This window comes from Microvirga flocculans ATCC BAA-817, assembly GCF_000518665.1.
Lineage (GTDB): Bacteria > Pseudomonadota > Alphaproteobacteria > Rhizobiales > Beijerinckiaceae > Microvirga > Microvirga flocculans.
This window is the reverse complement of the sequence record NZ_JAEA01000006.1, coordinates 1-54,185: the sequence shown is the minus strand read 5'-3', so window position 1 is coordinate 54,185 and position 54,185 is coordinate 1. Positions and strand designations below refer to the sequence as shown.

Sequence of the window (54,185 nt, the reverse complement as noted above, 5' to 3'; positions counted from 1 at the left end):
GCTTCACGGCTGAGATCTCATAGAATGGCTGTCCAAAAGCCGTATGAGATCGAGTGCTGCATGCCGGGGCAACGTCCGTTTTTCCAGAAGAAGATCACAGAGCTCAAAGCGCTGTTCGAAGCCTCTCGCGGGAACCGTGCCGTCTTGGAGGCACTGGCCGAGGAGCTGAACCATCGCAACGTGCCAAAGGCCAGGGACCTAGCGGTTGAAGTCGAAGGCGCGTTGGCGCATCTCAGGAAAGCCGAGGTCCAGGCCGTGGGTGCCGGCGGATCGTCGCGCCAGACGCCACGAAGGGCTGCTCCGGAGCCGTCGCCGACCGCCACCGTCCTGCCCTTTCCACCTCGGCCGGCCCCTGAGCCGCCAGCCGACGAACCGCGCTCCCACAGGACGGCGGAACCGCGAGAGGCTCAGCGGCAGCAGACAGCTCCTCCGACAGAGGACCTGGGTCCGCTCCCAACGTTCCCGAGCCCCAAGTGCCTTAACGAACCACGTTCCCTGCTCGCCGCATGGACGGCGCTGGAAGCCCTGTCGCCCCAGACCTACCAGAAGCCGGAGGATCTGGCCGCCGGCGACCGCCGGTGTGTTGCCGACCTGACCACCGGCCAGGTGCCGTGGGGACGGGGCGAGACCTCAAGGCCGAAGAAGAAGCTCTACTATCAGGTGGTCCTCGGGGCGATCGCGATGGATCGGGCGACTGACGAGCTCATGAAGGCCTTCGGGACCGACGAGGAGCGCAGCCGCCGGGAGCGGGAGAAGGCGGCGATCGCAGCGGTGCTCGTGGACAAGGACGGCTTCGTGCTCGAGGACAACGCTATCGCCGTGTCCTCCTTCGCGTGGGCCCTGCCGCATGCCCTGAAGCTCAACCTCGGGGGACTCGGTGCATGGCCGCGGGTCGAACGGACCCTGCTCGACCGTGTCGACCAGATCGTGCGGCGCAGGGACGCCGACGGGAGGCCGCTGCCGCTGGACATGGCCACCGTCCGGCGGGCGCACGATTGGCTCGTCGCGCAGTTCCAGCTTCCCACACACCTCGTCGAGAAGCCGACGTTCGCCCTGCGGGTCTATCACTACTACAAGTCCAAGACGCCGCCGGAGGCGTCGCTCCTGAACTCCTTCTTCCTGGCCGACCTCGCCAGGGCGTCTGAACTCGTAGGCAACGGCAACGCCGGTCCGGGCCTGCGGCGCTATCTCGGCATGGAGCATCCCGGCAAGACCGAGGATGTCCTCGCCGACCTGAAGCTCATCGAGCCTGCGGTCGCCCCGGCCCAGATCCCTCCGTCGCGCTGGCCGTCACAGGGTGGTCACCCGCTCGTGCTGCTCCAGCAGGCCGCCGTAAACCTGGCCCGGTCCGAGCTTGGAGGCGGCGGTGGCATCATGGGCGTCAACGGCCCGCCCGGCACCGGAAAGACCACGCTGCTGCGCGACCTGGTCGCGAGCTGCGTCGTCGACCGCGCCGCCGCCATGGTGCGGTTCGATGATCCGGCTTCGGCCTTCACCAGTTCGGGACAGAAGATCTCAGTTGGAGGCAACGCCTTCCTCCACCTCTACCGGCTCGATCCCAGACTCAAGGGGCACGAGATCCTGGTCGCGTCGAGCAACAATAAGGCTGTCGAGAACGTCAGCCGCGAGCTGCCTCTGAAGAAGGAGTTCGGCCGGCCGACCGAGGTCGCCTACTTCCGCTCGATCAGCGACCGCCTCGCGAACTCCGTCGGACTCGATGACGACGATGTGGATGCCGACATCAAGGCCGTCGAGACCTGGGGCCTGATCGCCGCCGTGCTTGGCAACGCGAAGAACCGGGCCGCCTTTCAGCAGAAGTTCTGGTGGGACGAGGAGTTTGGCTTCCGCGTCTATCTCAAGGCCGCCAAGGGGGAGTCTGTCGTCCGCGAGATCAAGGATCCCGTCACGGACCGGGTGATCGAACGGCGCACGCCCGAGGTGGTCGTCCGGGAGCAGCCTGCATCCGGAGATGCGGCCGCTGCGCGCTGGCGCAAGGCCAGATCCCGGTTCAAGGCGCTGACGCGGGAGGTCGAGGCCGAGCTCAAGCGCATGGAGGAGCTGCGTGCCACCTGCCAACGCCTGCCCGGAGAGCGTGACAAGCTCGCCAAGCTCGAGGAGCAGCACGTAGCGCTTGAGCGGCAGGGTGCGGACGCCAGACGCGTCCTCGATGTGCGCACCTCCGAACACGCGAAGCAGGCCGATCAGGCCAGGCGCCAGGAGACCGCCCAGGCGAGCCATGCCTTATTGCGCCCCGGATTCTTCGCGCGTCTGTTCGGCACCGCCAGCTGGAAGCAGTGGTCGAGGGAGGCGAAGGAACTTGCCGACCGTACGAGGGAAGCCCAGGGAAGGGCGGCGGCGGCAGAGAGGTCGAGGGTCGACGCCCTTGCCGCCTCCGATGCCTTAGCCAGCAGAGTCTCGGCCTCGGCGAAGGACCTCGCAGGCCAGAGGGATCTCGTATCCCGGCTACAGCAGACGGTCGACCAGGGCCGGGCGGAGATCGGGGACAGGCTCATCGACCAGGGCTTCTTCGGCGGCGATCACGAGAAGATCCATCTGACGGCTCCGTGGCTGCCTGACGCCTTCCAACGCAAGCGCGAGGAACTCTTCATGGCTGCCCTGGAGGTCCAGAAGGCGTTTGTCGACGCCTCGGCCCAGAAGGTGCAGCATAACCTGGGTGCCCTGATGAGCGCCTTCACGGCGGGGGCATTCCCAGAGGAGGAGAAGAAGGCGCTGCTGGGCGACCTATGGTCCACGCTCTTCATGGTCATCCCGGTCGTGTCGACCACGTTCGCGTCCGTCGACCGGATGCTCGGCGACCTGAAGCCGAGTAGTCTGGGATGGCTCCTGATCGACGAGGCCGGGCAGGCGCTGCCGCAGGCTGCCGTCGGGGCGATCATGCGGGCGAAGCGGTCCATCGTTATCGGGGATCCGCTCCAGATCCCGCCGGTGGTCTCGCTGCCCGACCGCCTCACCGCCGAGATCTGCACGTTCTTCAAGGTCGACATGGCCGAATGGGCGGCGGCGATCGCCTCCGCGCAGACGCTCGCGGACAAGGCCTCCAAGACGAAGGCGTCGTTCCGGTCGGAGCAGGGCAGGCGGACGGTCGGGGTGCCGCTGCTGGTGCATCGCCGCTGCCAGGATCCCATGTTCAGGATCTCCAACGAGATCGCCTATGCCGGCGAGATGGTGCATGCCCCGAAACCGAAGGATCCTGGGCCCGTCGGTAGGCTCCTGGGCCAGTCCTGCTGGTTCGACATCGACGGGACGGCGGAGACCAAGTGGTGTCCTGACGAGGGCGAGATCGTCGTGCGGATGCTGAGGGCTGTCGCTGCAGCCGGCATCACATCGCCGGACATCTTCGTGATCACGCCGTTCAAGATCGTCGAGCAGGAGATGCGCCGGCGGCTGGAACGGGAGCGGGACGTCTTCTCGACGTTTCAGGCACAGCCCGACGAGTGGGCACGCGATCGCGTCGGGACGATCCATACCTTCCAGGGCCGCGAGGCCGAGACGGTGATCCTCCTGCTCGGCGCTCCGAACGCGGGCCAGCATGGCGCGCGGAGTTGGGCGGGCTCGGGACCTAATATCCTCAACGTGGCCGTCACGCGCGCGAAGCAGAACCTCTATGTGGTCGGTTCATACGGCGCCTGGTCTGGGATCCCGAACTTCAGCGAGATGGCCCGGCTTCTGCCGCGGATGCGTGTGTCATGAGAGCACGGCCGCTTCCGAACCAGGGGCATGGGGGCTTCGAATACAGGCGGCCTTGTCGCGGAACTGGCCCGGGCAGGACGTCGCGGCGCGTCATGGTCTCCGGGCGGGTCCTCCGCTCCGCCAGGGAGTTCCCATGAACAAACGTGATGCTGCTGGGGTGGAGACGCCAGCAGGAGCCGACCTCCTCCATCCGTCGTTCCTCTACTATGGGGAGACGGTCGCAAGGTCGTTTCCTCTGATCCTGGTGATTGGCCGCGAGCCCCAGGTCGACAAGCCTGTCAGCCCAGGAGCAGGCACATACGATTTCAGGGGCAGTCCTAGATGCGGCTTCTGGAATTCGGCGGCGGGATTGGCCGCTCGCTACAGCGGCGTTCCCGGGATGACGACGGCAGCCATCAAGCGTGTGTTTCATGCCGCCCAGGCTGCGCCTCTGGTCTTCGCCGACGCCCTCCCGATCGGCCTGTCGGACAAGATCCCGCCGCGCGACAAGGCCCGGCTGCGTCGCGCGGTCCCGAAGGCTGCGATCGACCGACACCTCGCTCACGTCCTCTGTCTCGAGGACCGCCCGGACGCCCAGGTGCGATCCCTGATGGACAGGGTTGAGTTCGTGATCCTCTCCGGTCATGCCGCTCCCGGATTTGAGTATGCATCCGGTATGCTGGTCAGGCACCTTGAGGGTCTGGGAGTTCCATTCGTCAGGACCGCCTTCCTCTTCGGATCGAACATGCCAGGGATCCTGTCGGCGCTAGCCGCCTCGGGCTGGGACACGCGGTTCCGGAGCGTCATGCGCCGGTTTCGGGCGGCGGACCGGAACTTCCCCGCCTAAAGGGGCCATACAGTGGCGGCTTCATGCCCCACATCGATCGCGGCCTCTTTTGTGAGGTGACCATGCGACGGAGGTTCTCTCCGGTTCTAATCAGCCATCGCGGACGCCGGGGGGGGCGGCGGGGTGTGCCGTGGCTGCTTCGGAGGCGTCAGAGGCACCGGTTGCTAGCGAGGACCGTGCCCAACCAGGAGGAGATCGCCGGGACCGCAGCGGTTTGGGAGGACGTCCTGGTCCTGCCATTCAAGGGCTACGGTGTTGCGTCAGCCTTGTCATCTGCTGGTTGGCCATCCGTCATCTGAACACTTACCCTGTCTCCCCGGCTGAGGGTCGTTAAGCTAGGTCTGGGCCCCTGCTTTGGATAGGCGTCTGACCAGGCGCGAAGCAGCCGGCTTGGGAGCGCCGGCGGCGACGCTTCGCATTACGCACTAGGCGCTCTATCTTCAGCCGGAGGTTCATGGGCGGAGAAGCGGGGAGGTCATGGCGTCTCAACACAGTCCCGAGGACTACCGCATGATCTTCGCACCGGACGACTTCAAGTGGTCTGGGGAGCGAGCTCCGGGCCTCCCGATCATCTGCGAGCGCGACGGATCCGTCAGCGAGCCGCTCCTCCGCTTTTTCGGATGGTCGTTCCGCTACAAGCGCACCGCGATCTCGTCCATGCGGGACGAGGCATACATCCTGCGGGAGTGGTGGGCGTATCTTGAAGGCCGGGGATGCCGCTGGGACGAAGTCGACGACCAAGTCATGATCGACTGGCGCGAGCGGATGAAGGAGATGCGCGAGCGGTTGAAGGAGGTGAACAAGAAGCTCGGGGCGGATGCTCGCCGTAGCAAGGATCTCTTGTCCGACCGGCGCATCGGCCGCAAACTCTCGACCGTGTTCACGTTCTATGAGAGCGCGGCCCAAGCGATGTTGCTGGACAGGGAACTGGTCGGCGCGAAAGGACCCATCACCTACCGGGCTGCGGACCGGGGAAAGGGGCGCGGCGGCGCCAGCATCCCGCCCCAAGCCACCGCGCACGGCAGCGTCCGGGTGTGGCGTTGCGCGGAACCCTCAGGACGGAAGGTCACGAGACGACCCACCCCCGACGACACGGGGGTGGCGTCTGTGTTGGGGTATCTGCGGAGTTCCGCCGACGGCCCGGCTCTTGGTGATCGGAACTGGCTCATCGGACGTACGGAGGCCGAAGCCGGTCTCAGGCGCGATGAGGTGGTGAGATTGTCGGTGTTGGCATTGGAGGCTGGGCTGGCGAAGGAGGGGATCAAGGTTCCAAAGCCCGAGAATAGGGCGGAGGCTGTCCGCGCTGGTTGGCAGCCGCAACTCGCAAACCTCGATGCGGTCGCGAACTGGGCCCAGGGCCGGCAGGCCGTCCTGGACGGGCTCGAGCGGCTGGAGCGACGCCACCGCACGAACATTTACATCACGGTGACGGGGAAGGGGCAGGTCACTCGGGAGGTGCCGTTCCCAATCGACCTTGTCCGGGACCTCTTGGCGATCGGTATCTGGGATGTCCGGAGGGACCAGCTTCTGCGGTGGAGCAATGCCTTGCAGCCGCCGGGCCCGCCGGAGATCTTCCTGTCCGAGAAGACAAGAGGCCCTCTGGAAGCCGACGCGATCGGCAACCTCCTCAAGCACGCTTTCAACAAGTGTGTGATCCCGGGGAGCGGCCATCGGCTCCGCGCGTATTTTGCCACGAAACTCGCCGAGCGCCTGTGGGCCGAGGCCTTCGCTGACAACGGGTTCCGCTGGGACCAGCGTGTCGAGAACTTCGTGCTCGACAGGGTGGCCGAAGCGCTCGGGCATGCCAGACCGACCACGACGTGCCGCCACTATCTCGATCTCGGCCGGATGGCGTACTTCAAGACCGGATCCAAGTCCGCGCTCCGGGCCATGCGGCATGTCGTGAACGCGATGGCGGCGCACCACCGCCGGATACCGCCGGAATTCTACGCCAACGTCGCCCGGCTGGTCGAGCGCCGGGGGGGCGGTGTCCCTGCCATCGACGCCCTGGTGAGCGCCATCCTGGAGGATCCGGACTATGCCGTTCCGTCCACAATCCCCACTGGTGGCACCCCTGCTCCGTTTAGCTTCGGTGACGCTCCCTTCCTTCACATTGTCCCTAAAAAAGAGTAATGTGTGAAAAAAGATCGGCGGCGAGATGATCTCCCTCGGGGCCATCGAGGCGACGGTTCAGGCCCTCTGGCCCGATTTCAACCATGTGGTTGTCGCTCTGCCCGACACGCGCAAGGGAGAACAGATCGTCCTCATCACCGAAAAGGCGGATGCCGACAGGGACGAGCTGCTGGCCTATGCCAAAGCCCAGGGCTTCCCGGAGCTTTGGGTGCCGCGCTCCATCTTCGTGTCGACCATTCCGGTGCTCGGCTCCGGCAAGATCGATTACGGCACTGCCGTCGAAGTTGCGCGCCGCCTGCAGCCGATGCTCTGAGCCCCGGCGCGCCGTAACAAAGCTCGGCCTTGCGCGTTGTCATGCAGTCCTCGCTTCGAGCGGAGAGGCATCGGCATGAGAATTGGCATCATGAGAAGAGTATCGTTCGTCCTGGCCATGGCGATGTCCGCTTCCGGCGCCTATGCGCAGTCCCGGCCCATGACGCCGGGCATGACCTGCAACCAGGCCCGCAATCTCGTTCTCTCGCGCGGCGCGATCGTGCTCGGGACAGGGACCTATACCTACGACCGCTATGTCCGGGATCAGCGTTTCTGCGAGATCAACGAGACGATCGAACCTGCCCTCGTGCCGACGCGGGATACGCCCCAATGCCTTGTCGGCTATCGATGCCGCGATGCCGACTTCCTGTTCGACGACTGAACGGCGCCTCGCCGCAACCCGGCTTCGAGGAGCAGGCAGTGGCCTCGACTCGGCCACGCCCATGCCGTGCGGAAGGCTACCGTCGAGCATCCAAGATGTGTTGAAATTATGACACACTGCGCCGAATAAATCTTCGGCGGCTCTGAAAATGCTTATCTTTTCATCACTTTGCCCGTGCAACGGGCGCACAGCGCGCTTGAGGTGGTTGCATCGCGTCATGCTCTGGATATTGTCACAATCGTATATGGGTCATGTACCCAGACTTTTTTGGAGAACCACATGAAGCTCGCAAAGAGCCTCTTCCTCGGATCGGTCGCGGGTCTCGCGGCTGCCGCAGGGGCACAGGCCGCCGACCTTCCCTCGAAGAAGGCTGCTGCCGTCGAATACGTGCGCGTCTGCTCCACCTACGGAGCCGGCTTCTTCTACATCCCGGGCACGGAAACCTGCCTGCGCGTCGGCGGCCGTGTCCGCGCCGAGTATCAGTACCTCGAGCCGCAGAGCCGCCGTGACGACTCGATCGGCTTCCGCGCTCGCGGCCGCGTCCAGCTCGACGCCCGCACCGCCACAGCTTACGGCCTCCTGCGCTCCTTCGTGCGCATGGAAATCACCCGTAACACCGGCGTCTACGCTGGCGGCGGCGTGTCCTCCTCGCCGGATATCGCTCAGGCCTTCATCCAGTTCGGCGGCCTGACCGCCGGTCGCGTCACCTCGTTCTTCACGAACAGCGACATCCCGAACGAGAACTGGGGCACGGTCCGCTTCTACGACTTCCCCGACGTGAACCTGCTCGCCTACACCTTCTCGTTCGGCAACGGCTTCTCGGCCTCGCTGTCGCTCGAAGAGGGCACCTATGCGTCGGACGCTCTCGGCAGCTTCGGTCAGCGGATGCCTGACGTGGTCGGTAACGTGAAGTATGCCGGCACCTGGGGTTCGGCTCAGCTCTCCGGCGTCGTGCACCAGCTGCGCAGCAACATCCCGGTCGGCGGTCAGTTCGCCGATACCGAGTATGGCTGGGCCCTGTCCGGTCAGGTCAGCGTGAACCTGCCGATGCTGGCTGAGGGCGACGCCCTTTGGCTCGCCGCCACCTATGCCGACGGCGCTCTCGGCTATCTCGGGTTCGATCCCGATGTGGCCGCCGGCTCCTCGTCCGCTCTGGTCTACGATGCCTATATCGGCGCCGACGGCGACATCAAGTCCGGTTCCGGCTGGTCCATCGCCGGTGGCATCAACCACTTCTGGACCCCGACGATCCGTCAGAGCGTGTTCGGCTCCTATGCTCGCGTCGAGTACAGCGCCGGTGCTCCTGCCACCGCCGTGGACTTCAACGAGTGGCGCGTCGGTTCGAACCTGATCTGGTCGCCGGTTTCCGGCCTGGATATCGGTGTCGAGGCCCTCTACTCCAATCTCGATCCTCGCAGCCCGCTGCTGCGCGGCGACGATTCCTGGGAAGGCCGTCTGCGCATCCAGCGCGACTTCTAATCGGCTCGTCTGATTGGACAGGAGAACCCCGGTGGCAACACCGGGGTTTTTCTTTTGTGGTCCGCCAGTTCATTGACGCAACGCGATTGCTGGCTAAAGCATCGGACGAGAAAAGTGGACTTGCACTTTTGGGATCGGATCCGGTGCATTCTTCCTGAGTTGAGAGCATCGCTAGGGTCCGCACGATGCTCTAGGAGTATCTAATAAAACCGTTGGATGCGCTTTCCCTCCCCCTTGTGGGGAGGGTCAGGGCGGGGGTGCCGACGCTTGACCTTGATAGGCTATCGCTTACACCCCCTCCTCCACCTCCTCCCAACAAGGGGGAGGACAGCCCGCGTTGTGCAAGACGAGTCTCGGGCAAGCCCGAGGCTCGTGGGGGAGGAGGGTTAGGACGGTGTTCGACAGGGCAAGTCCGAAGCTCATGGCGGAGGAGGCCGGTAGCGTGCCTGTTGTTCTGACTTGCCTAAAGAAACCAGGAGGTTTGTGAGGTATTCTAAGACCGAAGGGGCGATTGCGCGATGATGCGGGGTAAGGCGATGGCGAGGATTGTCTGGGAGCTGGGCTGTGCCGTTGGGTTCGCGGTTCTGCTCACGGGATGCGTGGGAATGGCAGGCGTCTCCACATGGGAGTATCAGGCCGGGCCGGGATACGAGATGCAACGCACCTATGACGGCCGCATCCAGGCCGATACGAGCCGGGGACTGACCCGCGAGGCCTGCACAAGCGTCTCCACGCGGGGAACCGGTCCCGCGGGGGGAGGCTACGGCAGCGATGTCACGGATTGCCGCTCCACGTCACCGAGGACGCGTTGAGCGAAGGAACGAACCCTCACCTTGACCGTTGGCATGGGATCAATGCCATTGTCAGGAGAGAAGCATGAACAACATCATCTGGCTCATCGGTGCGATCGTGGTCGTCCTTGCGATCCTGTCGTTCCTCGGGCTGCGCTAAGACCGTACCTTGAACCTGCAGGGCGGCTTCCGTGGTTCTCACACCGCCCCGCAGGTCCCGAGCCTTTCGTTGCCATCGCCATGACAAGCCGTCGCTCGTTCGGAGCGCGGCTCATTCGATGAGCGCCATGATGACCGATGCGACATTCATCACCGCCAGCGTCCCGATCAATGCCGGGAGCAGCGGGATGACCTTTCTCCGCATCGACCCTTCATCGGCCGTCGCTTCCATACGCCTCTCGAGGCGAGATTCCTTGATGGTCATCTCTCATCCTCTTCATGTCTAACCTTAAGTGAGGCGACTACCATGCGCCTGAACCGGCTGCGTCGAGGTGCGCTCACACACAGGCGTTGTAGCTACGTTTGTCGGACGCGCAGGACATGGGAGAAGGCATTCGCGCGCTGCACCGTTGCAAGCGGACCTTCGGGGCCGCCATGCGCGCTTCTGCGATGCGTTAATGCCGGGTGGCGGTTTTCTGAAACTGGAGCAGTTGTCCCTCGATGGCGCGCAACCTGGTCATCAGCCGGTCCAGTTCGGACAGGAGCTGCCGTTCGTCCTGCCGGGCCTTTTCGATGAGATCGGGAGAGGAGCCGTGGCGCATGCGCTGAAGGGCATCGGCCAGCTTCCGGTCCAGAAGCTGCATGTGATGCTCCAGATCCACGAATTCCTGATGAAGCAGGATCTCCTTGAACACGGCAGGCATCTCGCGTGAGAAGGATCGGTTCCGAACTTAAGCTACAGCCGATGCGCGGTTTCCTCTAGGTCAAAAAGAAGAGGGGCGGACATTTTCTCAAAGGCCAAGGTGAAACGGAGTGCAGTCTTCACCGTTCTGAAATGAGGGCCCCGCTCGATCGTATCGTCTGGCATAGCGGGCTTGAGCTTGCCCTTGAATGGCAGCAAACCAGTGTATCGTTCCGGTTGACCGTCTTCTCAAGGGTGGATTCCCTAAAGACCGTCAAGGAGATCGCCACATGGCACCGAAGGAAGAGCCGGTTCGGGTCGCCTTGATCGTCGAGGACGATTCCGAGGTGAGGGGGCTTGCGGCCGCTCTTCTCGAGGAGACCGACCTGAAAGTCGTGGAGGCTGCCAGCGCGCAGGAGGCTTTCGATTACCTGCGGCAAAACGCGGATCAGGTGGCTTTTCTGTTCACCGACATGCATCTCTCGAATTTGACGGACGGGAGCGACCTGGTTCGGACTGTGCGCCTCAACTGGCCATGGGTGCGCACGGTCGTGACCGCAGGTTGGCCTGTCGATCCTCTCTTCGACGACATGCCGGGGGATGTCCGCTTCATGCCGAAACCGTGGCGGGCGCTCGACGTGCTGATGGAGGCGGAGAGGGCGGCTCAAGCCTATCGACGCGACTGAGGCAACTTCTTGAAAGAGAATCTGGGACCTTGGCGCCTGGAACCTTGGCGCTTGCCGGGAATTGGCCTCGGCAACCGAAGAGGATCGAGCGATGACATACACCTCCACCGCCACCGGTACATTCTCGTCGCGCAGGGAGGCCAACCGGGCCGTCCAGCGTCTGGTCTCAGCAGGCTTCGCCCGCAACAGCATCGCGGTTCATCCGCATGAGGATGACGAGGGCTACGACCTGGAGATTCATACGCGACGGAAAAATCACAGGTGGGCAGAACGCTTGATCCACGCATCCGATCCCCTTTACCCCATGCGGCAGACGGCTTCGATGGCGGTCGAGACGGCGAGGTCTTATCCTCTCGTTCTGCTGGGAGCAGGGGTCCTGGCCGGCTTCCTGGTCTACAGCCTCATTCCTCATCAGGCGGAAACCTCGAGCCGTTCCAGAAGGCGATCCCGGAGCTGAAGGGGGGACGGAGGCCGGGCGATGCCTCAGCGCTCTGCGTCGTCTTCCTGCCAACCGCTTCTCTCGAGCTCATGCAGCAAATGCTTGATGCGATCCGGTGCAGGTTCCTTCAGGACATCCTGGTAGCTGCGCTGCAACTGGCGTCCGAGATCCTTCAGCAATTCGGACCGGCCGGACGCCGTCAGGCCGTTGGAGCCGATGCTCCAATTGTTGTTACTGTTCGTGGCAGAGGGACGGTCTTGCCGCCTCGGCATACTGGGCTCCTTGCGTGCTCATCCTTGAGCCTGAGAACGGGCGAAAACGGATTGGGTTGCGGTTAAGTTTCTGAGAACAAATATTTTTCCGGGGCTGGCGCGTCTTACCCCTTGAGGAGATCATCCGGATGCAGGCGACCGCCGGTCGCATTGGCATCTCACATGCCTTGCGCCAAAGCTCAGCTTCAGGATTGGAGACGGGGCTCGGGATGCGTGAAGTTCTGATGATTTATCTGTTTGGCGTGATCCTGCTTCTGGCCGTCGCGACCATGATCGACGGCGAAGAGGTATTGGGCTCGACCATATCCTGATCGCAGGGTTCGGATGGCCGGTCCTGACCCCGATCCTGGCCCTCCGGGCCTGGACCGGACGCTGAGCCGGGCATAGCTGGGCTCAGGGGGTCTCGAAGATATCGGCCCGGAAGGGCTGCCCCATACATTCCCTAACGGCACTTTCATTGCTAAGCTTGGCCTATAATTGGCGTGACGAGGCAATGGAATGGTGAGGACGATCCTGTTGGCGGCAATCTTCCTGGCTGGGCTTGGCCCATCCCAGGCTCAGACGAGCTGCTATCCGCGCATCGGATCCCATAGCGGGCAGTATGAGGGGCAGTGCCCCAATTCCGAACTCAAGTGGAAGGTCTTCGAGAACACGATCGGCGCGTTCGGGCGCAACTGCAGCGACGAGCCTTGGACCTATAACCGGACCGAGCGGCGGTTCTTCAATTTCAGAACCAAGGAAGCGTCCGTCATGCAGGATTGCGACATCCCGGTTCCATCTCAAGCCACAGGCTCGTGGAGCGCGCCTGCCGGTTCGGAGGCCGCCCAGCGTTTCTACCAGGGCCAGATCAACGGGCCGCAGGCCCCCGGGAGCCGCTCGTAACCATCCCTGTCCGGGCTCTTCCGGGACTCGGTCCGTCAGTTGCGCGACGGCACGTTGCGGCCGAGGCAGCGATACCCGACAGGGCATTCGGCGACATCGGCTGTCGGCACCCAGGCGGGTGTCGCAATCTCTCCCAGGGCGCAATATCCATAAGCGCCTACATAGCGGTCATAGGTGAAGGGGCTTGTGCTGAGCACGATGGCCCCTTGTGTCGCGACAAGCGCCCGGGCCTGGGCGCATGCCATCCTCAAGGTCATGGGATGGCTCTGGCCGAGAGCCTGAGCGCTCGCGGCCAGGAGGGCGAGACAGGCCGCGAGGCTGATCCGGCCAAGGCGTAACGATCGGTCCGTCATTCCACATCTCCTCCATCGGAGAGCGATACGCCCCTTAAAGCTAGAGCGTTTTTCGGCGAAGTGGATCCGGTTCGCCGTTCAAGAATGCGGCGTGGCGAAGACGAGAGCCGATTCCACGTCAGTGAAAGCGGCTCTCTCGCGCCGGCCGGCGGAGAGGATGTCACCTTTGGGATGATCGGTGCGTCTCGCCTCCACCGTGGGATCAGACGATCCGAAAATCCGCAGATGTCAGCCTCAGGCCCTCCGCGAGCTTCGCGACGGCAATCTGGTCGGCTGCGCCGGTGCCGTCCCGGTCGTAATAGAGCACGCCGTCGGCGCGATCGTAGATGATGCGGTCGGTGGCGTCATGCGCTTCATCGCCTGTCCAGAAGGCAGAGGACTTCAGCGCGCCTGCCGCTCCCAGGGCGCTGAAAATTTTGTTCTCAAGCCATATCGTATCGTCGCGAACCGAGAAGTCGCGGATCGTATCGGCATCCCGCGTGCCATGCGGAGAGGTATGGAAGACGAACACGTCCTGTCCCGATCCGCCGCTCAGAACATCCTTCCCATAGCTGCCGTAAAGCCGGTCGTTGCCGATGCCGCCCGAGATCGTATCGTTGCCCGAGTTGCCATAGAGGCGGTCGTTGCCTGTCTCCCCCCAGATGATATCGTTTGATTGTCCCGCCTTGATCTGGTCGCTTCCGACGCCGCCGAGGATGCGATCCTTGTTCGCCGTTCCCGAGAGCGTGTCGTTCACTCTCATGTCCTGCAGCTGGCCGTAGAGCGGCACCTCCGACCGACTGACGCCGACCGGCAGGCTGGTTGCCCAATCGAGTCCGACCGTGTGAAGCAGCGATGCAACGACGGAATTGCTGTTCAGATCGTATCCCGGAAGCTGTCGGAAGATATCGAAGCTGTAACGAAGTTCGGCGCGGTCGATGTCGACGGCATGCTGGACCATGACCTTCCACACATCGCCGGCGTTCCTCGTGCCGATATCGAGCACCGTGCGATGTCGCTCCGCAGGCGTGTCCGAACCTCGCCTGTCCGGAGAAAAGGCCAGATCGACATTGGCGATCGTGCCGAGGCGGCCGTCGCTTTCGAGCGAGCCACGGATCACTTTCTCGGACAGGACATGTCCGTGGGAGTCGGTGACGGTCTTGACGAGATAGAGATGGAGGAAACCGCTGATGACGCCTTCAAGATCGACCGGCTTGGCCTCGATGGCAATGACCGTCGGCATGGATGCTCTCCCTGGGAAGAGTGAGCGCCCGGACAGTCCGGGCGCGGGCTGCATCATCAACTGTGCGGGGGCCTTCGCCGTTCCATCGGTGCATCCGGGGCCATCGGTTCGTTGCCGCACACGCGCGAGGACGGATGCTTCGTTGCGATGGGATGACGAATGTAATCATACGTGAATTGACCTGCTGGCCGGGCAGGCGGAGACTGGCACCGGAGCATTGGATCGACCGAATGCTCCTCTTGTGAAGCGCACATCGCTGAAGCGATCCGATGGTTCGCTGCGAAGGCGCGATGCGTGTGGTCGACGGCATTGTGTTGCTCCCTCTGAGAAACTGAGGCCCCTCCGGGGCCTCTTTTGTTGGGAGCTTTCTTGCCAATGCGCTCATCGAGGAAGAAAGCATCGGATGGTTCCCAAAAGTGCAAGTCCACTTTCGGGCACAATGCTTTAGCGTCGAAGACTCTCGATGAGAGCTTGGTAGGCCGCGCGTTGTTTCCGGTAATTCAGAAGCAGTTGCTGCTTGAGGTCGTTCTTCTGCTCGGGCTCGATGTTGCTGCGTTCGAGATTGAGCACTTCCTTGCCGTACTCGAAATCGATGTTCGTCAATGTTCGGGAGACCCAGAGTATCTTCAAGTCTTTCTCGGTAATCATGCCCTCGTCGGGCGCACGGCTGCAATTCGTCCGGGGCAGCACATCCTTGCTGATGGGCATCGTTCCCTCCGATCATCCGTGGTCGAGGGGAGGGATATGGAACCGGGTGCTAAGGCGGCAATGCGTCTGACGCGCATCCGAGAGGGAAGAGAGTGCTCCGTGTCAGTACCCCTGCGGAGAGGCTTCTCAAGCGGTGTCGCGCATGAGTCACGTTTCCCACGCACGAATGCGTTCTCTTTCTGGCGTGCCGATGAAGATCGTTAATTTAGGCTTTATTCACCCCAGCCCTTAAGTATTAAAGCATACTCCTTCGTGGCTAGAGTAAATACTATAACTCTTGCTGAAATTTCAACTTTGCTTCCTCATGGATAACCGCGGCGGTGTTATTGCGGAGCTCACGTAAGGGGGCATTTATGTTGAAGGGTGATTCTCGGTATATCGCGTTGGTCAATTCGCACGGAGTTCCTCCTGCGACTGGGGCCAGGCAGCGTCATGCTACAGAATTACTCTGCGGAAACCCCTTGCTGCGGGTTGGCCTTGCGCATGTGCTGACGGGCACGGACTTCGCCGTCGCCGATCAGGCTCCTGGCGCGGAGGCGCCGCAGCGGATTGTCCCGTCGCCGGAGCTGTATATCGTCGATGCGAGCGGCTCTGTCGAGCAGACGCTCCAGTTCGTCCAGGATGCGAAGGGCCGCAACCCGAATGCCCGCATCGTGGCCATCGCGGACACGTTCACTCTCGATATCGTCCAGCGTTCGATTTCCGCCGGGGTGCACAGCTTCTGCCTGGCGATGGGTGGGCGCGAGGTTCTGGTCAGGATTCTCGAGCTGACGATGCTGGGCGAGCAGGTATTGCCGGGAACGGTCGTTCGCTCTCTCTCTCATCGACCATACGCCTGCGGAGGCGGGACGGGCGAGCCCCAGCGCAAACCAGAACGGGCCCGATCCGAGAACGAACCGATTGTCGCCGCGCGAGAAGGAGATCCTGCAATCGCTCATGGGCGGCGACGCGAACAAAGTCATCGCGCGCAAGCTCGATGTGACGGAGGCGACCGTCAAGGTCCACGTCAAGTCCATCCTGCGCAAGATCGGCGCGGCCAACCGCACCCAGGCCGCCATGTGGGCCAACGAAAACCTTCGGTTCCAGCCCGAAGCGTCGCTCATGAACTGAGGGAAGAATCGCGGAGGCCGGAGTTCTCTCTGCGCCTCCGGCGTCGTCTCAAGAAATGTGGTGCGGACGGCGGGGGTCGAACCCGCACGGGCATAGCCCGAGGGATTTTAAGTCCCTTGCGTCTACCGGTTTCGCCACGTCCGCATCATGTCGAGGGTTATCGGGCTGCGTGCGCAAGCGCAAGTCAAAGAGTGCGGCGCGGGAGCGCCGTCAACCCGGAATACGAAAACCATAGAGCCAGTCGTAACGCTTCGTCATCCCCTCCGGCCCGAGATAGCGCATGACCTGATCGCGTCCGAGGGCGATCAGGGAGCCCGCGTGGTAGATGCGCCCGTTCTTGCGGGCCTCGTCCTGCACCCGGGTTGCGCGCCCGAGGCGCGCCTTCTCATAAGCCGCCAGGAGCGCCGGGATCCCGGTTTCCGGCCCGGCGATGAGGGAGGCGAGCGTGGCGGCCTCCTCGATGGCCATGGCGGCTCCCTGGGCCAGAAAGGGCAGGACCGGATGGGCAGCATCGCCGAGAAGGGCGATCCGCCCCATGGCGAGGCGCTGGGCCGGGTGATCGAACAGGGACCAGCGCAGCCAGTCCTGCGGAAGAGCGAGAAGCTGGCGCAGGGCGGGCGCGGCGGAAGGATAACGGGCCAGCAGATCCGCGCGGTTGCCGGGCGCGGCCCAGCCTTCCACCGGCGCGGGGTTCCGCTCGATGGCGACTACATTGACGAGCTTGCCGCCGGCGATGGGGTAATGCACCACATGGCCCTGAGGCCCGAGCCAGAGGCCCGTCTCGTCCCCGGAGAGTTCCGCGGGCGCGGCGCTGCGCTCGAAGGTGGCGCGCCAGGCGATGTAGCCCCGATAGGTGGGGGGCTTCGTGTCGCCCAGCGCTTGCCGCACCTTGGACCAGACGCCATCGGCCCCGACGATCATGTGGGCGCTCATGGTCTCATGGGCGCCGCCTGCCGATACCCAGGAGAGGGAAGCTCCTGCCGGGCCGTCCTCGACGGCCTCGACCGTGCGGCCCATCACCAGCCGGATCGACGGTTCCGAGCGAACGGCATCCAGCAGGATCGTCTGGAGATCGGCCCGGTGGATGACCCAGTACGGCGCCCCGAAGCGCTCGCGCATGAAGCGGCCCAGGGCGACCTCGCCGATGGTCCGGCCGGTGCGGATAGCGCGCACGGCCACGCGCTCCGGCTCCGTCGCCACGCGGCGCAGAGCCGGCCCGAGCCCGAGGTCGATCAGGATCCGGCTGGCATTGGGCGAGAGCTGGAGCCCGGCCCCCACCTCGCTGAAGCCGGTCCGGCGCTCGATGAGGGAAACCGCGTGGCCCTGGCGGGCCAGGGCCAGCGCCGCCGTCAGGCCGCCGATACCGGCGCCGACAACCGCAATCGAGAGACCGGACACTTAGCGCGAGGAGGGATCTGTCGCGAAGTCGGGCTCCCACACGCATTCGGCGGGGCGAGCCTCGTCGGCTTTCAGGGAGGGATCGTACTTGAAGAGGGTCGAGCAATAGGAGCAGACCGTCTCGGTATCGGAGCCCATGTCGATGAAGATATGGGGGTGATCGAGGGGCGGCGTCGCCCCGATGCACATGAACTCCTTCGAGCCCACGTGAATGACGGGAACGCCCGGATCGTTGTGGAAGTGGGGGGTGCCTTTGTCAGCCATTGCCGTCGCTCTGAAGCCGTGAAATTTGCGCGCACCATAATGGCCGAAGAGCCATGCGCCTAGAGCATTTTTCGGCGAAGTGGATCCGGTTCGCCGTTAAAAAAGCGGCATGGCAAAGACGAGAGCCGTTCCCTGTCCGTGAAATCGGCTCCAGAGCAAAATTCGCATGCGATTGCATCTCGCCGGAGGGGCGCTTAGGTAGAGCCCGTTCCCAGCCTTATCGAGCATTCCCGGTTCCATGCGCTACTTCAATTCCAACGGCGTGAGCATCGCCTATATCGACGTGCCGCCCCACGAGGGTCAGGGCGACCCGATCCTTCTCATCCACGGATTTGCCTCCAACCACGCCGTGAACTGGGTCAATACGCTCTGGGTCAAGACCCTGACGCGCGCCGGATACCGGGTCGTCGCCTTCGACAATCGCGGGCACGGGGAGAGCGAAAAGCTCTACGACCCTGAGGCCTACAATTCCTACCGCATGGCGGAGGACGGGCTCCGGCTGCTCGACCATCTCGGAATCGCGCGGGCCGATGTCATGGGCTATTCCATGGGGGCGCGGATCACGGCACATATGGCGCTCACCGCGCCGGAGCGGATGCGCTCCATGCTGCTGGGAGGCTTGGGGATTCATCTGGTCGAAGGCGTGGGCCTGCCGCTGGGAATCGCCGATGCCATGGAGGCGCGCTCCCTCGACGACCTCACGGATCCCATGCAGCGCATGTTCCGCGCCTTCGCTGAGCAGACCGGCAGCGATCTCAAGGCGCTGGCCGCCTGCATCCGCGGCTCGCGGCAGGTGCTGACGCGGGAGGAGGTCGCCACGATCAGGCTGCCGACCCTGATCTCCGTCGGCACCAACGACGATGTGTCGGGCTCGGGTCCCGAACTCGCCAGGCTCATTCCCAACGCGACCGCGCTCGACATTCCGGGACGCGACCACAACCTCGCAGTCGGCGACAAGGTGCACAAGCAGGGCGTTCTCGACTTCCTAGCCCAGAGGCCATGAAGCGGGGCCGTTGATTTCGTCGCCGCCCCTCCCAATTCCGTAAGGGGAGGGAGCCATGACCAGGCTCGACAGCGCAATCCGACGATTGACGGCCCAGCGAGACCTGCTGAACTGGGCGGCGCGGCATATGGCGCCCACCGGCCTCGTTCTCGAAGTCGGACTGGGTAACGGTCGCACCTACGATCATCTCCGCGACCTGATGCCCGGCCGGTCGATCTACGTTTTCGAGCGGTCCCCGGCCGCCCATCCCGATTGCTATCCTCCGGACGGATATCTGCTCGTGGGCGACGTCTTCGAGACCCTGCCGGCCTTCACCGCGCGGTTCGGTCAGGGCACGGCGGCGCTGATCCATGTGGATATCGGCACGGGCGACGATGAGGCGAACCGCCAGATTGCCCGGCGGCTCTCCCCCCTGCTGGAGAGGCCGCTTCAACCGGGCGGGCTTCTTATCGGGGATCGTCCGTTCAACATGCCGTCCTGTCGGGATATCTCGGCCAAGACCGGCGTGCCGGAAGGCCGCTATTACGTGTATTGCCGGGAAGGGTGAGGGTCATCGCCCGGTGAACACGGGCTGACGTTTCTGCAGGAAGGCCGTGCGTCCTTCCACCGCATCCGCGCTGTCGAAGCACCGATCGGCGAGGGCGACCGGATCCACATCCGGATGCGCGATGCCGACCGCTGCGTCGATGGCGGCCTTCGCGGCCCGGATGGTGAGGGGAGCGTTCGCCGCGATGGACCGGGCCAGCGCCACGGTTGTCGCCTCGAGACGGTCGTCGGGGACGAGGCGCTGCAAAACCCCGAGACGCTGGGCCTCCTGGGCGTCGAGCCGCCTGGCGGTGAAGAAGAGATCCTTGGCGGCGGCCGCGCCCACGGTCGCGGTCACGAGCTTCATGGCGCCTGGCGGATAGCCGACCCCGAGCCGGGCGGCGGGGATGCCGAACACCGCGTTCTCCGACGCCACCCGCAGATCGCAGGAGAGGGCGAGGCCGAAACCGGCACCGAGGCAGAAGCCCCGAATCATGGCGATGACGGGCTTGGGGCAATGGGCCACGGCCCAGAAGGCCGCCTCGTTGGCTGCTTCGTAACGCCGGCCGCCCTCGGCATCGGCGCGCACGGTCTCGAACTCCGCGATGTCCGCGCCGGAGACGAAGGTTTCATGGCCCGCTCCTCTCAGGATTACCGCGCGGACCCTGGAGTCCCGGCCGAGGGCCTCCATGATCGCGGGAAAGGCCCTCCACATCTCCAGGTCCACGGCGTTGCGCTTCGGCAGGTTATCGACGGTCAGGGTCACGATGCCGTCGTCGAGAGAGAGCACGAGCTTGGACGTCGCCGGAGAAAAAGAGTAGGTCATGGCTTGCCTGGATCTGTGGTAAGGGCCCCAGGCTTCTTATCTATGCCCAAGGCGATTGCGAAGCCGGCAGGAGAGTATCATGACACAAACGCGCCTGAAGCCGGGAGCCCCGGATTCCCTGGCCGGCAAGGTCGATCCCATCTGGGCCCGCCTGCGCGCCGAGGCCGAGGCCGTCGTGCAGGCCGAGCCGGCCATGGCCGGGTTCGTGCTCAGCGCCATCCTGCACCAGCCGACCCTCGAAGCCGCGGTGATCCACCGGGTGGCCTCGCGCCTGGGCCATGCCGCGGTGCCGGCCGACATCATCGAGCAGATCTTCCTGGAAGCCGTCGAGGACGACAGGAGCATCGGCGCCGCTTTCCGTGCCGACATCAGCGCCGTCCTCGACCGCGATCCCGTCGTCACCCGGGCGATCGAGCCCGTTCTCTACTTCAAGGGATTCCACGCCCTTCAGACGCACCGGCTGGCCCACTGGCTCTGGACGCGCGGACGGCAGGATTTCGCCCTCTATCTACAGAGCCGCTCCTCGGAAACCTTCCAGACCGACATTCACCCGGCGGCCCGGATCGGGCGGGGCATCTTCCTCGACCACGCCACGGGCCTCGTGGTCGGCGCGACCGCCGTCATCGAGGACAACGTGTCGATGCTCCAGGACGTGACGCTGGGCGGCACCGGGAAGGAGCGGGGAGACCGGCACCCCAAGATCCGCCATGGCGTGCTCATTGGCGCCGGAGCCAAGATTCTCGGCAATATCGAGGTCGGTCATTGCGCCAGGATCGCGGCCGGTTCCGTGGTGCTCAAGCCCGTTCCCCATAACGCCACGGTGGCGGGCGTTCCGGCGAAGGTTGTCGGTACGGCGGGATGCGACGAGCCTGCACGCGCCATGGATCATCGTTTCTCCGACACGGATGGAAACTGAGGGAAGGGGCCCGCCGAGGACCTAACTCCGCTTGCTCGCGTTTGCCGGACATGGCAATTGCAGCATCCGTGACATCAAGAAAGGACCTCTAGTGGACAAGACCGAGATGGCTAAAGTCGAGCGCTATCTGCGCCAGACCTTCGCAAACCACTCGATCCGGGTTGTCGGCCGGCCGAAGAAGACCGACTCGGCGGAAGTTTACATCGGTGAGGAATTCGTCGGCGTTCTCTTTGTCGACGACGAGGACGGGGACCGCTCCTTCAACTTCACCATGGCCATTCTCGATACGGATCTCGAGGATTAGGCGCCTTTTCGCAGCAGAACTTGAGACAGGTTCTGCTGCTTTTTCGTTCTGGAGACGCGATGCCGATCTACAGCCTCGACGACGCCGCCCCGATCCTTCCCGAACCCGACCGCTTCTGGATCGCTCCCGATGCCCATGTGATCGGCAAGGTGAAGCTGGGACGGGATGTGGGCGTCTGGTTCGGAGCCGTGCTGCGGGGCGACAACGAGCTGATCGATATCGGCGAGGCCACGAACATTCAGGAAGGGGCGCTGCTCCATACGGATATGGGCGCTCCCCTGACCGTCGGCGCAGGCTGCACCATCGGCCACAAGGCCATCCTGCACGGCTGCACCATCGGGGAGAATTCCCTGATCGGCATGGGCGCCACCGTTCTGAACCATGCGCGCATCGGCGCGAACTGCTTGGTGGGCGCCAATGCGCTGGTCACCGAGGGCAAGGCCTTTCCCGACAATTCGCTCATCGTCGGCGCGCCGGCGAAGGCCATCCGGGTGCTCGATGCGGAATCGATCGAGCGGCTCCGCTGGTCGGCCAGGAACTACGTGGCGAACTGGAAGCGCTTTGCGCAAAAATTAAAGCGGATCGACTGATCCGCTTCAGGTTTCTGACATCGATGGGAGGCGTGAACCGGCGTCGTGCGCCGGTTTCGTTTTTAAGGATTGGCGGTGGTGGTCGGCGATGCGGCGATTCCGCCGAGCGACACCCAGCCGATCGTGTCCTGGCTTTCGCGCTTGATGTAGACATAACCCGTGCGCTGCCAGGGAAGGATGGCGGAGGTCTTGTTGTCGAGGACGAGGTCGCCTCGGTTCGTGCGGAGCATCAGCACCGCATGGCCCTCGCCGAGCTCGTCGATCACGACCGTCATGCGCATGGCGCGGCGGGGAAGGCCGGCCTCCGCGAGAAGCCGCCGCTTGAGGAGTTGGTAATCCTCGCAATCGCCGCGCCCGTCATCGGGAAAGCTCCAGATGTCGACCACGCCCCAATGGTCGGCGTCCGTCACGGCCTTGACGTTCGCATTCACTTCCTGATTGACCGAGACGATGGTGTTCCAGGCTTGAGGGGTGAGCTCGATCCTGTCGGGCTCCGTCACGTCCACGGTGCATTCGGACCGGTATTCCTCGCAGAACTGCGCCCAGCCCAGCAGGGGCTTCGCGGCGCCTATGCTCGCGATGGGAGTGCTGGAAACGGGCAGGGCCGCGACGGTTTGAGCCTGGACGGCTGCGCCGGAAAAGAGGAGGGACAATCCCAGAAGAGCGGCTTTGAGGAGCGTTCCCGGCTTCTCATTTCCGCCACAGAAAAGGCCGCTCTTGAAACAATCCTTTCGCATGCCCCACCAGCCGGTTAACGTTCTTTTAACCAAACTGACATGGTTGCATTGAAGGCTCAAGCGGAAAGTAAAAGGTGAGTTAACGCGTCGCGCTCTTCGCGGTTCCATTATGGTTAACAGAAAAATGAAGCAGAGGGTCAGAAGAAGGACAGAATTCCTCTAAGACAAGCTTGGCCGTTGCCGGGGCGCCGGTTTTTCTCGACGGCGCGTCCAAAGAGGGGTTAGGTCATCGGAGGTCCCGCCATTGCCGGCCCTGGGATTCGGGTCGGCCGTCCAGACAAAAGCAGTTCATGTCCACGCATCCGCCCCGCCCCCGTGAGCCGATTCTCAATCTGCCGACTGCCATCACCCTGTCGCTCTTGGCGCTGATCGGCATTCACGCGGTCCGCCTGCTGCTCTCCGAGGAAACCGACTTCACCCTGATCTTCTACTGGGCGGTCATTCCGGCCCGCTGGTCGGTCGCCTTCGGCGGCGTCCAGACTGAAGAGGTGATGCGCTATTTAAGCGAGGGCGTGCCGCAGGACACCATCACGCCGCTGATGGCCCTGGCGCAATATGTCCTCGCCGACGGGGAGGGACGTCCCTGGACGGCGCTGACCTATGCGTTCCTGCACGGCTCCTGGGCGCATGTGCTCATCAACGGCGTCTGGCTCGCCGCCTTCGGAACGCCGATCGTCCGCCGGTGCGGCGCGGGAAGGTTCTTCCTTCTGTCGTCGGTTTCCGCCATCGCCGGGGCGATCCTCTACGCCTTCATGAACCCGCTCCAGGTTCTGCCGATGATCGGCGCATCGGGCGCCGTGTCCGGCCTGATGGCCGCCGCCTCCTGGTTCACGTTCGCGCCGGCCTCCTGGCATTGGGAGGGGCGGGTGGCGCAGCCGCACGAGCGGCCGCGCGAGCGCCTCGGCGACATGATCCGCAACCGCCAGGTCCTGATTTTCCTCGGAATCTGGTTCGCCGCGAACTACGTCTTCGCCTTCGTGCAGCCTCTCGGCCTCACCGATGCGAGCATCGCCTGGGAAGCGCATATCGGAGGCTTTCTCGCCGGGCTCATCCTCTTTCCCTTCCTCGATCCGCTTCCGGCCCGACAAAAGCGCATCTCGGCTTGAAACCGACATGGTTTCCCCCGATCATCGTGACATCGGCACAAGGGCTCGCGCTCACGGTCGTCAGGTGAGGACCCGTGCCGGCCCCGCGCACCGAATGGCAAAAGCCGGTCCGGTTTTCTGCGCCCAACGATGCGCTAGTTGAAGGAAGAGAGCGTTGGACGGAACCGAACCGGCCATGCGGCCGGCATCCGGGACCGGCGCTCCGGCGGATGAAGAGGCTGACGGTCCTTCGCCATCCGCGCTATGGGAGGGAAACGATGAACGTCAATCGCATTCTTTCGCTCAAGGGCCGCGACGTCGCGACCATCGAACCTGAAAGGACGCTCAGCGAAGCGGCCAGGATTCTTTCCGAGCGCAGGATAGGAGCCCTTCTCATCATGGACGGCCGTAAGCCCATAGCTGGGATCATTTCCGAGCGTGACATCGTGCGCGCCGTCGCCACGCATGGCGCGGGCGCCCTCGACGAGCCCGTCTCGCGTTTCATGACCGAGAAGGTGACGACCTGCACCGGCCACACCTCGATCCATGACGTGATGGAGCTGATGACGCAGCAGAAGTTCCGGCATTTGCCCGTGGTCGAGGGCGGCCGTCTCGCAGGCATCGTCTCCATCGGAGACGTGGTGAAGCTGCGCCTCGAAGAGGTCGAGGCCGAGGCGCAGGCGATCAAGGAATATATCGCGACGGCCTGATCAGCGGGCCTGCGATTCCTGCAGCAGCTCCAGAATATCCGGCAGGGCGCGTTCCGTGGCCTGCCGGCCCAGGGCGATGCATTCCTGGGCCCTGTGGAACTCGAACAGCCCCATCTTGGCGAGCTTCGGCGCAATCATGATGTCCGGGGGATCGCCCGCGAGCCTGGAGCGGGCGATGCGGTCCTGGGTGATGTTGAAGGCATCGACCATGACCGTGGCGATGCCCGGCGCATTCGGCTTGCGCGGCTTGTCCGCCTTCGAGCCTGAGAAGATGCCCCACCGGCGGGGAGCTTCCTCGATGGCCTCCTCGATCTCCTGCTCGTCGCTCGTCTCCGCGTCGTAGGACTGGATGACGGTTCCGCGCACGCGCACCTCGCCGTTGAGGTTCACGCAGATCACCACATCCGCGCCCAGGGCGCGGGCGGCGGTGATCGGGATCGGATTGACCAGGGCCCCGTCCATGAGCCAGCGCCCGCCGATCATGACCGGATCGAACACCCCGGGAAGGGCATAGGACGCCCGCATGGCCTGGACGAGCGGGCCCCGGGTCAGCCAGATCTCATGGCCGCTCACAAGCTCGGTGGCGATGGTGCAGAACTTGACGGGCAGCGTTTCCACGCGGCGGTCCGTCAGATCCTGGTCGAGCAGGCGCTGCAGTCGCCCGCCGGCAATGAGGCCGGCCCCGCTGAAATGGAAATCGAGCAGTCCCATGACCCGCCGCTTGGTCAGGGACAGGGCGAAGGTTTCCAGCTCGTCGAGCTTGCCGGCCGCATAGCAGCCGCCGACGACGGCCCCGATGGAGCAGCCGGCGATCACGTCCGGAACGATTCCGGCCTCATCGAGGGCCCGGAGAACGCCGATATGGGACCAGCCGCGGGCCGCGCCGCCGCCCAGGGCCAAGCCGATCCGGGTCTTCGCCCGAGGGTCCCGCTCGACAGGGGGCCTCGTCGCCGCCACGTCTCCTCCGTCTCCTGAACCAGCGCTGCGCCGGGCAATCCCGTCCCACAACATAGATCGTCTCCAGGGCTTCCAGACCCTTCATGCCAGCTTCCCGTGAAAACGGCATGAAGAGCGCCCTCAAGTTTGAAGTAGGACGCCTTCAGGAAAACTGAACAGAAGAGCGCCGCAGAGCCTGCTGCGACATAATGATGATGACGCAGGCGAAGACGATCAGCAGGCCGAGCATGGCCCGCAGGCTGAACAGCTCCCCGCCGAAGCCGATCAGGGGCGGGCCGAGAAGGAGCCCGCCATAGCCGAGGGTGGCGACCATGGCCACGCCCACGCTGGGGGCGATCCCCTGCATCTGGCCGGCCGTGCTGAACAGGACCGGCACCGCATTGGCCAAGCCGATTCCGACGAGGGCGAAGCCGAGGGAGGCGGGCAGGGGCTGCGGCAGGATCATGGAGAGAGCCAAGCCGAGGGCGGAGAGCAGCCCGCCGAGCTGCAAGGTCCTGACGCGGCCAAGACGCCGAACGGCGAAGTCGCCCATGAACCGGCAGGCGGTCATCGTGAGCGAAAAGGCGGCGAAGCCCGCGACGGCGGCCTCCAGGCTCGCACCGGCGACGGTCCGGAGGTAGATCGCCGTCCAGTCCACCATGGCGCCCTCGACCATGAAGCAGAACATGGCGAGCACGGCGAGCAGGATCACGGGTCCCCGCGGCCAGGCGAAACCGTGCCCTTCCGTGTTCCTGTCCGTCTCCTCCAGCGTTCCGAAGGCGGCCGAGAGAAAGAGGAGGGCCATGCCCAGGCAGGAGATCAGCAGGGTCGGGACGATGCCCACATCGAGGGCGATGAGAAGGCCCGACACACCCGCCCCCGCCAGCCCGCCGAGGCTGAAGAAGGCGTGAAAGGACGACATGATCGCCGAACCCCAGGCCTTTTCCACCACGGTGGCGTTGGTGTTCATCGCGATGTCCAGGGTGCCGTTGCAGGCCCCCGCCAGCAGCGCGGCGGCGACGAAAAGGCTGAGGTTCGGGGCAAGGCCCGGAAGGAGCAGGGCCAGGGCAAAGCACAGAGCGGCGGCATTGGTCGTCGTCCGGCTGCCGAGCACGGCGACCGCCCAGCCGATCGCCGGCATGAGCGCCACGGCCCCGAGAGAGAAAGCCAGGAGCCCGAGGCTGAGCTGTCCGTCGGAGAGGTCGAGCGATGCCTTGAACCGGGGAAGCTGGGCCGCCCAGGTTCCGATGCCGAAGCCGTTGCCGAAGAAGACGGCGCTTGCCGCCATACGCCCGAGGAGAAGGTGACGCCCTGTCATGGGGCCCTTCCTATATCGAAGGGACCGAAAGGGCACCCGCAGACGGGAAGGGGGCAGCCCCTCATCCATGGAAGGCTGCCGCTCTCAGTCAACGACGAGACTGGGCTTACCCCCGGCGATCTCGACCTTGCGGTAGAAGCAGGAGCGGCGGCCCGTATGGCAGCAGCCGCCGTCGCCGGCGACCGTGACCTTGAGCAGCAGCGCGTCCTGATCGCAGTCGATCCGCATTTCCTCGACCGTCTGGATCTGCCCGCTGGTCGCGCCCTTGTGCCAGAGCTCCCCGCGCGAGCGGGACCAGTACCACGCTTCCCCCGTCTCGATGGTTTTCGCCAGGGCCTCGGGGTTCATGTGGGCGACCATCAGGATCTCGCCCGTGGCGGCGTCGGTGGCGATGCAGGTGATCAGCCCGTCGGCGCCGAAGCGGGGCGACAGGACGGCTCCTTCCTCCAGTTCGGCCTTGGAGCCCGGAGCCGGGAAGGGATTGGACGACACGGCGCTCATGAAACGTCTCAGGACCTGCCGTTCCGGATCAGGGTCAGGAAACGCACCTGTTCGGCCGGGTCTTCCTTGAAGATGCCCGTGAACTGGGTCGTCAGGGTCATGGCGCCGGCTTTCTGAATGCCGCGCATGGACATGCACATATGCTCGGCCTCGATCATCACGGCCACGCCGCGGGGTTCGAGAGCCTTCTCCATGGTCGAGGCGATCTGGGCCGTCATGGTTTCCTGCGTCTGCAGGCGCCTCGCATAGGCATCGACCAGGCGGGCGAGCTTCGAGAGCCCGACGACGCCCTTGGTGGGGTAATACGCCACATGCGCCACGCCATAGAACGGCACCATGTGATGCTCGCAATGGGAATAGAACGGGATGTCGCGTACGAGGACGATGTCGTTGTAACCCTCGACCTCGCTGAAGATCTTGTCGAGAATCTCGGACGTGTCTTCCCCGTAGCCGGAATAGAACTCCCGGAAGGCCTTGGCGACGCGTTTCGGCGTGTCCTGCAGGCCTTCACGGCTCGGATCGTCACCGGCCCATCGGATCAGGGTGCGGACGGCCGCTTCGGCCTCCTCCCGGGTCGGGGTCGCAACAGACTTGTCGGCGGCTGGATTCAGACGCGCGGACAGAGACTTGACGACATCACTCACGCAGAGCCCCTTTCTTGGTACTCGACTTTAGGAAGCTTGAAGGCTTCCGGCGTTTCCATCTTCCGAGCAGGCCCGGCGATCCTGGGCTGTCGCACGGAGTTCGGCTAGAATATGGGTTCGATACCCATATTCTGTATTAGATACCTATATAGAGTTAAAGGGTATATTCCCAATCGTAACGCCGCACACGTGATGTTGAACGAGATCTATAGCCGGCGCATTCTCGAACTGGCCGCCGATATCCCGCATCTCGGGCGCCTGTCGGACGCGGATGCGTCCGCGACCGCCCGCTCCAAGCTCTGCGGCTCGACCATCACGGTCGATGTGAAGGTCGACGGCGATGTGGTGACCGCCTTTGCCCACGACGTGAAGGCCTGCGCCCTGGGCCAGGCGTCCTCCTCCATCATGGGTCGCCTCGTCATTGGCTCGACGATAGGGGAGCTGCGTGACATTCGCGAGACGGCCATCCGTCTCCTCAAGGCGGGCGGGGAGGCTCCTGAAGGCAAGTGGGAGGAGCTGAAGGTGCTGGAGCCGCTGCGGGACTACAAGGCCCGCCATGCCTCCATCCTGCTCACCTTCGACGCGGTCGTGGACGCCCTCGACCAGATCGAGGCGCGCCGCACCGCGGACCGGGGATGATGCCGAGCCCCGTCCGGAAAGCCGCCCATTGGGCCATTCGCGGCTACCAGCTGAGCCTGTCCGGCCTCGTCGGCCGCCAGTGCCGCCATCTGCCGTCCTGCTCCGAATACACGGACGAGGCGATCCAGCGGCACGGCTTCTGGCCCGGGGGCTGGATGGGGCTGGCGCGGATCTGCCGTTGCGGGCCCTTCGGCACCCACGGGATCGATCTCGTGCCTGAAACATTGCCCGAGGGCGCGGCCTGGTATAAGCCCTGGGCCTACGGTCGCTGGCGGGGCGTCAACGCTCCCCCGATCTCCTGCGAGGCAGTCGAAACTGACGGCGGCTGACTTCGCTTTTCATCCAGCAAACCGTCGGCCCCGCTTACCTGCTCCGTTGGCAGGAGTGAGTTAGGAGAAATCTATGTCTACAATGAATCTGCTTCAGGGAACTTTTCCAATTGGCCAAACTAAGCCTGACATAGTCACCCTGACATTTCCCGATGGCGCCCAGCGCCAGTATGCCCCCGGCACCACCGGCCGCGAGATCGTGGAAGGCATCGCCAAGTCGCTCGCCAAGCGCACCGTTGCCATGGCGCTCGACGGCACGGTCGCCGATCTCGCCGATCCGATCGTGAAAGATGCCAGGATCGAATTCCTCAACCGCGAGGACCCGCGCGCGCTGGAGCTGATCCGGCACGATTGCGCGCACGTGCTCGCAGAGGCGGTGCAGGAGCTTTTCCCGGGAACGCAGGTGACCATCGGTCCCGTGATCGAGAACGGCTTCTATTACGACTTCGCCCGCAACGAGCCCTTCACGCCGGAGGACTTCCCGGCCATCGAGGCAAAGATGCGCGAGATCATCGCGCGCGATAAGCCCTTCACGAAGGAAGTGTGGAGCCGCGAGAAGGCCAAGACGGTGTTCGCCGAGAAGGGCGAGGCCTACAAGGTCGAACTCGTCGACGCGATCCCGGAAGGCCAGGATCTCAAGATCTATTTCCAGGGCGACTGGTTCGATCTCTGCCGCGGTCCGCACATGACCTCGACCGGCAAGATCGGCAACGCCTTCAAGCTGATGAAGGTGGCGGGTGCCTATTGGCGCGGCGATTCCAACAACGCGATGCTCACCCGCATCTATGCGACCGCGTGGGCATCTCAGGAAGACCTCGACAACTACATCCGCCAGCTCGAGGAAGCCGAGAAGCGCGACCATCGCCGCCTGGGCCGCGAGATGGACCTGTTCCACTTCCAGGAGGAGGGGCCGGGCGTCGTCTTCTGGCACCCGAAGGGCTGGACGGTGTTCCAGGAGCTGATCTCCTACATGCGCCGCCGCCTGAAGGGCACCTACCAGGAGGTCAACGCGCCGCAGATTCTCGACAAGGCCCTGTGGGAGACCTCCGGTCACTGGGGCTGGTATCGCGAGAACATGTTCGCGACGCAGACCGAGGACGACCGCGTCTTCGCGATCAAGCCGATGAACTGCCCCGGCCACGTGCAGATCTTCAAGCACGGCCTGAAGTCGTATCGCGATCTGCCGCTGCGCCTCGCCGAATTCGGCAACGTGCACCGCTACGAGCCGTCGGGCGCATTGCACGGCCTCATGCGCGTGCGCGGCTTCACGCAGGACGACGCGCATATCTTCTGCACGGAAGAGCAGATGGCCGATGAGTGCCTGAAGATCAACGACCTGATCCTCTCCACCTATGCCGATTTCGGCTTCGAGGAGATCGTCGTGAAGCTCTCGACACGGCCCGAGAAGCGCGTCGGAACCGACGAGATGTGGGATCATGCGGAAGACGTGATGACCCGCGTCCTGAAGCAGATCGAAGAGCAGTCCGGCGGGCGCATCAAGACCGCGATCAATCCGGGCGAGGGCGCGTTCTACGGGCCGAAATTCGAGTACGTGCTGCGCGACGCCATCGGCCGCGACTGGCAATGCGGCACCACGCAGGTGGACTTCAACCTGCCGGAGCGCTTCGGCGCGTTCTATGTCGACGCGGACGGCCAGAAGAAGACGCCCGTCATGGTGCACCGCGCGATCTGCGGCTCCATGGAGCGCTTCGTCGGCATCCTGATCGAGCATTTCGCCGGTCATTTCCCGCTCTGGCTCGCGCCGGTGCAGGCGGTCGTCGCCACGATCACTTCGGAAGGCGACGATTACGCGATGGAAGTGGTGCGCGCCGCCGAGGCCGCAGGCCTGCGCGTCGAGGCCGATCTTCGCAACGAGAAGATCAACTACAAGGTCCGCGAGCATTCGCTGGTGAAAGTGCCGGTGCTGCTCGTCGTCGGCAAGAAGGAAGCCGCCGAGCGCACGGTGTCCATACGACGCCTGGGAAGCCCCAACCAGCAGACCATGTCTCTCGACGAGGCCTTGAAGGTCCTCGCCGCCGAGGCCGTCACCCCGGACCTCAAGCGCGCTGCGAAGGCCGTCTCGGAACCGGAAGGACACGCGACCCTCGACGGGCATCACGTGGTCGCGCGGACGATCGCTTAAGATCTCGCGCGAGCTGTTTAAAAAAGTCGGCGCTTCTGATGAGGAAGCGCCGACTTTTTCGCTTCAGGCCGGGAACGCGCCTGTCATTCGCTCTTCTGCCGCTGACGGCCCGTCTGTCCGCTCGCCGCAGCGGTCTCCCCGCCCGCTTCCGTGCCGATGGCACGCAGGTTGTTCTGCACGTGGGTCACGCCCGAGACGGAATCCGCGATGTCCTCGGCGCGGCGCTTCTCGTGGCGGTCGCGGACAGTGCCGGTGAGGGTCACCTCCCGGTTCCGCACCTGTACCTCGATCTCCGAAGCGTCGATCATGGCATCGTCCGTCAGGCGCTCGTTGATGTCCTCCAGGATGCGCTCGTCCGAGCGCTCGTAGCCCTTCGGCCCGCGGCCCCCATGCGCACCCCGGCGCACCTCGCCGCGGCTCGCCGTGGCGTCGTTGCCGAAGCGGGTGTTGCCCGGGCCCATGCCGTAATTGCTGTGGTCGCGCCGCTCCGTCACCAGGCTCCAGGTGCGCTCGCGATCCTGCATGCGGCGCTCGTCCTCGTTGCTGTCGTCCCCGGGATGCGCGTATTCGCCCGTGATGGTCGAGACACCGTAGCGTCGGGGCTGACGATCGCGCATGGAAAAGCCGCGCCCGGCATAGGGATCCCCGTAGCTTTGATAGCCCTCGCCGCCGAACCCGCCGCGCATGCGCGCGTCGCGGGCCCTCTCCTCGCCGGGATGGCCAAAGCTGCCGAAGGCGGCGCGCACGTCATCCTCATCCCGGAAACGGAACCTCTCTCCCTCCCGTCGGTGACGAAGATGGACCGGCGTATGGGGCCTGCGGGGATAGCCCCAGTCTCCCTCTTCCAAAGCCTGTCGGCGCGCCAGTTCCTGTCTTTCCTCCTCCGTCAGGCGAGCCTGTCCGCCGCGCCGCGCCCGGTCCGCGCGGGCGCTCGTCGGCGTGCCAGAGCGGTCGGGCTCCGATGGGATGGAGATGCGGTGAAGCGCATGGGAGGCGTCTTCCTCGCTGTCCGTCGCCAGATCCCCGAGCGCCACGATGCCGACCAGGTGCTTGTCGCGGTCCACCACGGGCAGGCGGCGGATCTGATGGTCGCTCATGAGCTGAACGATGTGATCCAGGTCGTCGTCGTCGAAGCACCACCACACATTGTCCGTCATGATGTCCCGCACGCGGGTCGTATCCGGCGGCAGGCCCGCTGCGGTGGCCCTGACCGTGATGTCCCGGTCCGTCACCATGCCGCGCAGGCGGCGTCCGTCGCAGACGGGCAGGACGCCGACATTCATCTCATCCATGAGCCGCGCCGCCTCCTGGATGGTCCGGTCTGGGCTCACAATGCGCACGTTGCGGGTCATGATCTCGGCGACTTTCATGAGCTTTTCTCCTGCAAGGTCACGCCTTGGGAGTTCGGGCTCATGCGCGGCGCGACCGGTGACTGGCGACCGGTCAATGCCCCGAGGGCGCAAAAGGTTCGGTTGTCTTAGCGAGTGACGATCACTTCGATGTCCCGGTCCAGGCCGCTCTCGACCTTGAATTCCCTCGTGTAGACCTTGCCCTCGTGGCGCGCGATCAGGACGTACTCGCCCTCGGCGAGGGTCACGGACGGGAAGGCGCCGATGGCCTCGCGGATCACATCGCCGCCCGGGGTTAGTACGCTGAAGGCCGTGCCGGCGAAGGCTTCGCCGCCGGCGGAGGCGACGAGCTTGAGGGTCACGGTCGCCGCGCGATGGTTCATCGTCGCCTCGGTGACGCGGCCGGATTCCACCTTCAGGTCGCTGCGCATGATGGCGTTGGCATCGCCATAGGTGGAGACCACGTGATAGGTCCCCTCAGGCAGGCGGATCATGTCGTTGGCCTTGGCGTCGGCGATCACGAGCCGCCCTTCGGAGTTCTGCGGCTCCGGCACATAGACCGAGAAGGTGAGGCGGTTCGCCGGAATGGGGCTTCCGCTCACGGCGCCTTTCAGCTGAAGCGCGCCCGCGTTGATGGCGAGCCGCTCGTTGAGGTTGCCCCGCTGGACGCTGATGCGCTTCGAGGCGCTCGCAAAGCCATAGGCCACGTGAATGATATAATTGCCCGGCGACAGGCTGAAGCTCGGCGAGGGGCTCGCGGAGCGGGCGACGATGGTGGGCTGGGAAGCGTCTCCCCGATCTTCGTAGATGCGCCAGACAAGGCCCGAGCGGATCGGCTCGTTGCTTCCGGCAAAGGTCGCCGCGGCATTCAGCGTCACCTGTCCGAGCGAGATCGGCGGCAGGTTCTGCGACATCGAGGGCACGGCGGGCGATTGGGCCCAGGCCGCGGAGGTGGCGGCAAAAGCCAGAATGCCGAAAAGAAAGAATGTCTGTTTCACGAATGCTGTCATCAATCGAAAAAGAAAAGGCTCTCAGCGAAGCCCGGGCGCGGCCGCGGTCCGGATGGGCTCATCCTCGCCTTTTACCAGTTCGGAAGCCGCCGTAACCAGATTTTCGAGGGACATCGGACGGAAATGGAACTCGACGCGGTGGTGCCCCGGTCCGATCTCGACGCTGCGGAACAGGAGGTTGGCGCGCAGGATCGGGCGGCGCTCGCCATCGACCCAGGCCTCCCAGCCCGGATAATGGATGTCATGGAGCACGAGAATGGCGTTCTCGCCGCTCTCGACCTCCAGGGTGACCGAGTTCCTCTGGTAGCTGACGATGCGCGCGCTTCCCTTGGCCGTTTCGGGAGCGGCACCGGCCGGCGCGTAATGGCCCTTGAGCAGGGGGAGGCTCTCCTGGTCGATCAGGACCTCCGTTTCGCGGTTGAACTCGGGCAGTTCGTCCTGACCGAGCACGGCCTCCGAATCCACCGGGCTCACGTGATGCGCCACATAGGCGCGCGGGCCGGAGGCATTGAGACGGTAGATCCACATCCGCCCGGTCCCGTAGACCACTTCGGCATCCACCAGGCGCGGGAAGTGGTGAGGCAGCTTGTCGGCAGGGCGGTCGAGGACGATGTAGTCGAGCCCCAGAAGGCTCGCGAGTTCTGACTCGTAGCCTCGGAAGCTGGTCGGGAACCGGCGCAGGTTGGGATCCTCCGCATTCTCACCCGGACCGATGGCCCGCTCATAATCGGCCAGGCGCAAGGGGTTGTAGCCGATGATGTCCTCGATGCCGAGCACCATGGAGGCATTCTGCCAGGCACCCTTGAGACCGAGGATCTCGACGCGGGGATATTCGCCCTGGGCATTGCGCTCGGCGATTTCCCGCTTGAGGATCTGAAGCCCCTGGAGCTGCTCGGGGGGCAGCTTCGTGAACACCGTGTAGCGCTCGGCAGGCTCGGCATTGAGGGCGGATGCGGCATGGCGTCCGATCAGCTCCGCGCCGGTCAGAGTGACCAGCACGAGGGCCATGGCCGCCCGCCAGCGCGAGGTGCCGCTGAACTTCACGACGGCGACCATGACGATGCCGGCGGCGGCAAGGCTCGCCGCGATCTCGCTCAGCGCAGGATAGATGTGCCCGCCCTTGACGGCGAAGGCGAGGGCGCTCGCTGCGGCTGCGATCACGAGGCCGAGCGCGAGCACGGGCAGGAAGGCCCAGAGCCTTCCCAGCGATGCGCGGCTCCAGCGCGGCATACCCTCGATGGCGTAGCGGTGAACGAGATAGCCGCCGGCAAAGGCGAGCGCTATGTTGACGAGGAAGGTGGCGTCCGCGGGGCGGCGATAGAGGTTCACGCCCGGCATGTGATCGAAGACGATCTCGAAGCCCGGCGTGTAGCGACCCAGGGCGTAAAGCAGGGCGGCGATCCCGACGACGAGAAAGAAGCGGAACTCGCGGGCGAAGAGACGCCCGCCGGCGATGCCGTGCCAGAGCAGCAGGAGGGCCGGGACGGTGCCGATGAACAGGTAGTTCGTGGCCCGGTCCGTCCAGGTGCCCTCCGACAGGCTGTGCCAATCGGGGCCCCAGTAATCGTAGGTCCAGCGCAGGGAGCCGAAGACGTTGCCGAAAAGGATCGTCGCCAGGCTCTCCGGAGGGAGGGAGCCCATGGCGGCGACCCCGAAGCCGAAGGAGGGGCGCGTCGAGGTGGCGAGGAACTGCATGGTCAGGACGACCGGAACCGCCATCAATGCCCCCCCGAGAAGGCCCATGGTCGCCAGAAGACCCAGGCGTGACTTGAGGTAGGCGAAGGGTTGCCGGTCCGTCCCGATCCTGTGGGCCGCGACCCCGATCAGGGTCAGGGCGCAGAGGAAAGCCACCTGATCGCGGCCGATGACCATTAGCACGGCGCTGAGGACGAACAGAATGCCATACCGGTAGGAACGGCGGTCAAGCGCCTCTTCCAGGAGCCAGAAGGCCAGCGGGAAGAAGCCGTAGCTGAAGATCATGCCCGTATGCTGGAGGCGGGCCGTGGCGGAGCCGCCGAGCATGAAGACCAGGGCGGCCGCCACCGCGCCCGCCGGATGCCAGCCCCGGCGAAGGAAGATCGGCACGAAAGCCAGGGCTCCCGGAAGGAAATGGGCGAAGACGACCGCGTCGAACAGCTGCATGGAAGGTTCGGGAACGAGCCACCCGAACAGCAGCATGGTGGGGGTGAAGAGCAGGGATTGCGGATCGGCCGCCGAGGGGTGGCCGCCGAAATGGTATGGGTTCCAAAGGGGCAGTTCGCCATGGGCGAGGGAGGCCCCCAGATAGCGCAGGGTCGGATAGAACTGGTTCTTCGAGTCCCAGGGGACGACGGTTCCGGTCAAGGGCCAGATGGAGGCCGCCAGGGCCCATGCGGCCAGGATGAGGGCAAGGGCGAGAAGCGTCTCTCGCCGTGTCCAAGCGGACGGCGGGGAGGGTTGGTCTGATCCGGACAAGGATGTCGTCATGGCTCTCAAGCGGCGTTGCGCCCCTTCATCTCGCCCCGATGCGTGAGCCTTCGACCTGCCTTCGCATGCCGCAGGGTTCGCCGCGGGTTGAAACCTGCTTGGCGTGTGACCGCACTCCCCCTATACATCCGCTGCTGTTTCTTCTGTGGCAGCGGCCCGCTCCAGGAACGCCCGCGCTTCACAAGCGCAACAAGGCGGCGAGACGATGGCAGGTCGTTGCCAGCCTTGCGCACAGCCCTCGTGAGCGTCCATCTGCTTTCATTGTTCCATATTATTCAAGCCGGATGAAGATCCCATGAATGACAGCCTTTCCCGCCTTCTGCAGCGCCGTTCCGTCCCTCCGCGCTGGCTGGGTGAGCCGGGACCGAGCGAGCAGGAGATCGAAACCCTCCTGAAGGTCGCCTCCCGGGTGCCGGATCACGGCAAGCTCGCTCCCTGGCGCTTCATCCTGATCCAGGGCGAGGCCCGCCAGCGTCTGGGGGAGGTGCTGGCGAAGGCCTTCCAGGCGGACAATCCCGATGCCGGTTCCGAGAAGGTGGCTGCCGAGCGGGAGCGCTTTTCCAGCGCGCCCCTGGTCGTCGCCGTGGTGTCCCGGGTCGTTCCCCATGTGAAGATCCCGGATTGGGAGCAGGTTCTCTCGGCCGGCGCCGCCTGCATGAACCTTCTCAACGGCGCGACGGCCCTCGGCTACGGTGCGTCCTGGCTGACCGGCTGGGCCGCTTTCGACCGGCGGGTGCTGGATGCCCTGGGGCTCGAGCCCGGCGAGCGGATCGCCGGCTTTGTCCATATCGGCTCCGCCAAGGAGACGCCGACCGATCGCGACCGGCCCCGGCTCGACGACATCGTGACGCGGTTCTGAGATTTCCTCTTCGCCGGAAGCCCTCCTCATGTTCTACGAAACCTCGACCAATGCCCACGGGCTGCCGCACGATCCGTTCAAGGCCATCGTCACGCCCCGTCCCATCGGCTGGATCAGCGCCATGAGCGCGAAGGGGGAGGTGAACCTCTCGCCCTATTCCTTCTTCAACGCCGTCTCAGAACGTCCGCCCATGGTGGCGTTCTCATCTGCCGGAAAGAAGGATGCGCTGACCTTCATCGAGGAGACGGGCGAGTTCGTCTGCAATCTGGCGACCTACGACCTGCGGGAGAAAATGAACCTGACTTCCGCCGTTCTGCCCCGGGGTGAGAACGAGATGAAGCATGCGGGCCTAGAGCCGGCTCCCTCCCGGCTGGTCAAGCCGCCGCGGGTTGCGGAGTCGCCGGCGGCCCTCGAGTGCAAGTGGCTCCAGACCGTGCCGCTCATCCCCTTAGGCGGAGGAGAGCCGTCCTATTATCTCGTGATCGGTCAGGTCGTCGGCATCCATATCGATGACCGCTACATCGTGAACGGCCTCGTTGACACGGCCGCCATGCGGCCCATCGCCCGTTCCGGCTATCGCGATTACTTCGTCGCGACGCCCGAGACGAAGTTCTCGATCACGCGCCCCGGCAGCTGAGGCTCGCACGACGGTTGGCGGGATCGCGCATGATGAAATGAAAACGGCCTGCGATGGGGAACCATCGCAGGCCGTTTCAGTTCTTGGCTTTTGTCAGGCGTGTGCCCGTTAGATGACGAAGAAGTCCTTGTAGGTCATCTTGAGGTTCTTGGAGAGGGTGGCGATCTCCACCGCCTTGCCTTTTCCGGAGCCGTCGGCGTCGTAATAGAGCACGCCCTTCTTATTGTCGTAGACGAGGTAGTCGTTCTTGTCCTTGGCCTTGGAGCCGATGGTGAAGAACTCCTTCTTCAGCTGCGCGGGCTTAGTCTCCGAGCCTGCCTTGCCGAGCTTGGTGAAGACGGCATTGTCGAGCCAGATCCCGTCATCCTTGACGCTGAAGTCCGCGATCTGGTCCTTGTTGGCGCTCTTGCTCGGCTTGGTGTCGAACACGAACACGTCCTTGCCCGACCCGCCATAGAGCGTGTCGTTGCCGAGGCCGCCCGAGAGCTTGTCGTTGCCCGCCCCGCCCTTGAACACGTCCTTGCCCTTGCCGCCCTTGAGCACATCCGCGGCGGACGAGCCCGTGACGCTCTCGCTCGAGACGTCGTCCAAATCGATCGTGAAGGTCTCTACGTAGGCTGTATTGGAGCCGTCCTTCACCTGGACGGTCACCGTGTGCGAGGTGGCCTGCTCGTAGTCGAGCTTGAAACCGTCCCGAACCACGAGCTTGCCGTCTTCGATCGCGAAGCGTCCACCGGCATCGTTCACCAGGGAGAAGGAGAGTGTTTCGTTGTCGACGTCATGGCCCGTGAGGGTGCCGACAACCGTTCCGGCCTTTGCGCTCTCCACGACCTTGTTATTCGACAGCGCGATGTCGTGCGGCCTGTCGTTGACCGGGGCGATGGAGACCGTGACTGTCTGTTCGGTCATGCCGCCCTTGCCGTCCGAGATGACGATGACAAAGCTGTCCGAGCCGTTGGCATCCGCGCTGGGCGAGTAAGTGAAGGTGCCGTTGTCGCTGTTGAACGTCACCGTTCCCTTCTTCGGATGCGCGCCATCCTTCAGCGAATAGGTCAGACCGTCGCCGTCCGGATCTTCCGCGTCGATGTCGATCGCACCGGTTGCCACATCTTCGTTGGTGGTGATGCTCTGGGTCTCAGGCGCCGTGGGCGTCAGATTGATGCCCTCGATGGCGGCGGCCATGGCGTTCGTGATGGCAACGACGCCGTTGAACCTGCCGCCAGCGTCGTCACGAGCGTCCAGAAGCGAAGCTGCCAGCTTGGCCAGAAACTCTGTATTTCCAAGGCGGTCGGCGGCGGCTTTCAGGGCCAGCGTGTAGGTGTCGGCCTTCAATTCGGCGACGCGGGCTGCAAGCGCCGCATTGCCTTCGACAGCATCCCATGCCTCGATCAGGTCCTGACGCTGCTGGTTGAGAGTGCCGACATAGGCTTGAATGGCTTGGATGATGCCGGCTTCGTCAGCAGCATTGTCGATCGCCTGGATGAACACGTACTTGTTGTACTCGACGCTGACCTGATGCTCGAGGGCGGTGGTCAGGTCGCCCGCAGATGCGAAATCGCCAAAGTATTTCTTGATCTCGAGCAGACCGTCCGCGACCGCTTTCTGACGGCCGGAGCCGTCCGGTATGGCAGCATACTGAGCTTCAGCCTCATCGCTCATGAGAGCGGCGCCATGCACGGAAATGGCGGCGAGGATCTCCGCGGACGTGGTGGCGCTGTTGAACGCGTAGCCGGCATCCACGGCATCGCCTGCGTCGTCGAGAAGATCGACGAGGCCATAGACGCCATAGATGTGACCGTCGCCGCGCAGCTCGGCGAACTTGGCGCTCAGGGCCGCCCGGAACTCGGCGTCGCCAAGGCGATCATGAAGCGCTTTCAGAACGATCGTGTACTGATCGGCCTTGAGTTCCGCGACGCGCACCGCCAGAGCTGCATTGTTTTCGATGGCGCCCCACTGAGCGATCAAACTCTGCCGCTGTTCGTTGACGACGGCAACCTGCTCCAGCAACGCGGTTGCGATGTCCTCGTTGGTTCTGGCTGCGTCGACGGTCTGGATGAACTTGTGCTTGTTGTACTCGACGCTGATCTGATAGCGCACCGCAGCGCTGAGTTCGCCCACGGACGTGAAATTGCCGAACAGGGTCTTGATCTCGTTCACGCCCAGGCCGATGGCCTGCTCACGACCTGCATTGTCGGGGAGTTCGTCCAACTTGGCGAGAGCGTCAAAATCCAGAAGGGTCTCCGCATGACCCTTGATCGCGGCGAGAGCTTCCTGCCAGGTCGTAGCTTCGTTGAAGGCGGTCAGGATCTCGGTCGTGATAGTCTGCTCAGAAGCCGCGAGTGCCGTGACGATTCTGCCGTCGCCATAGAAATAGCCGCCTGTTTCGGAGAGCCCGAGACGAGCCTGAAGCATGAGTTCTCCGAGCCTTGCCATGTAGACCTCATCACCGAGGTGGGACACGGTTTGGCTCATGATCGTGGTGAAGGCAGTGGCCTGGAGTTCGGCGGCGCGGGCTACAGCCGCAGGAACGCCGCTCGCGAGCAATTCAGAAATGAGTTCCTGCCGGTGCTGATTGACGATCTCGATCGTCTCTTGAATTGCAGCCGTCATTTCCTGTGCCGTCGTCGCGGCATCGAGAGCCGTGATAAACTTGAACTTCGCGTGCTCTACTTCGATCTGGCGCTCGACGGTCAACTTGAGCGTTTCAATCGTGCCGAAATTGCCGAACAGCGCCTTGAACTCGTTCACGCCCAGGCCGATGGCCTGCTCACGGCCGGCATTGTCGGGAAGCGCATCGAGTTTCGCGATGGCCTCGGCGCTCAGCAGAGTTTGCGCATTCGCTTTGATCGCGGCCAGCGCTTCTTGCCAAGTAGTGGCCTCGTTGAATGCAGCAAGAATGGCATCAGACATGGAATTTCCCCCATCACCCGTCCTTCGGGCGCGTCGCTATGAAACTGCAATCTGTGATCGTGCAGTTCCCATGTTTGGTCGATTTTTGGTTGCCCTGCCGCTTTCAACCACGCGGGAGAGGGCGGTTCGTGGTTTCATAACGGCACATGAGCACAGCAACGGGAGGCTCTCACTACCCATATGGGGAGTTAATAACATTTCAAATACTATCAGAATGGGTAGTATGCTTGAGGTAAAAATCTGCCCAAATGGGTAGAGCTTCCTAAAATCCTCCAGTTTTAGAGAGGCTTGAACGGCTTCGGGTGAAGGGGAGTATCTTGGACGGCAGATATCGGCAGGGACCTCTCCGGAACGCTCTGGCCGCAAGGTATGATCGCGGATGCAGGTAACCGAGGCGTTTTACGAGGCTGCCATCGTCCCCGAACTGTGGGGGGAGGCGCTGAACAAGGCTTGCGAGGCCTGGGGTGCTGAAGGCGTCATCCTATCCTCATATCCGGATTGCCTGAGCGGCTACCTTCACTCCGACAGTACGGAGGAATTCTGTGGCCGCTTCGTCGGCGAGGGGTGGCACAAGCGCGATATCCGGGCGGTCCGCGGTCTTGCCTATGTGCGCAAGGGGCGAGAGATCGTCACGGACCTCGATCTTTTTACGGCCGACGAGCTGAATCAGCTTCCGTTCTATAGGGACTTCTTGGCTTCGCTCGGATTTCGCTGGTTCGCGGGCAGCCTGCTGACGGAAGGCGGTGGGGCCCAGGTCGTCCTTTCGGTTCACCGTCGAGCCACTAGAGATCCTTTCCTGCCGGGCGATCTGGCCCACCTTAAATCTGATCTGCCCCATATCAGAAGGGCGGCGCGCCTGGCTTCACGGGTTCACCGGTCTTATGCCGAGGGACTCATCGGCAGTCTCGATCAACTGAACTGCGGCGCCGTTCTGATCGACTGGCTCGGCCGCGTCATTCGTATGAACAAGACAGCCGAGACTTATCTTGGAGACGATCTTCATGTCGTCCTGTCGCGCCTTCGGTCGCCTCACCGGGAGAACAACAAGAATTTGCAGGAGCTTCTGGCCGTCTGCACTCAGCCTCTCATCGAGCGGAAGGAGACTTCCGTAACATCGGCGCTGTTGCACCGTGCGAACGAGCTTCCCCTCGTTCTACAAGCTTATCCCATTGTACGGCGGGCGGCCGATGTTTTTCAGGAGGCTTGCGGTCTTCTTCTGATCAGCGATCCGAACGAGGACCAGCTCCTCGATGTCACGATCCTTCAAAAAATCTTTCAACTGACACCGTCGGAGCTTCGGATCGCTTCGGCGCTCGTCAGGGGCTTGGATACGCAGCAGATCGCGCATGAACAGGGGATTGGGGCCGAAACCGTCCGCTACCACCTGAAATCCATTTTCGCCAAGACAGGGACCCGCCATCAGGCGCAACTCGTCGGCCTGTTGAGCCGCTTCTTGCAGCCTCCCGACCGCATCCAGGGCTTTTTGCAGGAAAACGGCTCCAGCCAACCGCCCTGAGCATAAGGTTCCCTAGAAACGCGATACGATCGAAATCCAACATGGCGGTCATCATGGATCGATGCATCATGCTCCTGAAGACTGGCCGGTCCTTTTCAGAAGACGCTCGGCGCGGAGGAGATGGGGGCGGTCCAGCATTTCGCCGTTCACGCCGACGACGCCGGCTCCAGGGTTGTCCCTGAAGGCCGCGATGACGGCCTGCGCCCGTTCGATTGCCTGTGCCGAGGGAGTGAAGGCCTCGTTGATCACGGGTACCTGGGCTGGGTGAATAGCCATTTTCGCGACGAAGCCGTCCCGTCGTGCGGCGCGGCACTCGGCTGCGAGACCCTGCATGTCGCGGAAATTGGTGAAGACGGAATCCACCGCATCGACGCCGGCCGCCGCAGCGCCCAGCAGCGTGAGGGAGCGGGCGAGCCTGTAAGGATCCGTGTAAGAGCCCTCCTCGTCGCGATTCGTCTCGGCGCCGAGATCCGCCGAAAGATCCTCTCCGCCCCATGTGAGGCCCATCAGGCGATGGCTCGCGCCTGAGAAGGTCCCGAGCGCGAAGACGCCGGCCGCATTCTCCGTGGCGATGGCGAGGATGCGGGTGGCGCCGTCATCGAGGCCGAATTCCGCCTCGCGCACGGCGAGCTTGGCCCCCAGATGCGCCACATCCGCGCCGCCCACGGTCTTGGGCAGCACGATGCCGTCCGGGGCAGCCCGCATCACCCCGTCGAGATCCGCATCGATGAGGCCCGTGGTCAGGCCGTTGACGCGCACGAAGAGGCGAGGGCGCTCTGCCTGGGCGCGGTGCTGAGCGAGGAAGTCCGCCGTGATCCGCCGTGCCTCTTCCTTGGCGGTCAGGGCGACGGAATCCTCCAGGTCGATGAGGAGTGCGTCGGCTCCGGAGGTCAGGCCCTTCTCGAGCTTTCTGAGGCTGTCGCCAGGGACGAAGAGCAGGGAGCGCATCAGGCGTTCCTCTTGCGCATGAAGGCCTGCCGGCGGCACTCGGCGACGAGCGTTCCATCCTGCTTATAGGCCCGGTGAATGAACTCGACGATGCCCGCATCGGGGCGGGACTTGGACTCGCGCTTCGCGACGATCTCCGTCGTGGCGCTGATCGTGTCGCCCTCGAAAAGGGGGGCCGGGAACTTCACGTCCGTCATGCCGAGATTAGCGATGGTGGTCCCGACCGTGGTGTCGTTGACGGAGATGCCGATGAGCAACCCTAAGGTGAACAGGGAGTTCATGAGCGGCTTGCCCCATTCCGTCTCGGTGGCGCAGAAATGCGCGTCGATGTGAAGAGGCTGCGGGTTCAGCGTCATGTTGGAGAACAGCATGTTGTCCATCTGCGTCACCGTCCGGGTCAGGCGGTGCCTGATGGTGGTGTCGACGATGAAATCCTCAAAATAGAGGCCGCCTCTGGGGTGCCGGTTCTCTTCGTTCATGACGTTACCTCACGATGCTCTTGGGCATGGCGAAAGCCTCGCCGCCTCTCGCTCTCAATAACCGAACTGCTCCCGAAGGATGCGCTCGTCCAGACTGTGGCCCGGATCGTGCAGCATCACGAGATCGACGCTGCGGTCCATGGAGACATCCACGCGGGAGACGTTTCGAAACTCCGTATGATCGGCCACCGCGCTCACCGGGCGGTTCTCTGCCTCCAGAATCTCGATCTGGATCTTGGCGTAATCGGGCAGCAGCGCCCCGCGCCAGCGGCGGGGGCGGAAGGCGGAGATCGGGGTGAGAGTCAGCAGCGTCGCATTCAGCGGCAGAATGGGGCCGCCGACGGAGAGATTGTAGGCCGTCGAACCGGCGGGGGTTCCCACCAGGATGCCGTCGGCGATGAGCTCGGGAATGCGGACCTGGTTGTCGACGCTCACCCGCAGCTTGGCGGCCTGATAGGTTTGCCGGAACATGGCGACCTCGTTGATCGCCCGCGCCGTGTGGGCCACCCCGTGCACGTCCCAGGCCACCATGAGGAGGGGGTGGACGACGCTGCGCTCGGCCGCTTCGAGCCGCTCGAACAGGTCGTCCTCCCGGAAGTCGTTCATCAGGAAGCCGACGGTGCCCTTGTTCATGCCGTAGATGGGCTTGGCCGTTCCCATGAAAGTGTGGAGCGTCTGCAGCATGAGCCCGTCGCCCCCGAGCGCGACGATCACGTCGGCCTCGTCGGGCGGGACATGGGCATAGCGGTTCTGCAAGGCCTCGAGTGCGCTCTGGGCGTCAGGCGCGGTGCTGGCCACGAATGCGATATTGTTGAAACGGCGGGCCATGCCCAGTTACCCTCATTGCCTCCGGCAGGATGCGGATGGAAGGCATAGCATGGATCGCCCACTTCTCGTCTATACGACCTTTCCCGATGTGGACATCGCCCTCTCGATCGGGGAGGGGCTCGTCCGCGACGGGCTGATCGCCTGCATCAACGTTCTGCCGGGAATGCGGTCGGTCTATGCCTGGAAGGGCGCCGTCGAGCACGGGCAGGAAGCGGTCGCGATCCTGAAGACCCGGAAGGACCTTCAGGATCGGGTGCATCGGACGCTCAAGGAGCGTCATCCCTATGAGACGCCGATCGTGCTCTTCATCGAGCCGACCGGCGCGGACCCCGCCACCCTGGAGTGGCTGATCGCAGAAACCACGAAGAGCGAGCCTTAGCGCATCCCTGACAGGAGCGCCGGATCGGCGTTTCAGACCGCCGGGCTCCACTGCATCGGTACGAAGCGGAAGCCGTTGCCGTCCTTCGCGATATGGCCCGTCGCCGGGAACGGAGCGTGATAGAACGCGACCTGCGCCCGCTCGGAAGCTGCCATGTCGAGCAGGCGGCGGCGGGTGGCGCGGGCCTGGTCCGCATCCATGTCGAAGACGGCGGCCCAATCGGGATTGCGGACGAACAGGGCGGGGTGGTTCGTCGTGTCGGACATGATCATGAGCTTGCCCGAGCCGGATGACAGCATGTAGGCCGTGTGCCCTGGCGTATGGCCCGGCGCTGCGATACTCGTGAGACCCGGCACGATCTCCTTGTCCGCGTCATACCGCTTCACGGCGCCGGCGATGGGGCCGAAGACGCGGCGGACGCCCTGGAAGGCGCCCTTCATGCCCTCGGGCGCCTGATTCATGCGAGCATCGTCCATCCAGAAGGCCCATTCCGCGGCCGGCACCATGACCTCGGCATTCGGGAAGACCGCCGTGCCGTCCTTCAGGCGCAGGCCGTTGATGTGGTCGCCGTGGAAGTGACTGATGACAACGGTGCTCACCTGAGCGGGATCGAAGCCCGCCGCGCGGAAGTTCGCCATCCAGCGGCCCGTGGTCGGGGCGCCCATGTCGCCGTTGCCCGTATCGATGAGGGTCAGGCGTCCGCCCTGGTTGAGCACGAGGGTGTTGAACGTGATCGGCAAAGCGTTCGCGGGCAGGAACGCTTCCTGCATGGCCTGCTGGACCTGGGAGAGTTCCGCGTTGCGGACGAAGCCTTCGAGAGGGCGCTGGGCAAAGCCGTCATTGACGGCCGTCACCTCGATGTCTCCTACCTTGTAGCGATAGAAGCCGGGAGCCTGGCGTGAGGCCGAGCCCTGGGCAGGGGCAGGGCTGGACGGAGCGGTTTGGGCCAAGACAGGACCTCCAAGGGGGGCGGCGGCAAGCGCGGTTCCGGCAATGATCGTGCGGCGCGTGATGGTCATGGACGTCTCCAGGTGTGAGAGCACGAACCCTAGAACAGCCGAGGTTGAACACAAGGGATCCCCTTTTCACAAGTCGGAGAGGACCTATCCGTGCGTGAGGTGATGGAGCGCGATTCCGCTGGTGGTCGCCACGTTCAGGGAATCGAACCCGCCGCTCATGGGGATGGAGACGCTTCTGGTTTTCTCGAGAAGGCCGTGAGGAAGCCCGGGGCCTTCCGCGCCCAGAAGCAGGGCCGTCCGCCGGGACGGGCGGATCTGCGAGAGCACTTCCTTGCCGGAAGGCGACAGGGCGATCACCTCGAAGGAAGCCGCCTCAAGAGCCCTCAGCAGGGCCTCTGCCGACGGCGCGCGCGTGAAGGGCACGACCAGGGCCCCGCCGACGGAGACCCGGATGGCCTTGCGGTAAAGGGGATCGCAGGTTTCCCGGTCGAGCAGCACCGCATCGGCTCCGAAGGCGGCCGCATTGCGGAAAATCCCGCCTACGTTGTCGTGGTTGGTCAACCCGATCAGCCCGACCACAAGGGCCTTCTCAGGCAGTTGCGCGAGTATCTCTTCGACCGGCGGCAGGGAAGGGCGTCGGGCGATGGCCAGGATTCCCCGGTGGATCGGGAAGCCGACGATCGCGTCCATGACCTGCCGGTTCGCCGTATAGACCGGCACATCAGGAGGGAGCAGGGCGAGGGCGTCGCTCAAGCTTTCCGCGCGCCCTTCCGCGAGGAGAAGAGACTCGATGGTGAAGCGGGATTGCCTGAGCAGAACCCGCAGGACCACTTCGCCTTCCGCCACGAAGCGGTGCTGACGCCCCACGAGATCGCGCTCCCGAACGGCGCGGTAGGGTTCGATGCGAGGGTCGGCAGGGTCTGAGATTGCAAACGGCATGGATCGTGTCTGGCCTCCATGGCTTCTCTAAAGACCTTTCCTCCTGCAAGGAAACCTCTCTTTTTTCTTCTGTCGCATTCTTTGGATGAGGGGCCGGATCCATCCCGCCGAAAACGCTTCCGTGCGAGAGGGCGGCCCTGCCTCGGCAAGGCCGAAGGCGGAACAACCCATCGCCCCGCCGGTCGGTCCAGCGAAAGGGAAAATCCAGGGCCGAGCCGCCGAGGCTGCGGATGGAGAAAGACGATAGGGATATCTCGGAGGGCTGGGGCTGGGCGCTGCTCATCATCGGCGGCCCTGCCGTGATACCGGGCAAATCGTGTTGCAAGCTTCGCCGAAGTCGTGCCGGCGCGAAAACGTCAGAGTGATCCGTCGTCACGCTGCAGATGCTCTCTTGCTGCCGCCGAGAGCCCGGGATCGACCCCTGCCATTTCGCGGGAGAGACGCGACGCCATGATCCCGGCAACGATCGCCGAGGCGATAGCGGCTGCACCCATCACATCCAGCAGGAATACGGCCATCTGCGCCTCCAGCACGATCAACGGCACGGCTGGAGTCAGGCTATCCGGATCCGGCTGAAGTTTAGCCTGGGCAGGCGGGCTACCCCGGCCGATGACTATAAGGTCTTCCCGTTCCCGAGGCGCTGGTTCTCGAAGGGAGGTATGGTGCCGGTGGAGAGGATCGAACTCCCGACCTTCGGTTTACAAAACCGCTGCACTACCGCTGTGCTACACCGGCCTAATCCACATGGGCTGAGGTAGCAGCCTGCAGCGCGGGACGCAAGTTCCATGCAAAGCGAAATATTAAGTGTCCCGGCGCACCGAAACCAACCCCCGTTTCTGGAATTATCAGGCAAATAGAAAGCGTGGAGTTGAAGCGATGAAGATTTCGGGGGCTTTCACCCGGGCGAAGATTTCATGGTGCGGCGCCGGCTTCAAGGTTCTCGCCGTTCTCGCGGCAATAGCGGGATTTGGGCTCGAGGCAGGGCCTGCCGAAGCGTCGCATGCATCCTATAGTGCTGCCGCCAGACCGGCCAAGGACAGGGCAATGTCCTCTGCGGCCAAGGATGTGGAGACGACGTCTTCGATCAGGGCGGACGCGGAGAGCAAAGCGAACTGCGAGATTTCCCGTAAAAAGCTCTTCGTCGAGGGCGAGGGCTGGATCGTCCGGCGTGTGGCGACCTGCTACTGAGGGATTTCGTCATTCCCTAATGAAAAGCCCCGCCGTGAGGCGGGGCTTCCCTATTTCCGAAAGGCGTGACGCTTAACGCTTCGCGCTGCCTTCGAAGGTCATGATGTCGCGATCTTTGGTCTCCGGCACGAAGAGGAGGCCGACCACGAAGGTCACCAGAGCGATCACGATCGGATACCAGAGGCCATAGTAGATGTCGCCGGTCGCAGCCACCATCGCGAACGCTGTCGGAGGCAGCAGGCCGCCGAACCAGCCGTTGGCGATGTGGTAGGGCAGGGACATCGCGGTGTAGCGGATGCGGGTGGGGAAGAACTCCACCAGAGCCGCCGCGATCGGGCCGTAGACCATCGTGACGTAGATCACGAAGAGGGTCAGGATGCCGATGGCCTTCAGGGCCTGGGCACTGCCGAGGGCCGCGAAGAAGCCGCCGACCTTCAGGATGCTCGGATCGCCCGGCTTCGGATAGCCGACTTCTGTCGCCGCAGCCGTGAAGGCCGTGATGTTGGCCGGAATGGCATCGGCGACCGGGACTTCCTTGCCGTTGAAGGTCACCTTGACAGGCGAGCCTGCCGCAGCCGGAACGAGCTCGTACTTCACCGCCGAGCGGGCGAGCGCCACGCGGGCCACGTCGCATTTCGCGGTGAAGGTGCGGATGCCGACCGGGTCGAACACCGAGCCGCAGGAGGCGGGATCGGCCACGACCTGAACCTTCGCCGTTTCCAGGGCCTGGGTCAGGTTCGGGCTGACGACGTTCGTGAGGGCGCCGAAGAGCGGGAAGTAGGTGATCGCCGCGATCAGGCAGCCGCCGAGGATGACCGGCTTGCGGCCGATCTTGTCGGAGAGAGCGCCGAACACGATGAAGCCGCCGGTGCCGATGATCAGCGACCAGGCGATCAGCACGTTCGAGGTGAGCAGGTCGACCTTCAGGATGCTCTGGAGGAAGAACAGGGCGTAGAACTGGCCCGTGTACCACACGACCGCCTGACCGATGGCGAGACCGATCAGGGCGATGAGCACCATCTTCACGTTGCCCCACTGGCCGAACGCCTCCTTGAGCGGAGCCTTCGACTGGGTCCCCTCTTCCTTCATCTTCTTGAAGGCGGGCGATTCCTGCATCTGGAGACGAATCCAGACCGAGATGCCGAGCAGCAGAACGGAGAGCAGGAACGGAATGCGCCAGCCGGCGATCGCATAGCCTTCGCCGGTCTGGAAGCCCGCTTCGCCCATCCAGGTGCGCAGAATGAGGATGACCGCGAGGGACAGCAGGAGGCCCACGGTCGCCGTGGTCTGAATGAAGCTGGTGTAGAAGCCGCGGCGCCCGACGGGGGCGTGCTCGGCCACGTAGACGGCCGCGCCGCCGTATTCGCCGCCCAGCGCGAGGCCCTGGAGCATGCGCAGCGCGATCAGCACCACCGGAGCGACCCAGCCGATCTGGTTGTAGCTGGGCAGAAGGCCGACGAAGAACGTCGAGAAGCCCATGATGAGGATGGTGATCAGGAAGGTGTACTTCCGGCCGACGAGGTCGCCGAGGCGGCCGAAGACGAGGGCGCCGAACGGACGGACGAGGAAGCCCGCCGCGAAGGCCAGAAGAGCGAAGACGTTACGGGTCGTCACGTCGAAGGCGGAGAAGAACTGCGCGCCGATGATCGTGGCGAGGGAGCCGTAGAGATAGAAATCGTACCATTCGAAGACGGTACCGAGGGAGGAGGCCAGGATGACCTTCTTTTCCTCCCGCGACATCGGCCGCGCTGCGGCGGCCGAATGCGGCGTGGTAGCTGCTGTAGCCATAGGGTTCCCTTCCATAGATGTGCCCGGTGATCCGGGTTCTGGGCCGCGAGCCCGCAGGGCGGGCGCTTGGACCGAGGCGTCATGGCTGCCGAGACAGCCAAGAATCCATCGAAGAGGAAGCTAACTCCGGGCTTTCTTTTCACAATTCACAATTGGTATTTGCGACTTCCGTCTAAGGAGCTGTGCAATCGATGCGATTGCCAAACGACGGCAAAGACTTACCGCGCCGCATCGATTACTTGCCCGAGCTTCTGGCGGCTCCCTTGACCACGGCGTAGAGGGATATCGCTGCGGCATTGGAAACGTTGAGGCTCTTGATGGCGCCGGGCATGTCGAGACGCCCGATCACGTCGCAGCATTCGCGCGTTCTCTGGCGCAGTCCCTTGCCTTCCGAGCCCAGGACGAGAACGACGGGCAGGGTGATCTTCACCTCGTCCAGATCGGCCTCGCCCGAGGAATCGAGGCCGATTCGCTGGAAACCGCGCTCGCCGAGCGCCGTGAGCGTGTCGCCGAGGTTCCGCACGATCATGAAGGGCACATGCTCCAGCCCGCCCGAGGCCGACTTGGCCAGCACGCCGGTGGCGGCCGGGCTGTGCCGGGCCGTGGTGATGATGGCCTCCACATCGAAGGCGGCCGCCGTGCGGACGATGGCTCCCACGTTGTGGGGATCGGTGATCTGGTCCAGGGCCAGCACAACCCGCTTCCCGCTCAAGGTCTCGACCGATGGGGAGCGCAGGGGATCGGCCTCGGCATAGAGGCCCTGGTGCACCGCGTCCGGCTCGAGGAGACGGTTAATCTCGTCCGGGCGGACGATCTCGGGTTCGATAGGCAGGGAAGCGCCCAGCTCCTCGCTCAGGCGCCGGGCGGAGTTCTCCGTCGCGAGGAGGCGGCGAATCGTGCGCTTGCCGTTGCGCAAGGCCTCGACGACCGGGTGCCAGCCGTACAGGATCGTCGTGTCGATCTCGAAATTGGGCCGGCGGCTCTGGTGGTCGCGGCGGCCCTGTTTCCCGTGAGGGCGCTGGAAACGGGGCTTGCGGGAAGAAAAAGGGCGCTCGCTCATGGGCTTCGGATCTCGTGTGTTGTCGAAATGGGGCCATAGCACAGGGCGGGTGCGAGCACGACCATCCGATTTCGTTCAGCTTTGAGGTTGACACCGGCCATCCGCCTCACCATAAGAGCGCCACGGAGCGCCGACCGACGCGAAGCGCTCCGCGGAACAGCCTCGGCGTTATGCGTTCGGGTTGGGTTCTAAGGGGGAATGTCCCGAGCGGCAAAGGGGGCGGACTGTAAATCCGCTGGCTATGCCTTCGTAGGTTCGAGTCCTACTTCCCCCACCACCCAATCAGAGAAGCATGCGGGTGTAGCTCAATGGTAGAGCAGCAGCCTTCCAAGCTGAATACGAGGGTTCGATTCCCTTCACCCGCTCCATCCCCTACCTTCCCCTCTCCACTCGGAAAGCAGCTCTTCAAGAGCCCCCGTTAGGCAGGCCTGCCTTTTCTGCGGTCACTCGCGGCGCTCGATGACGGTGTATTCCGCGTCGATCACGCCGTCGTCCGCCTTCGATTGGGCTTGGCGCAGCTTGCGGCGGATGTAGAAGTGCAGCGCGATGCCGCCGATGAAGAGCAGGGGCAGGACCACAACCAATCCGATGAAGGCGGCGACCAGAAGGACCAGGGCGGCCGCAAGCGCCGCGACGAGCCTGAGGAGTGTGTTCCAGGGCTGGTTCCGGCCGGTCCTGGCGGCATGGACGATATAGGTCATCCGCATGGGTTTCTCCGTCGCGCGGTGGCGGAAAGGAAGGCTTGGCAAGTCGGCCTGCGCATCGTCGTTCTCCAACCCTCGGAAGGCAGGAAAGCGGCAAGGGCAGGGTGAGCAGGCGGTAGGACTGGCGCCCCTCCCGCCTGCCGGGGATATTTCAAGAAGATCGGTCTTCAGGCCCCGTGCTACAAGGGTTTAGGCAGCTCTTGAAAAGGCGCCCTGCATGGAGCCGGTTGCATGGTCGTGGCGGCGAGCCGCTGCACGAGCCCCTTCTGGCCGCCATTTCGGATGGAAAACCGGTTCCCACTTTTCCTGAAATGGCTTCAGTCATGGTCGGCCTGCGACATCCGGTCGACATAGGCGATGCCGATCGCCGACAGGATGAAGACCGAATGGATTACGGTCTGAAGGATGATGCCCGTTTCCGTGTAGTTGCTCTTCGCCGTTCCCACGTAGCCGGCCTCGATGAAGGTCCGCAGGAGGTGGATCGACGAGATTCCGATGATTGCCATGGCCAGCTTGACCTTGAGGACGCCGGCATTGACGTGGCTCAGCCATTCCGGCTGATCCGGGTGCCCTTGAAGATTGAGGCGGGACACGAAGGTCTCGTAGCCGCCGACGATCACCATCACCAGGAGGTTGGAGATCATCACTACGTCAATGAGGCCGAGCACGACGAGCATGATCTGCAATTCGCTGAAATCCGCGGCATGCAGGACGAGGTGAACCAGTTCCTTCAGGAACAGGAAGACATAGACGCATTGGGCGACGATCAGCCCGATATAGAGCGGCAGCTGAAGCCAGCGTGAACTGAAGATGAGGGCCGGCAAGGGCCGGAGATCGACCGGCCGGGCGGCCGGTTGCTTTTCGCGGATCTGGTCCATGATGTGTCGGGATGTCTCGGGTGGGATGGTTCAAGAGGTAAGCGTGGCAGCAGGGTGCCGCCGCGGATATGGGGTAAGGAGATGACCGGCACAAGAATATACCGACCGCATCGGTGCAGAAGCGGGCCGGGTCCGTCCACCGCAACCGTCTTGGGGCGGACGTGCTTGCCATGAGGCCGAATCAAAGGTTTTTCATTCCCATGCGTAATGCATGAAGGCTCCAGCGCGTTCGAAGGTCGGCCCTTTGGCTCGCTCCGCCACCGCAAGCACGGGTCTGATGCTTGTTTCCGACATCAGTCATCGGTTGTGCTACTTAACAACATAACATAATCACACTCTCAAATGGGCTCTGGCCCATGAGTTGAGGTGATGTCCATGTTTTCCCGTTTGATAGCGGTGGCGGCCCTCGGGTTGCTGCTCTGCGGTTGCGTGACCGCATCGAATACTTTGGCCCCCGATCAGGTCTCTACCCTGAAACTTCAATCGGTTTCCGTGTTCTTCCAGCCCAATGCCCGGATCTGGTGGGGCGACGGGGAGCGCGCCTTCGCGGCTCTGAAGGGCCGTTCCGCATTAGAGGCGGAAGAGGTCGCCAAGACGGAGGAGGGGCAGCTCTATCTGCGCGGCACGATTGCGGCCAAGCTGAGCCAGGCCTTTGAGAATAGCCTGAAGGACGAATTGCAGGGAGCTCGCCCTGTCCGGCTCGAGATCAGGGTGAAGGATATCGAGATAGCCTCAGCGGCGCAGCGCATCCTGATCGGAGGGCACCATCGCCTGACGGCAGATGTCGACCTGGTCGATGCCCGGTCCGGGGCTGTCGTCCTGGCTTTTTCGGAGCAGAATGCCATAGCTCAGGCCGGTCAGGGGATCGGCGGCGTGCTCCTTGACAGTGCTTTCCTGGGTGAGCCCATCGACCGGGTCATCCAAAACTATGCGACGCAATATCGAAATTGGCTCTTGCGCAAATAGCGCAACCGCAATATCGGGACGCCTCGGGTTTTTTGTTCCTGGCCTCTGTAAGGTAGAAATCAATGGCGAAGGAAAAGTTTGAGCGGACGAAGCCGCACTGCAACATCGGAACGATTGGTCACGTTGACCATGGCAAGACGTCGTTGACGGCGGCGATCACGAAGGTCCTGGCGGAGTCTGGCGGAGCGACGTTTACGGCGTACGACCAGATCGACAAGGCGCCGGAGGAGAAGGCGCGCGGCATCACGATCTCGACGGCGCATGTCGAGTACGAGACGACGAACCGTCACTATGCCCACGTGGACTGCCCCGGCCACGCCGACTACGTGAAGAACATGATCACGGGTGCAGCGCAGATGGACGGCGCGATCCTGGTGGTGTCGTCGGCGGACGGTCCGATGCCGCAGACCCGCGAGCACATCCTGCTGGCCCGCCAGGTCGGCGTTCCGGCGCTGGTGGTGTTCATGAACAAGGTCGACATGGTCGACGATCCGGAGCTTCTGGATCTGGTCGAGCTGGAGGTGCGCGAGCTTCTGTCGAAGTACGACTTCCCCGGCGACGACATTCCGATCGTGAAGGGCTCGGCCCTGTGCGCGCTGGAAGACCGTTCGCCTGAGATCGGCCGCGACCGCGTGCTCGAGCTGATGGCCGAGGTCGACCGCTACATCCCGCAGCCGGAGCGTCCGATCGACCAGCCGTTCCTGATGCCGATCGAGGACGTGTTCTCGATTTCGGGCCGCGGCACGGTGGTGACGGGCCGCGTCGAGCGCGGCATCATCAAGGTGGGCGAGGAAGTGGAGATCGTGGGTCTTCGCGACACGCAGAAGACGACGGTGACGGGCGTCGAGATGTTCCGCAAGCTGCTCGACCAGGGCCAGGCGGGCGACAACGTGGGCGTTCTGCTGCGCGGCACGAAGCGCGAGGACGTGGAGCGCGGCCAGGTGCTGTGCAAGCCCGGCTCGATCAAGCCGCACACGAAGTTCAAGGCCGAGGCGTACATCCTGACGAAGGAAGAGGGCGGTCGTCATACGCCGTTCTTCGGCAACTACCGTCCGCAGTTCTACTTCCGCACGACGGACGTGACGGGCGTGGTGAAGCTGCCTGAGGGCACCGAGATGGTGATGCCGGGCGACAACATCACGATGGAAGTGGAGCTGATTGCGCCGATCGCGATGGAAGAGAAGCTGCGCTTTGCCATCCGCGAGGGCGGCCGCACGGTCGGCGCCGGCGTCGTCGCCGCCGTGATGGACTAAGCACACAGAGGATCAAAGGACAGCGGCCGGACAACGGTCCAGCCGCTGCCGTTG

The 54,185-nt window shown here is 64.0% G+C and carries 57 protein-coding genes, 4 tRNA genes and 1 pseudogene; 31 read left to right on the top strand and 31 right to left on the bottom strand.

From position 1 onward, the window contains the following. Nucleotides 1-144 precede the first annotated feature (144 nt). From L879_RS0107095 to L879_RS0107065, 7 genes are all read left to right on the top strand, one after another. Nucleotides 145-3,711, top strand: coding sequence for a DEAD/DEAH box helicase (locus tag L879_RS0107095; protein WP_210163808.1), 3,567 nt, complete (start codon nucleotides 145-147; stop codon nucleotides 3,709-3,711). Nucleotides 3,712-3,844: 133 nt separating this feature from the next. Further along, a complete protein-coding gene (locus L879_RS0107090) occupies nucleotides 3,845-4,537 on the top strand; it encodes a hypothetical protein (protein WP_027315495.1) in 693 nt (230 codons plus the stop codon). A 510-nt stretch (nucleotides 4,538-5,047) separates the two neighbouring features. Then, complete coding sequence (locus tag L879_RS0107085) at nucleotides 5,048-6,670, top strand: site-specific integrase (protein ID WP_154664117.1); 1,623 nt, start codon at nucleotides 5,048-5,050, stop codon at nucleotides 6,668-6,670. 25 nt (nucleotides 6,671-6,695) lie between these two features. Beyond that, nucleotides 6,696-6,983 (top strand): hypothetical protein, encoded by a 288-nt coding sequence (locus L879_RS0107080; protein WP_027315493.1) that lies wholly within the window; start codon nucleotides 6,696-6,698, stop codon nucleotides 6,981-6,983. A gap of 90 nt (nucleotides 6,984-7,073) precedes the next feature. After that, entirely contained in the window at nucleotides 7,074-7,364 is a 291-nt protein-coding gene (locus tag L879_RS0107075; protein WP_027315492.1) for a hypothetical protein, read from the top strand. 279 nt (nucleotides 7,365-7,643) lie between these two features. Beyond that, nucleotides 7,644-8,843, top strand: a complete 1,200-nt coding sequence (locus L879_RS0107070) for a porin (protein ID WP_027315491.1) — start codon at nucleotides 7,644-7,646, stop codon at nucleotides 8,841-8,843. A gap of 536 nt (nucleotides 8,844-9,379) precedes the next feature. Further along, entirely contained in the window at nucleotides 9,380-9,655 is a 276-nt protein-coding gene (locus tag L879_RS0107065; RefSeq protein ID WP_154664116.1) for a hypothetical protein, read from the top strand. Between the two features lie 250 nt (nucleotides 9,656-9,905). Here the strand turns inward: L879_RS0107065 and L879_RS23570 are convergent, their stop codons facing one another. Both L879_RS23570 and L879_RS0107050 read right to left on the bottom strand, forming a co-directional pair. Then, complete coding sequence (locus L879_RS23570) at nucleotides 9,906-10,058, bottom strand: hypothetical protein (protein ID WP_154664115.1); 153 nt, start codon at nucleotides 10,056-10,058, stop codon at nucleotides 9,906-9,908. Between the two features lie 190 nt (nucleotides 10,059-10,248). Then, nucleotides 10,249-10,488 (bottom strand): hypothetical protein, encoded by a 240-nt coding sequence (locus L879_RS0107050; RefSeq protein ID WP_027315489.1) that lies wholly within the window; start codon nucleotides 10,486-10,488, stop codon nucleotides 10,249-10,251. Between the two features lie 277 nt (nucleotides 10,489-10,765). On the opposite strand from L879_RS0107050, the gene L879_RS0107040 reads away from it, so the two are divergent. Beyond that, a complete protein-coding gene (locus L879_RS0107040; RefSeq protein WP_027315488.1) occupies nucleotides 10,766-11,161 on the top strand; it encodes a response regulator in 396 nt (131 codons plus the stop codon). A gap of 91 nt (nucleotides 11,162-11,252) precedes the next feature. Next, nucleotides 11,253-11,618: a hypothetical protein gene (locus tag L879_RS22655; RefSeq protein WP_051435122.1), complete on the top strand. Its 366-nt coding sequence runs from the start codon at nucleotides 11,253-11,255 to the stop codon at nucleotides 11,616-11,618. A gap of 26 nt (nucleotides 11,619-11,644) precedes the next feature. Here the strand turns inward: L879_RS22655 and L879_RS0107030 are convergent, their stop codons facing one another. Then, nucleotides 11,645-11,872 carry a NepR family anti-sigma factor gene (locus tag L879_RS0107030; RefSeq protein WP_027315487.1) on the bottom strand — a complete coding sequence of 76 codons (228 nt, stop codon included), beginning with the start codon at nucleotides 11,870-11,872 and terminating at the stop codon, nucleotides 11,645-11,647. Nucleotides 11,873-12,000: 128 nt separating this feature from the next. On the opposite strand from L879_RS0107030, the gene L879_RS0107025 reads away from it, so the two are divergent. Beyond that, nucleotides 12,001-12,183, top strand: a complete 183-nt coding sequence (locus tag L879_RS0107025; protein ID WP_027315486.1) for a hypothetical protein — start codon at nucleotides 12,001-12,003, stop codon at nucleotides 12,181-12,183. 187 nt (nucleotides 12,184-12,370) lie between these two features. After that, complete coding sequence (locus L879_RS0107020) at nucleotides 12,371-12,754, top strand: hypothetical protein (RefSeq protein WP_027315485.1); 384 nt, start codon at nucleotides 12,371-12,373, stop codon at nucleotides 12,752-12,754. Nucleotides 12,755-12,789: 35 nt separating this feature from the next. On the opposite strand, the gene L879_RS0107015 is transcribed toward L879_RS0107020, so the two are convergent. The 4 genes from L879_RS0107015 to L879_RS20760 form a co-directional block, all read right to left on the bottom strand. After that, nucleotides 12,790-13,107 carry a hypothetical protein gene (locus L879_RS0107015; protein ID WP_027315484.1) on the bottom strand — a complete coding sequence of 106 codons (318 nt, stop codon included), beginning with the start codon at nucleotides 13,105-13,107 and terminating at the stop codon, nucleotides 12,790-12,792. 202 nt (nucleotides 13,108-13,309) lie between these two features. Beyond that, nucleotides 13,310-14,329, bottom strand: coding sequence for a calcium-binding protein (locus L879_RS22650; RefSeq protein WP_051435121.1), 1,020 nt, complete (start codon nucleotides 14,327-14,329; stop codon nucleotides 13,310-13,312). Nucleotides 14,330-14,773: 444 nt separating this feature from the next. After that, a complete protein-coding gene (locus tag L879_RS0107005; protein ID WP_027315483.1) occupies nucleotides 14,774-15,037 on the bottom strand; it encodes a hypothetical protein in 264 nt (87 codons plus the stop codon). 443 nt (nucleotides 15,038-15,480) lie between these two features. Next, nucleotides 15,481-15,861 carry a hypothetical protein gene (locus tag L879_RS20760; protein WP_035458943.1) on the bottom strand — a complete coding sequence of 127 codons (381 nt, stop codon included), beginning with the start codon at nucleotides 15,859-15,861 and terminating at the stop codon, nucleotides 15,481-15,483. Between the two features lie 76 nt (nucleotides 15,862-15,937). On the opposite strand from L879_RS20760, the gene L879_RS20755 reads away from it, so the two are divergent. Next, nucleotides 15,938-16,147: a LuxR C-terminal-related transcriptional regulator gene (locus L879_RS20755; protein ID WP_368086309.1), complete on the top strand. Its 210-nt coding sequence runs from the start codon at nucleotides 15,938-15,940 to the stop codon at nucleotides 16,145-16,147. Between the two features lie 58 nt (nucleotides 16,148-16,205). Here L879_RS20755 and L879_RS0106990 read toward each other — a convergent pair. From L879_RS0106990 to L879_RS0106980, 3 genes are all read right to left on the bottom strand, one after another. After that, a tRNA-Leu gene (locus tag L879_RS0106990) sits at nucleotides 16,206-16,291 on the bottom strand. A gap of 66 nt (nucleotides 16,292-16,357) precedes the next feature. After that, complete coding sequence (locus L879_RS0106985) at nucleotides 16,358-17,545, bottom strand: FAD-dependent oxidoreductase (protein ID WP_027315481.1); 1,188 nt, start codon at nucleotides 17,543-17,545, stop codon at nucleotides 16,358-16,360. Further along, complete coding sequence (locus tag L879_RS0106980; RefSeq protein ID WP_027315480.1) at nucleotides 17,546-17,809, bottom strand: zinc-finger domain-containing protein; 264 nt, start codon at nucleotides 17,807-17,809, stop codon at nucleotides 17,546-17,548. Nucleotides 17,810-18,047: 238 nt separating this feature from the next. Here L879_RS0106980 and L879_RS0106975 point away from each other — a divergent pair, with 238 nt between their 5' ends. Both L879_RS0106975 and L879_RS0106970 read left to right on the top strand, forming a co-directional pair. After that, nucleotides 18,048-18,812: an alpha/beta fold hydrolase gene (locus tag L879_RS0106975; protein ID WP_027315479.1), complete on the top strand. Its 765-nt coding sequence runs from the start codon at nucleotides 18,048-18,050 to the stop codon at nucleotides 18,810-18,812. A gap of 55 nt (nucleotides 18,813-18,867) precedes the next feature. Then, nucleotides 18,868-19,359: a class I SAM-dependent methyltransferase gene (locus L879_RS0106970; protein WP_027315478.1), complete on the top strand. Its 492-nt coding sequence runs from the start codon at nucleotides 18,868-18,870 to the stop codon at nucleotides 19,357-19,359. 3 nt (nucleotides 19,360-19,362) lie between these two features. Here the strand turns inward: L879_RS0106970 and L879_RS0106965 are convergent, their stop codons facing one another. Further along, entirely contained in the window at nucleotides 19,363-20,163 is an 801-nt protein-coding gene (locus L879_RS0106965; RefSeq protein WP_027315477.1) for an enoyl-CoA hydratase, read from the bottom strand. Between the two features lie 79 nt (nucleotides 20,164-20,242). Between L879_RS0106965 and cysE the strand changes: the two genes are divergently transcribed. The 3 genes from cysE (at nucleotide 20,243) to L879_RS0106950 (ending at nucleotide 21,973) form a co-directional block, all read left to right on the top strand. Continuing rightward, nucleotides 20,243-21,079 (top strand): serine O-acetyltransferase, encoded by an 837-nt coding sequence (cysE, locus tag L879_RS0106960; RefSeq protein WP_027315476.1) that lies wholly within the window; start codon nucleotides 20,243-20,245, stop codon nucleotides 21,077-21,079. Nucleotides 21,080-21,170: 91 nt separating this feature from the next. Beyond that, nucleotides 21,171-21,383 (top strand): DUF3126 family protein, encoded by a 213-nt coding sequence (locus L879_RS0106955; protein WP_027315475.1) that lies wholly within the window; start codon nucleotides 21,171-21,173, stop codon nucleotides 21,381-21,383. A 59-nt stretch (nucleotides 21,384-21,442) separates the two neighbouring features. Beyond that, nucleotides 21,443-21,973 carry a gamma carbonic anhydrase family protein gene (locus tag L879_RS0106950; RefSeq protein ID WP_027315474.1) on the top strand — a complete coding sequence of 177 codons (531 nt, stop codon included), beginning with the start codon at nucleotides 21,443-21,445 and terminating at the stop codon, nucleotides 21,971-21,973. 62 nt (nucleotides 21,974-22,035) lie between these two features. On the opposite strand, the gene L879_RS0106945 is transcribed toward L879_RS0106950, so the two are convergent. Next, entirely contained in the window at nucleotides 22,036-22,710 is a 675-nt protein-coding gene (locus tag L879_RS0106945; protein ID WP_051435120.1) for a transglutaminase-like cysteine peptidase, read from the bottom strand. A 290-nt stretch (nucleotides 22,711-23,000) separates the two neighbouring features. On the opposite strand from L879_RS0106945, the gene L879_RS0106940 reads away from it, so the two are divergent. Together L879_RS0106940 and L879_RS0106935 are read left to right on the top strand one after the other, a co-directional pair. After that, the gene (locus tag L879_RS0106940) at nucleotides 23,001-23,816 is read left to right on the top strand and encodes a rhomboid family intramembrane serine protease (protein WP_027315472.1); all 816 of its coding nucleotides are present in this window, start codon (nucleotides 23,001-23,003) and stop codon (nucleotides 23,814-23,816) included. Nucleotides 23,817-24,073: 257 nt separating this feature from the next. Beyond that, entirely contained in the window at nucleotides 24,074-24,505 is a 432-nt protein-coding gene (locus L879_RS0106935) for a CBS domain-containing protein (protein ID WP_027315471.1), read from the top strand. On the opposite strand, the gene L879_RS0106930 is transcribed toward L879_RS0106935, so the two are convergent. The 4 genes from L879_RS0106930 to folE form a co-directional block, all read right to left on the bottom strand. Beyond that, complete coding sequence (locus L879_RS0106930) at nucleotides 24,506-25,516, bottom strand: patatin-like phospholipase family protein (protein ID WP_027315470.1); 1,011 nt, start codon at nucleotides 25,514-25,516, stop codon at nucleotides 24,506-24,508. A gap of 88 nt (nucleotides 25,517-25,604) precedes the next feature. Beyond that, entirely contained in the window at nucleotides 25,605-26,759 is a 1,155-nt protein-coding gene (locus L879_RS0106925) for an MFS transporter (RefSeq protein ID WP_027315469.1), read from the bottom strand. A gap of 84 nt (nucleotides 26,760-26,843) precedes the next feature. After that, entirely contained in the window at nucleotides 26,844-27,260 is a 417-nt protein-coding gene (gene hisI, locus L879_RS0106920; RefSeq protein WP_027315468.1) for a phosphoribosyl-AMP cyclohydrolase, read from the bottom strand. 8 nt (nucleotides 27,261-27,268) lie between these two features. After that, on the bottom strand, nucleotides 27,269-27,904 hold the full coding sequence (folE, locus tag L879_RS0106915; protein ID WP_027315467.1) for a GTP cyclohydrolase I FolE: 636 nt from the start codon (nucleotides 27,902-27,904) through the stop codon (nucleotides 27,269-27,271). A gap of 192 nt (nucleotides 27,905-28,096) precedes the next feature. Here folE and L879_RS0106910 point away from each other — a divergent pair, with 192 nt between their 5' ends. The 3 genes from L879_RS0106910 (at nucleotide 28,097) to thrS (ending at nucleotide 31,015) form a co-directional block, all read left to right on the top strand. Then, on the top strand, nucleotides 28,097-28,543 hold the full coding sequence (locus L879_RS0106910; protein ID WP_027315466.1) for an iron-sulfur cluster assembly scaffold protein: 447 nt from the start codon (nucleotides 28,097-28,099) through the stop codon (nucleotides 28,541-28,543). Then, nucleotides 28,540-28,872, top strand: coding sequence for a membrane protein insertion efficiency factor YidD (gene yidD, locus L879_RS0106905; protein ID WP_169732744.1), 333 nt, complete (start codon nucleotides 28,540-28,542; stop codon nucleotides 28,870-28,872). The genes L879_RS0106910 and yidD overlap by 4 nt, the downstream gene beginning before the upstream one ends. A 130-nt stretch (nucleotides 28,873-29,002) precedes the next feature. Beyond that, nucleotides 29,003-31,015: a threonine--tRNA ligase gene (thrS, locus tag L879_RS0106900; protein WP_027315464.1), complete on the top strand. Its 2,013-nt coding sequence runs from the start codon at nucleotides 29,003-29,005 to the stop codon at nucleotides 31,013-31,015. Between the two features lie 83 nt (nucleotides 31,016-31,098). Here the strand turns inward: thrS and L879_RS24220 are convergent, their stop codons facing one another. From L879_RS24220 to L879_RS0106885, 3 genes are all read right to left on the bottom strand, one after another. Next, nucleotides 31,099-32,385, bottom strand: a complete 1,287-nt coding sequence (locus tag L879_RS24220; RefSeq protein ID WP_084020772.1) for a CBS domain-containing protein — start codon at nucleotides 32,383-32,385, stop codon at nucleotides 31,099-31,101. 107 nt (nucleotides 32,386-32,492) lie between these two features. Further along, a complete protein-coding gene (locus tag L879_RS0106890; RefSeq protein WP_051435118.1) occupies nucleotides 32,493-33,374 on the bottom strand; it encodes an RgsD C-terminal domain-containing protein in 882 nt (293 codons plus the stop codon). 21 nt (nucleotides 33,375-33,395) lie between these two features. Then, nucleotides 33,396-35,840, bottom strand: a complete 2,445-nt coding sequence (locus L879_RS0106885; protein WP_027315462.1) for a YfhO family protein — start codon at nucleotides 35,838-35,840, stop codon at nucleotides 33,396-33,398. Nucleotides 35,841-36,135: 295 nt separating this feature from the next. Between L879_RS0106885 and L879_RS0106880 the strand changes: the two genes are divergently transcribed. Both L879_RS0106880 and L879_RS0106875 read left to right on the top strand, forming a co-directional pair. After that, a complete protein-coding gene (locus L879_RS0106880) occupies nucleotides 36,136-36,699 on the top strand; it encodes a nitroreductase family protein (RefSeq protein WP_027315461.1) in 564 nt (187 codons plus the stop codon). Between the two features lie 28 nt (nucleotides 36,700-36,727). Further along, nucleotides 36,728-37,336, top strand: a complete 609-nt coding sequence (locus L879_RS0106875; protein ID WP_027315460.1) for a flavin reductase family protein — start codon at nucleotides 36,728-36,730, stop codon at nucleotides 37,334-37,336. A 108-nt stretch (nucleotides 37,337-37,444) separates the two neighbouring features. Here the strand turns inward: L879_RS0106875 and L879_RS22645 are convergent, their stop codons facing one another. Then, a complete protein-coding gene (locus L879_RS22645; RefSeq protein ID WP_027315459.1) occupies nucleotides 37,445-40,246 on the bottom strand; it encodes an Ig-like domain-containing protein in 2,802 nt (933 codons plus the stop codon). Between the two features lie 379 nt (nucleotides 40,247-40,625). Between L879_RS22645 and L879_RS0106865 the strand changes: the two genes are divergently transcribed. Continuing rightward, complete coding sequence (locus tag L879_RS0106865) at nucleotides 40,626-41,762, top strand: helix-turn-helix transcriptional regulator (RefSeq protein WP_027315458.1); 1,137 nt, start codon at nucleotides 40,626-40,628, stop codon at nucleotides 41,760-41,762. Nucleotides 41,763-41,828: 66 nt separating this feature from the next. On the opposite strand, the gene L879_RS0106860 is transcribed toward L879_RS0106865, so the two are convergent. From L879_RS0106860 to L879_RS0106850, 3 genes are read right to left on the bottom strand one after another with little or no spacing between them, the layout of a single operon-like run. Continuing rightward, nucleotides 41,829-42,710, bottom strand: a complete 882-nt coding sequence (locus tag L879_RS0106860; RefSeq protein ID WP_027315457.1) for an HpcH/HpaI aldolase/citrate lyase family protein — start codon at nucleotides 42,708-42,710, stop codon at nucleotides 41,829-41,831. Continuing rightward, nucleotides 42,710-43,189 (bottom strand): MaoC family dehydratase, encoded by a 480-nt coding sequence (locus L879_RS0106855; RefSeq protein WP_027315456.1) that lies wholly within the window; start codon nucleotides 43,187-43,189, stop codon nucleotides 42,710-42,712. The genes L879_RS0106860 and L879_RS0106855 overlap by 1 nt, the downstream gene beginning before the upstream one ends. A 54-nt stretch (nucleotides 43,190-43,243) precedes the next feature. Continuing rightward, on the bottom strand, nucleotides 43,244-44,017 hold the full coding sequence (locus tag L879_RS0106850) for an NAD kinase (protein ID WP_027315455.1): 774 nt from the start codon (nucleotides 44,015-44,017) through the stop codon (nucleotides 43,244-43,246). 49 nt (nucleotides 44,018-44,066) lie between these two features. Here L879_RS0106850 and cutA point away from each other — a divergent pair, with 49 nt between their 5' ends. Beyond that, nucleotides 44,067-44,396 carry a divalent-cation tolerance protein CutA gene (cutA, locus tag L879_RS0106845; protein ID WP_027315454.1) on the top strand — a complete coding sequence of 110 codons (330 nt, stop codon included), beginning with the start codon at nucleotides 44,067-44,069 and terminating at the stop codon, nucleotides 44,394-44,396. A gap of 146 nt (nucleotides 44,397-44,542) precedes the next feature. On the opposite strand, the pseudogene L879_RS24655 reads toward cutA, so the two are convergent. From L879_RS24655 to L879_RS0106825, 4 genes and pseudogenes are all read right to left on the bottom strand, one after another. After that, a pseudogene (locus L879_RS24655) lies at nucleotides 44,543-45,166 on the bottom strand (MBL fold metallo-hydrolase); the annotation flags it as partial. Between the two features lie 333 nt (nucleotides 45,167-45,499). Next, a complete protein-coding gene (locus L879_RS0106835; RefSeq protein WP_027315452.1) occupies nucleotides 45,500-46,294 on the bottom strand; it encodes a TrmH family RNA methyltransferase in 795 nt (264 codons plus the stop codon). Between the two features lie 356 nt (nucleotides 46,295-46,650). Further along, on the bottom strand, nucleotides 46,651-46,839 hold the full coding sequence (locus L879_RS0106830; RefSeq protein WP_154664114.1) for a hypothetical protein: 189 nt from the start codon (nucleotides 46,837-46,839) through the stop codon (nucleotides 46,651-46,653). 115 nt (nucleotides 46,840-46,954) lie between these two features. Further along, nucleotides 46,955-47,029, bottom strand: a tRNA-Thr gene (locus L879_RS0106825). Nucleotides 47,030-47,170: 141 nt separating this feature from the next. Here L879_RS0106825 and L879_RS0106820 point away from each other — a divergent pair. Beyond that, entirely contained in the window at nucleotides 47,171-47,482 is a 312-nt protein-coding gene (locus L879_RS0106820; RefSeq protein ID WP_035458940.1) for a hypothetical protein, read from the top strand. Nucleotides 47,483-47,554: 72 nt separating this feature from the next. Here the strand turns inward: L879_RS0106820 and L879_RS0106815 are convergent, their stop codons facing one another. Both L879_RS0106815 and L879_RS0106810 read right to left on the bottom strand, forming a co-directional pair. Further along, entirely contained in the window at nucleotides 47,555-49,270 is a 1,716-nt protein-coding gene (locus tag L879_RS0106815; protein ID WP_027315449.1) for an MFS transporter, read from the bottom strand. A gap of 235 nt (nucleotides 49,271-49,505) precedes the next feature. Continuing rightward, complete coding sequence (locus L879_RS0106810; RefSeq protein WP_027315448.1) at nucleotides 49,506-50,330, bottom strand: TrmH family RNA methyltransferase; 825 nt, start codon at nucleotides 50,328-50,330, stop codon at nucleotides 49,506-49,508. A gap of 192 nt (nucleotides 50,331-50,522) precedes the next feature. Between L879_RS0106810 and L879_RS0106805 the strand changes: the two genes are divergently transcribed. Then, nucleotides 50,523-50,607, top strand: a tRNA-Tyr gene (locus L879_RS0106805). Between the two features lie 17 nt (nucleotides 50,608-50,624). Further along, a tRNA-Gly gene (locus tag L879_RS0106800) sits at nucleotides 50,625-50,698 on the top strand. Nucleotides 50,699-50,773: 75 nt separating this feature from the next. Here L879_RS0106800 and L879_RS20740 read toward each other — a convergent pair. Together L879_RS20740 and L879_RS0106790 are read right to left on the bottom strand one after the other, a co-directional pair. Then, nucleotides 50,774-51,037: a hypothetical protein gene (locus L879_RS20740; protein WP_027315447.1), complete on the bottom strand. Its 264-nt coding sequence runs from the start codon at nucleotides 51,035-51,037 to the stop codon at nucleotides 50,774-50,776. Nucleotides 51,038-51,351: 314 nt separating this feature from the next. Continuing rightward, a complete protein-coding gene (locus tag L879_RS0106790) occupies nucleotides 51,352-51,912 on the bottom strand; it encodes a TIGR00645 family protein (RefSeq protein ID WP_027315446.1) in 561 nt (186 codons plus the stop codon). A gap of 375 nt (nucleotides 51,913-52,287) precedes the next feature. Here L879_RS0106790 and L879_RS0106785 point away from each other — a divergent pair, with 375 nt between their 5' ends. Together L879_RS0106785 and tuf are read left to right on the top strand one after the other, a co-directional pair. Then, the gene (locus L879_RS0106785; protein WP_027315445.1) at nucleotides 52,288-52,878 is read left to right on the top strand and encodes a hypothetical protein; all 591 of its coding nucleotides are present in this window, start codon (nucleotides 52,288-52,290) and stop codon (nucleotides 52,876-52,878) included. Between the two features lie 62 nt (nucleotides 52,879-52,940). Then, complete coding sequence (gene tuf / locus L879_RS0106780) at nucleotides 52,941-54,131, top strand: elongation factor Tu (protein ID WP_027315444.1); 1,191 nt, start codon at nucleotides 52,941-52,943, stop codon at nucleotides 54,129-54,131. Nucleotides 54,132-54,185 lie beyond the last annotated feature (54 nt).

What these genes read in the sequence shown, in the direction of transcription:
- cutA (WP_027315454.1), top strand. Translation starts at nt 44,067, where the DNA reads ATGGATCGCCCACTTCTCGTCTATACGACCTTTCCCGATGTGGACATC.
- L879_RS0106820 (WP_035458940.1), top strand. Translation starts at nt 47,171, where the DNA reads ATGAAGATTTCGGGGGCTTTCACCCGGGCGAAGATTTCATGGTGCGGC.
- L879_RS0106965 (WP_027315477.1), bottom strand. Translation starts at nt 20,163, where the DNA reads ATGACCTACTCTTTTTCTCCGGCGACGTCCAAGCTCGTGCTCTCTCTC.
- cysE (WP_027315476.1), top strand. Translation starts at nt 20,243, where the DNA reads ATGACACAAACGCGCCTGAAGCCGGGAGCCCCGGATTCCCTGGCCGGC.
- L879_RS0106855 (WP_027315456.1), bottom strand. Translation starts at nt 43,189, where the DNA reads ATGAACGAAGAGAACCGGCACCCCAGAGGCGGCCTCTATTTTGAGGAT.
- L879_RS0106810 (WP_027315448.1), bottom strand. Translation starts at nt 50,330, where the DNA reads ATGAGCGAGCGCCCTTTTTCTTCCCGCAAGCCCCGTTTCCAGCGCCCT.
- L879_RS0106945 (WP_051435120.1), bottom strand. Translation starts at nt 22,710, where the DNA reads ATGCGAAAGGATTGTTTCAAGAGCGGCCTTTTCTGTGGCGGAAATGAG.
- L879_RS0107090 (WP_027315495.1), top strand. Translation starts at nt 3,845, where the DNA reads ATGAACAAACGTGATGCTGCTGGGGTGGAGACGCCAGCAGGAGCCGAC.
- L879_RS22650 (WP_051435121.1), bottom strand. Translation starts at nt 14,329, where the DNA reads ATGCCGACGGTCATTGCCATCGAGGCCAAGCCGGTCGATCTTGAAGGC.
- L879_RS20740 (WP_027315447.1), bottom strand. Translation starts at nt 51,037, where the DNA reads ATGCGGATGACCTATATCGTCCATGCCGCCAGGACCGGCCGGAACCAG.
- L879_RS0106950 (WP_027315474.1), top strand. Translation starts at nt 21,443, where the DNA reads ATGCCGATCTACAGCCTCGACGACGCCGCCCCGATCCTTCCCGAACCC.
- L879_RS0106865 (WP_027315458.1), top strand. Translation starts at nt 40,626, where the DNA reads ATGCAGGTAACCGAGGCGTTTTACGAGGCTGCCATCGTCCCCGAACTG.
- L879_RS0107015 (WP_027315484.1), bottom strand. Translation starts at nt 13,107, where the DNA reads ATGACGGACCGATCGTTACGCCTTGGCCGGATCAGCCTCGCGGCCTGT.
- L879_RS0107025 (WP_027315486.1), top strand. Translation starts at nt 12,001, where the DNA reads ATGCAGGCGACCGCCGGTCGCATTGGCATCTCACATGCCTTGCGCCAA.
- L879_RS0106940 (WP_027315472.1), top strand. Translation starts at nt 23,001, where the DNA reads ATGTCCACGCATCCGCCCCGCCCCCGTGAGCCGATTCTCAATCTGCCG.
- L879_RS0106885 (WP_027315462.1), bottom strand. Translation starts at nt 35,840, where the DNA reads ATGACGACATCCTTGTCCGGATCAGACCAACCCTCCCCGCCGTCCGCT.
- L879_RS0107030 (WP_027315487.1), bottom strand. Translation starts at nt 11,872, where the DNA reads ATGCCGAGGCGGCAAGACCGTCCCTCTGCCACGAACAGTAACAACAAT.
- L879_RS0106910 (WP_027315466.1), top strand. Translation starts at nt 28,097, where the DNA reads ATGTTGAACGAGATCTATAGCCGGCGCATTCTCGAACTGGCCGCCGAT.
- L879_RS0107085 (WP_154664117.1), top strand. Translation starts at nt 5,048, where the DNA reads ATGATCTTCGCACCGGACGACTTCAAGTGGTCTGGGGAGCGAGCTCCG.
- yidD (WP_169732744.1), top strand. Translation starts at nt 28,540, where the DNA reads ATGATGCCGAGCCCCGTCCGGAAAGCCGCCCATTGGGCCATTCGCGGC.
- L879_RS0107005 (WP_027315483.1), bottom strand. Translation starts at nt 15,037, where the DNA reads ATGCCCATCAGCAAGGATGTGCTGCCCCGGACGAATTGCAGCCGTGCG.
- L879_RS0107020 (WP_027315485.1), top strand. Translation starts at nt 12,371, where the DNA reads ATGGTGAGGACGATCCTGTTGGCGGCAATCTTCCTGGCTGGGCTTGGC.
- L879_RS22645 (WP_027315459.1), bottom strand. Translation starts at nt 40,246, where the DNA reads ATGTCTGATGCCATTCTTGCTGCATTCAACGAGGCCACTACTTGGCAA.
- hisI (WP_027315468.1), bottom strand. Translation starts at nt 27,260, where the DNA reads ATGAGCGCCGTGTCGTCCAATCCCTTCCCGGCTCCGGGCTCCAAGGCC.
- L879_RS0106930 (WP_027315470.1), bottom strand. Translation starts at nt 25,516, where the DNA reads ATGTTGTGGGACGGGATTGCCCGGCGCAGCGCTGGTTCAGGAGACGGA.
- tuf (WP_027315444.1), top strand. Translation starts at nt 52,941, where the DNA reads ATGGCGAAGGAAAAGTTTGAGCGGACGAAGCCGCACTGCAACATCGGA.
- L879_RS0107065 (WP_154664116.1), top strand. Translation starts at nt 9,380, where the DNA reads ATGGCGAGGATTGTCTGGGAGCTGGGCTGTGCCGTTGGGTTCGCGGTT.
- L879_RS0106860 (WP_027315457.1), bottom strand. Translation starts at nt 42,710, where the DNA reads ATGCGCTCCCTGCTCTTCGTCCCTGGCGACAGCCTCAGAAAGCTCGAG.
- L879_RS0106970 (WP_027315478.1), top strand. Translation starts at nt 18,868, where the DNA reads ATGACCAGGCTCGACAGCGCAATCCGACGATTGACGGCCCAGCGAGAC.
- L879_RS0106875 (WP_027315460.1), top strand. Translation starts at nt 36,728, where the DNA reads ATGTTCTACGAAACCTCGACCAATGCCCACGGGCTGCCGCACGATCCG.
- L879_RS0106890 (WP_051435118.1), bottom strand. Translation starts at nt 33,374, where the DNA reads ATGACAGCATTCGTGAAACAGACATTCTTTCTTTTCGGCATTCTGGCT.
- L879_RS0106925 (WP_027315469.1), bottom strand. Translation starts at nt 26,759, where the DNA reads ATGACAGGGCGTCACCTTCTCCTCGGGCGTATGGCGGCAAGCGCCGTC.
- L879_RS22655 (WP_051435122.1), top strand. Translation starts at nt 11,253, where the DNA reads ATGACATACACCTCCACCGCCACCGGTACATTCTCGTCGCGCAGGGAG.
- L879_RS0106785 (WP_027315445.1), top strand. Translation starts at nt 52,288, where the DNA reads ATGTTTTCCCGTTTGATAGCGGTGGCGGCCCTCGGGTTGCTGCTCTGC.
- L879_RS0107070 (WP_027315491.1), top strand. Translation starts at nt 7,644, where the DNA reads ATGAAGCTCGCAAAGAGCCTCTTCCTCGGATCGGTCGCGGGTCTCGCG.
- L879_RS0106880 (WP_027315461.1), top strand. Translation starts at nt 36,136, where the DNA reads ATGAATGACAGCCTTTCCCGCCTTCTGCAGCGCCGTTCCGTCCCTCCG.
- L879_RS0107040 (WP_027315488.1), top strand. Translation starts at nt 10,766, where the DNA reads ATGGCACCGAAGGAAGAGCCGGTTCGGGTCGCCTTGATCGTCGAGGAC.
- L879_RS0106980 (WP_027315480.1), bottom strand. Translation starts at nt 17,809, where the DNA reads ATGGCTGACAAAGGCACCCCCCACTTCCACAACGATCCGGGCGTTCCC.
- L879_RS0106790 (WP_027315446.1), bottom strand. Translation starts at nt 51,912, where the DNA reads ATGGACCAGATCCGCGAAAAGCAACCGGCCGCCCGGCCGGTCGATCTC.
- L879_RS20760 (WP_035458943.1), bottom strand. Translation starts at nt 15,861, where the DNA reads ATGAGAGAGAGAGCGAACGACCGTTCCCGGCAATACCTGCTCGCCCAG.
- L879_RS0107080 (WP_027315493.1), top strand. Translation starts at nt 6,696, where the DNA reads ATGATCTCCCTCGGGGCCATCGAGGCGACGGTTCAGGCCCTCTGGCCC.
- L879_RS0107075 (WP_027315492.1), top strand. Translation starts at nt 7,074, where the DNA reads ATGAGAAGAGTATCGTTCGTCCTGGCCATGGCGATGTCCGCTTCCGGC.
- L879_RS0106835 (WP_027315452.1), bottom strand. Translation starts at nt 46,294, where the DNA reads ATGCCGTTTGCAATCTCAGACCCTGCCGACCCTCGCATCGAACCCTAC.
- L879_RS0106975 (WP_027315479.1), top strand. Translation starts at nt 18,048, where the DNA reads ATGCGCTACTTCAATTCCAACGGCGTGAGCATCGCCTATATCGACGTG.
- L879_RS23570 (WP_154664115.1), bottom strand. Translation starts at nt 10,058, where the DNA reads ATGACCATCAAGGAATCTCGCCTCGAGAGGCGTATGGAAGCGACGGCC.
- L879_RS0106935 (WP_027315471.1), top strand. Translation starts at nt 24,074, where the DNA reads ATGAACGTCAATCGCATTCTTTCGCTCAAGGGCCGCGACGTCGCGACC.
- L879_RS0106815 (WP_027315449.1), bottom strand. Translation starts at nt 49,270, where the DNA reads ATGGCTACAGCAGCTACCACGCCGCATTCGGCCGCCGCAGCGCGGCCG.
- L879_RS0106850 (WP_027315455.1), bottom strand. Translation starts at nt 44,017, where the DNA reads ATGGCCCGCCGTTTCAACAATATCGCATTCGTGGCCAGCACCGCGCCT.
- L879_RS24220 (WP_084020772.1), bottom strand. Translation starts at nt 32,385, where the DNA reads ATGAAAGTCGCCGAGATCATGACCCGCAACGTGCGCATTGTGAGCCCA.